The organism is Kitasatospora kazusensis (genome assembly GCF_039529945.1).
In the GTDB taxonomy this organism is placed as follows: domain Bacteria; phylum Actinomycetota; class Actinomycetes; order Streptomycetales; family Streptomycetaceae; genus Kitasatospora; species Kitasatospora kazusensis.
Genome location: NZ_BAAANT010000002.1, coordinates 1 through 56,702, shown reverse-complemented (window position 1 = coordinate 56,702; position 56,702 = coordinate 1). Strand labels below are relative to the sequence as shown.

The window sequence follows — 56,702 nt, the reverse complement described above, 5'->3', positions numbered from 1 at the left end:
TCGCGGGCGGTCAGCGGGTTGGCGCCCTCCGCCAGTGCGGCGGCGGCCAGCGTCGGGTCGATCACCCGCTCACCGGCCAGCACCCGCCGGATGGCCTGGGCCAGTTCGGCCGCCGGGGCGTCCTTGACCAGGAAGGCGTCCGCGCCCGCCTCCATCGCCCGGCGCAGATAGCCGGGCCGGCCGAAGGTGGTGGCGATCACGACCTTCGTCCCGGGCCGGCGGGCCCGCAGTTCGGCGGCGGCCTCGATCCCGGTCATCCCCGGCATCTCGATGTCCAGCACGGCGACCTCGGCCTCGTGCGCGATCGCGGCGGCCACCACCTCGTCGCCGCGCGAGACCTGCGCGACCACCTCGATGTCGCCTTCGAGCCCGAGCAGCGCGGCCAGCGCCTCCCGTACCATCCCCTGGTCCTCGGCGAGCAGCACTCTGATCATTCCGGCACACTATCGGCCGCCGGGACGGAGACGGTGCGCAAGGGGACGAACGCCCGCAGCCGGAAGCCCTTCCCCCGTGCCCCGGGGCCGGTCTCCAGGCGCCCGCCGACCAGGGCGAGCCGCTCCTCCAGGCCCGAAAGGCCGTTGCCCGGGCCGGACTTGCCCGGGCCGTGGCCGTTGTCGGCGATCTCCAGGACGGCATAGCGCTCGCCCTCGCCCTCCCAGGTCTCGTCCAGGGCGACCGTGCAGACGGAGGCGCCCTCGCCGTGCCGGACGACGTTGGTGACGGCCTCGCGCAGCGCCCAGGCGAGCGCGCCGGTCTCCTCGCCGCCCAGGCCCGGGAGGCCGTCGGCGACCGCGGGGTCGGCGTGCAGGTCGATCTGGGCCGCCGTCAGGGCGGTCCGGGCTGCCGCGAGTTCGACCGGCAGGGTCGGCCTGCGGTAGCCGCCGACCGCCTCCCGGACGTCGACCAGGGACTGCCGGGCGACGTTCTCGATGTCGGCGACCTGGGCACGGGCCGCCTCCTGCCGGTCCTGGTCCATCAGCCGTCCGGCCAGCTCGCTCTTGATGGTGATCAGCGAGAGCGAGTGCCCGAGCAGGTCGTGCAGGTCCCGGGCCAGGCGCAGCCGCTCCTCGGCGGCGGCGAGGTGGGCGACGGCGGCCCGGGCCTCGCGCAGTTCCTTCATGGTGCCGATCAGCCGCTGCAGGCCGGTCATCGCGAACCCGCCGAGGAAGCACGGCAGGATGATCGACACCAGCGTGGTCGCGTCGGCGTGCACCAGCAGCGAGACGGCCAGCGCCAGCGCGGTGACCAGCGCGATCCCCGGGAGTCCGCGCTTGGGCGGCAGCACCGCGCCGACGCAGACCGAGGCGTAGGTGAAGAGCGTCAGCCAGGCCTCGCCGAGCCCGAAGGAGGTGGCGGTGGCCAACGCCAGCATCAGGCCGACCATCACGTGGTTGCCGCGCCAGTTGCCGTCCGACCGGGTCGACCGGAACGCCACCAGGCTCAAGTAGCAGGCCAGGAAGAGCACCAGCGCGACCCCGCCCGCCACCTTGGCGGCCGTCCCGTGCCGGCTCCCCGCCAGGTCGCCGATCGGGTAGAGCAGGTAGATCATCCACAGCGACATCCAGGAGAGCTTCACCAGCAGCTGGCGTCGGTTCTCGACCGGCGCCCCGGGCGTCACGCCGAACGAACGCGCGAACGAGGGACGCCTCCGGACCGCCTCCCCCGCGTCGTCGGGGCGGTGGTCCGGAGGCGTCTTGGGCATGGCGGCCATCATGCCTGCTTGGTGTCCTTGCGGTACAGGAAGGCCGCCCCCGCGACGAACAGCGCGAGGAAGCCCGCCAGGCCCGCGACCGCGGAGGTGTCCAGCGAGTGGCCGGGCTGGGTGAAGGAGGCCAGCTGGTTGTACTGGTACACCGGGTTGAAGCGGGCGAACTTCTTGAGCGACTCGCCGACCGGGAACCAGGTGCCGCCGAACAGGGCCATCAGCATGTAGACGATCATCACGACCGGCTGCACCGAGTCCGGCTGCGCGGCGTACCCGAGGGCGACGCCCAGCGCCGCGAAGACGAAGCTGCCGAGCCAGAGCGCGGCCCCGAGGCCGAGCCACTGCACCGCGCCGAGCCGGACCCCCTCGACCGCACCGATCGCGAACACCACCAGGATCGCGGGCAGCGTGGTGACCGCGCAGGCGGCGATCTTGCCCAGGGTGTACGCCCGGCCGGGCAGGGCGGTCAGCCTCAGCTGCCGCACCCAGCCGGTCTTGCGCTCCACCGAGATCCGCTGCGCGCTGCCGGTGAGGACGGCGCCGACCGCGCCGAAGGTGGCCATCGAGACCATGAAGTACGACTTCGCCGGGACGCCGCCGGCCACCGAGCCGCCGCTGTAGGCGCTGATGAAGAAGACGTAGAGCAGGGCCGGGTAGAGCACCGTGAACAGCACGTACCGCTTGTTGCGCAGGGTGCGCAGGATCTCCAACTGGATCAGGGTGGTCATCGCGCACTCTCCACAGCGGAGTCGTCGGAGCCGGAGCCGGAGTCGGGACCGAGGTCGGAGTCGGAGTCGGCTTCGCCGGTGATGGTCAGGAAGGCCTGCTCCAGCCCCAGGCTGGTGACCTCCAGGCCGTGCGGGTAGAAGCCGGCCTTGTACAGCGCCGCGACCCCCGCATCGGCGTCGGTGCTGCGGATCCGGACCGTCCGGACGCCCTCGGCGTGGCCGGTGACGTCCAGGCTGACGGTGCCCGGCAGCGTCCGCAGGGCGGCCTCGTCGAGCGCGCCGTCCGAGTTGTGCAGCTCGAAGGTGATCCGGCGGGCGCCCGCCTTGGCCTTGATCTCGGCGGAGGTGCCGTCGGCGATCAGGCGGCCCTTGTGCAGGACCAGCACCCGGTCGGCGATCGAGTCCGCCTCCTCCAGGTAGTGGGTGGCGAAGAGCACCGTCCGCCCGGCGTCGGCCTGGGCCCGCATGGTGGCCCAGAACTGGCGGCGGACACTGACGTCCATGCCGGTGGTCGGCTCGTCCAGCACGATCAGGTCGTTGGCCCCGGCGACGGCGAGCGCGAAGCGGACCCGCTGCTCCTGGCCGCCGGAGAGCTTGTCGACCTTGCGGTCGGCGATCTCGGTGATGCCGGCGCTGCGCAGCACCTCCTCGGGCCGGTGGCCGCGCGGGTGGACGGCGCAGGCGAACTTCACCAGCTCGCGGACCTTGACGTCGCCCATCAGACCGCCGCTCTGCAGCATCGCGCCGACCCGGCCGGTCTCGATCGCCTCCCGTGGCGTCCCGCCGAACAGCGAGACGCTGCCCTGGTCCGGGTCGCGCAGGCCGAGCAGCAGATCGAGGCTGCTGGACTTCCCGGCGCCGTTGGGGCCGAGCAGCGCCACCGTCTCGCCGGGGCGCAGCACCAGGTCGAGGCCGTTCACCGCCTTCACCCGGCCGTAGCTCTTGCTGACGTTCCTGAAGGCGGCGACCTCACCGCCTTCGTTGACCCGTGTACTCATCCGTCCGCGTCCTCTCCTGAAAGGCTGACCTCCCAAGATTCCCGCGAGCACCGGGGCCGTCGGCAGTGTGCGGTGTCGCCTCCTGCGCATGACGGATGTCATGTGCGGCTGCCCCGGGGGCACGGGGAACTGCGCGAATCGGAAGGCAGCGGCCCGCGGCCTCCGCCCTCCGCTCAGCTCCCCGCGCCCCTCACGGCTAGAGCGCGTTCTTCAGGAACTCCACCTGCAGCAGCAGGAGGTTCTCCGCGACCTCCTCCTGCGGGGTCATGTGGGTGACCCCGGAGAGCGGCAGCACGGTGTGCGCGCGGCCGGCCGCCAGCAGGGCGGAGGAGAGCCGCAGGGTGTGCGCGGCGACCACGTTGTCGTCGGCCAGGCCGTGCACGAGCATCAGCGGGCGCTCCAGCTTGGGCGCGTCCGGGATCAGCGAGTTGGCCTGGTAGACCTCCGGGCGCTCGGCGGGGTGGCCGAGGTAGCGCTCGGTGTAGTGGGTGTCGTAGAGCCCGAAGTCCGTCACGGGGGCGCCGGAAACGGCCGCGTGGAAGACGTCGGGGCGGCGCAGCACGGCGAGGGCGGACAGGTAGCCGCCGTACGACCAGCCGCGGATGCCGACCCGGCCGAGGTCGAGCGGGAACTCCTCGGCGAGGCCGTGCAGCGCGTCGACCTGGTCCTGCAGGGTGACGCCGGCGAAGTCGAAGGCGATCGCCTTCTCCCACTCGGGGCTGCGCCCGGGGGTGCCGCGCCCGTCGGCGACGACCACCGCGAAGCCCTGGTCGGCGAACCACTGCGAGGTCAGGTGCGGGTTGTGCGCCTGGACCACGCGCTGGCCGTGCGGGCCGCCGTACGGGTCCATCAGGACGGGCAGCAGGCCGTCGCGCTCGCGGTCGTACCCGGTGGGCAGGAACACGGCGGACGGGATGCACCGCTCGCCCGCGAACCGGAACTGCGGGCGGGCGGTGAGCAGCGGCGTCTCGGCGTGCGAGGCGATGGTGGCGATCACCTCGTCGCCCCGGAGCACCCGGACGGTGCTGCCGGGCTGGGTGGCGGAGGTGGTGGAGAGCACGGTGAGGCCGCCGCCGTGGACGGCCGAGGCGGCGCCGTCGCCGTTGTCGGCGAACCGGGTGACGCCGTCCGGGCCGGCCCGGAACAGGCCCGTCCAGCCCGGCGGCAGATCGATGTCGGAGGGCCCGGCGGAGGCGCTGAACAGGACCGAGTCGTCGGTGATCGCGAAGACCGAGCGGACGTGCAGGGTGTCACCGGTGAGCTGCCGGTCGCCGACGACCAGCGCGCGGACCTGGCTCTCGTCGTCGATCCGGACCAGCTCGCCGCCCGGGGTCCAGGCGGGGACGCCGGGGAAGAGGTCCAGCCAGACCGGGTCCTGCTCGGCGCGCAGCAGCTCGGTGGCGCCGGTGGCGGTGTCGACGGTGCGGATCTGCTGGCTGCGCTGGTCGCGGGCCTGGACCAGCAGCAGCGGGGCGCCGTTCGCCGACCAGTGCACCCGGGCCAGGTAGGGGAAGGCTTCGCGGTCCCAGACCACCTCGGTGCGGGCGCCGTCCAGGCCGAGCAGCCAGAGGGTCACCTCGGCGTTGGGCGTGCCGGCCGCGGGGTAGGCGACCTCGGCGGGCGCGGTGCCGGGGTTGGCCGGGTCGGCGATCCACCAGCGCTGCACGGGGGCGTCGTCGGCCCGGGCGACGAGCAGCCGGTCGCTGTCGGGGGACCACCAGTAGCCGCGGTCGCGGTCCATCTCCTCCTGGGCGATGAACTCGGCCTGTCCCCAGGTCACCCCGGCGCGCTCCGGCGCGACGAGCACGCGGTCCGCGGTGCCGTCGGCGCGGCTGAGCCGCAGCTCGCCGGCGGTGTTGGCGTACGCCACGTGGACGCCGTCGGGCGCCGGGCGCGGGTCGACCAGCGGGCCGGTGGCGGGCAGCTCGCGGGCGGTGCCGGTGCGCAGGTCCGCGGTGAAGAGCCGGCCGGAGAGGGCGAAGGCGGCCAGCGTGCCGGAGCCGTCCAGTGCGTAGCCGACGATGCCGGCCGAGCCCTCGCGGCTGCGTTCGCGGCGGGCCTTCTCGGCGGGCGAGAGGTCCTCCTCGCCGCCGCCGAGCAGCGCGGCCGGGTCGGCGGCGATCCGCTCCTCGCCGGTTGCGGCGTCGAGGGTCCAGAGCAGGTTGGCCCGGTCCGTCCCGGAGCGGGAGCGCAGGAAGGCGACCCGGGCGCCGTCGGGTGCGACGGCGAACGACCGGGGCGCGCCGACGGTGTAGCGCAGGGTGCGCGCGTACTGCCGGGGGAAGGTGGCGGCGGAGCTATCGGTGGTCATGACTCCAGACCCTATTGGCTGCGCTCCTCACCCGTTCGGAGCAGCTACCGGAAGTCACCCCGTCGGGCCACCGCACCCCGTCCCACCGGGGCATGCGCCCCCGGACGCTCCCGTGCCCCGGCCCGTGCGGCCTCACGGTAAGTAATGCAATCCTCACTGATCGGGTATTCCTTGACTCAGTGATGCGGAGCCGGAACGTCCCGTTCTTCCCGGCGCCGGGTCGAGAGCTTGTCCCGACCGCCGCCCTCCCCCGGGGCGGCGCACCCGAGAAGGGGTGTGAGCCGTCATGCCTTTGTCCATCTCCGCCGCCGTGCTGATGCTGGTCATCGTGATCGTCCTGATCCGCCGGTCCGGCCTGAAGTTGGCGCACGCGATCATCTGTTCGCTGCTCGGCTTCTACCTCGCGTCCAGCTCGATCGCGCCGTCGATCCAACAGGTGACCAGCAACGTCGCGGGGATGATCAATGGCCTGAAGCTCTAGGGCGTGGGCCCGTGCCCGGCAGGGGGCGCGTGGAGGCCGGTGCGGGCGGGGCGGTCGATAGGCTGCTGCCCATGACCGCTGCCACCGACCGGCCGACCCGCCGCCTGCTGCTGGTGCACGCCCACCCCGACGACGAGTCGATCAACAACGGCGCCACCATGGCCCGCTACGCCGCCGAGGGCGCCTCGGTCACCCTGGTGACCTGCACCCTCGGCGAGGGCGGCGAGGTGATCCCGCCCGGGCTGGCCTCCCTGACGGCCGATCGGGAGGACACCCTCGGCACGTACCGGATCGGCGAGCTGACCGCCGCGATGCGGGAGCTGGGCGTCGACGACGTCCGCTTCCTGGGCGGCGCGGGCCGCTACCGGGACTCGGGGATGATGGGCGTGCCGGAGAACGACGCCCCGGGCTGCTTCTGGCGGGCCGAGCCGGACGAGGCCGCCGGGCATCTGGTCGCGGTGGTCCGTGAGGTGCGGCCGCAGGTACTGGTGACGTACGACGAGCAGGGCGGCTACGGCCACCCCGACCACATCCAGGCGCACCGGGTCGCGATGCGGGCGTACCGGCTGGCGGCCGACCCCGGCTACCGGCCCGAACTGGGCCCGGCCTGGCGGATCGCCAAGGTGTACTACAACCGGATGCCGCGTTCGGTGATCGAGCAGGGGCTGCGCGACACGGCCGCGAAGGCGCTCTTCCCCGGGGTGGCCGCGACCGGCGACATCCCCGGCGTGGTGGACGACGAGGTGGTCACCACCGCGCTGGACGGCACGGCGTACGCCGGGGCGAAGGCCGCCGCGATGCGGGCGCACGCCACCCAGATCACGGTGGACGGGGAGTTCTTCGCCCTCAGCAACAACCTCGGGCAGCCGCTGCTGGCGACCGAGTACTACCAGCTCGTCCACGGCGAACCGGGGCCCGGCGCACCGGAACCCGACCTGTTCGCCGGCCTGGACGCGGAGGCGGCCCGATGAGCAGCGACCCGATGACCCGCAACCGGGCGGCCCGGACCCCGGCGGCCGACGCCCCGGCCACCCGCGGCCCGGCCGCCCGCAGCCCGATCGCCCGGGTGCTCGGCACCCGCGCGGAGCGGCTGGCCGAGCCCGGGCCGCCGCTCGGCGGGCGGATCGTCGCCTACGTGCTGCTGGCTCTGCTCGGCGCGCTGGTCTCGCTCTGCGGCTGCTTCGTCCAGTCGCTCTGGCAGCCGGGCGGGCTGCTGCTCGCGCTGGCCGCGACGGTGGCGGTCTTCTACGGCGGGCTGCGGGTCACCGGGACCAAGCTCGGGGCCGGCGCGGCGATGTTCGGCTGGTTCCTGATGCTGCTCGTGCTGATGACCCCGCGTCCGGAGGGCGACTTCATCCTGGCGGCCGACGCGACCTCGTACGTCTACCTGTTCGTCGGCTCGATCAGCGGCGTGATCTGCGCCACTCTGCCGACCAGGTCGGGCTTCGGATTCGGCGCCCCCGGCCCCAGGGGGTGAGCGGGCGGCGACGGGCAGTCAGGGAGCGGCACCCGTAAGCCCATACCGGACAGAAACCGGACGTATCAGGTTCTATCCGATGCCGTTCGCCGTGCTGGTCTTCCCAGTAAGGTGGTGCCGCGACAGGTCGGCCCCGGCGGGCGCGGAGGATGGAACAGCAGGTACCTTCCTCCCAATCGCGAGGCGGGCGGCCTGCCGCAAGCCCACGTTAAAGAGACTGGTGTCGGAGGGTTCGTCAGGTTCATCGCGCGGCGGCAGTCGCCGCCGATGAGGTCTGGCGGCCCACAACCCGCGGTCGCCGTCCCACGGCGCGGTCGCGAACCCGGAGCAGAGCAGCATTGAGCAGCCGCGAATCTGACAGCGCGTACCCGCCGCCCCGCCAGGGCGGCAACTCCGGCCGACGGCCGGGAGAGGGTGCGGACGCCTACCCGTCGGGCACCCCGCCGTACGGCACCGGGCTTCCGAACGGCTTCGGCCCCGGCTCCGGCCCCGGCCCGGTGGAGTCCACCGGGGCGCCCGAGGGCGACGACGTGCCGAAGACCGAGACCACGCTGACCACGCGGGTGCGGATCAACATCCCCGGCTCCCGGCCGATCCCGCCGGTGGTGGTGCGCTCCACGGTGAAGAACGAAGAGGCGCCCGCCGAGCCGGCCGGCCCCCGGCACCGCTCGGGCCCGCCCTCCTCCCCCGTGCTCGGCATGGTCGACGCCGGCGAGCGGACGGCGACGCCGCCGAACCTGCCGCCGGAGTGGCAGCAGCCGGAGCCCGAGGCGGCTTCGTCCTCCGAGTCCACCGGCGAGTGGTTCCGGCCGCGCCAGAAGGGCCGCCAGGACTCCGGTCCCGCCCCGGCACCGGCCGGTGCAGCCCCCCGGGCAGCGGCTCCCGCAGCCGCTCCCGCTCCCGCCCGGCAGTCCGCGCAGCCTTCCGTGCCCTCGCAGCCCACGGCCCCCGGGGTCCGGAACGGCGAGACCTGGCAGGGCGACGGGCCGGTGCCGAGCGGGGCTCCGGCCTCGCCGTTCGCCGGCAACGACGCCGGCCGCCGGGCGACCGAGGGCCCGGGCCGGGCCCAGGGCGGCCCGCAGGGCGGCACCGACGGGCGCGGCCAGGTGTTCGGGGGCGCGGCGCCCGTGAACGGCTCCGGAGACCCGTACACAGGCGACCCCTACCGCCAGGGCCCGCCGGACCCGTTCGCCACCGGGCCCGCCGACCCGTTCGCGCCCGCACCCGCACCCGCACCCGACAACGACCCGTTCGCGACCCGGCGGGGTCCGCAGGGCGGCCCCCGGCAGAACCAGCAGCAGCCGCAGCAGCCGGCGGCCCGGCGGCCCGAGCCGCCGCGGGCGACCGACGGCTCCGAGGACACCCGGATCGGCGGCTTCCCCCCGGTCCTGGACGACTTCCCGCCGACGGCGGCCATACCCGGCCTGCCCACGACCGACCGCTTCGGTTCGACGGCCCGGGCCCCTCAGGGTCCGCAGGGCCCGCAGAACCCGCAGGGTCCTCGGGCGCCGCAGGCCGCCGACCCGTTCGCCGCCCAGGGCGCCGACCCGTTCGCGACGAACCGTCAGCCCGCTCAGCCGTCCCAGCCCGCCCAACCGGATCCGTTCGGGACGGCCCAGCCGAACCGCGGCGGCCGCTTCGCCGACGTGTCGTACGAGCCCGCGCCGCCCTTCCCCGGCAGCCTCGGCAGCGCCGCACCGGGCGCACCGACGCCCCCGGGCGGCTTCACCGAGCAGCCCGGCCCTGGCCGGCCCCAGCCGGCCGGCCAAGCCAAGCCGGCGGAGCCGGAGGCGGCCGAGCCCGACGGCGCCGAGCCCAAGGCGGCCAAGCCCAAGGCGGCCGGAGCCGGGCCTGCCGACGAGCCCGCCGCGGCGCCCCGCCGCAAGAGCAAGGCACCCAAGCTGGCGGCCTACGCGGTCGGCGGTCTGCTCTTCGCCGGCGCGGCCGCGTACGGCACCGGCCTGATGCTCAACCAGGCCGACATCCCCTCGGGCACCACCGTGCTCGGGACGGAGATCGGCGGCGACGCCCGCGACCAGGCGCTCAGCGTGCTGGACGGCACGGTCGGCAAGGCCGGGCAGCGACCGGTCAAGCTCAAGATCGGCGACCAGACCGTCGACCTCGACCCGACCGCCGCCGGGCTGAGCTTCGACACCACCGCGACGGTGGACGCCCTCACCAAGCACAGCTACAACCCGGTCGAGGTGATCGGCTCGCTCGCCGGCGGCAGCAAGGCCGTCGTACCCGAGGTGAAGATCGACCAGGCCAAGCTGAAGGCGGCGCTGGACTCGCTGGGCGGCAACTCCGGCCAGGGCCTCCAGGAGGGCTTCGTCCGCTTCACCCCGGACGGGCAGACCCAGGTGGTACCGGGCAAGGCGGGCCAGGCCGTGGACGCCGCCTCGGCGCTCGCCCAGGTCGAGCAGGCCTACCGCGACCGCGCGGCCGGGCTGCCCGACGCCGTGCTGACCGTCCCGGTGACGGCGGCTCAGCCGAAGGTGTCCGCGGACGCCCTGCAGGCCGCCGCCGACAGCCTCGGCAAGTCGGTGCTGAACGGCAACGTCACGGTCTACGTCGGCGCCGTGAAGAAGTTCGAGTTCGGCAGGAGCACCGCCGCCAAGGCACTCACCCTGGTGCCGGACGCGTCCGGCGCGGTCGCCCTCAAGTGGGACTACGACAAGCTGAACGACGCGCTGGGCGGTGCCTTCGACAAGTCGAAGCAGAAGAAGAACGGCGCCCTCGCGCCGATCACGCCGCAGGACGTCGCGGACGGCATCGCCTCGGTCTTCAGCAAGACGGGGCCGAAGGAGCGGGTCTTCCACTTCCCCGTGAGCTGATCCGCCGAGCACGGGCGGGCCCGTCCCCCACGGTCCCGGCAGTCCCCCGCGCACCACCGAGCGCCCAGCAGCGGCGGCCCCACGGCCGCCTGCCGCTGGGCGCTCCGTCGTGTCGGCGGCCGGCCCACGACGGGGCCCCGAAGGGCCTCCGAAGAGCCTCCGACCGGCCCGCGGCCCGGCCCCGCAGCCCGGCGCACGGCCCGGCGCACAGCCCCGCCAGCGCTGGCCAATCCTCGCCAATGGCGGGCCATAACCGGACATTCCAGCGCAGCCAACGGCGCGCTCCGGCGCGTTACCAAGACTTGATACCCGACCCGTCGACAAGCCGTTCGCCCGTCAGCAGGATGTGCCACCAGCGAGTCCGATCCGCTTGGGGGCACTGCCCAGGGGCGGCCGCCGACGCCGAATCCTGATACGGGATCATCTGCTCCCAGGGGCAGAGGTCGATGTGACGGCCGGCGCCGGAGGGGGCTCCAAGGGATCGCAATAAGCGGCGGAAACTCGCCAGTGGCGTGAAATTGCCAGCAACGGTGAGTGACATTCAGCCAGTGGATTATGGACTCTGCCGTCAGTGGGGGCCGGGAATTCGTCAGGTGCACCCAAAAACAGGACTGTCCGATAATCGGACACTCAATTGTGCCAATCAAACCCCTGCATAACACCCAAATCGGACATCGTATCTACGCGCGTTGCGCACCCCCCGGCCCGAACCCGGCGTCCTGATAACGGAGTTCCCTGGACGCGTTACGGACGCGTGAACGCAACTTATACCGGTATGTCCGATATGACCGTCTCGCTCAGCGCTTGTCAAGATGTCTGGAACTACAAAGTGGTTGACATTCCAACACAATGCAAGAAATGCGCGGCCAGCAACTGAGGAACTCTTGACGTTCGATAAACGACTTGCAAGAGTCCGTGCGATCACTCTTTTTGCAGCCGCTACACCCCGGGCGGGAGCTCCAGCACCATGACTAACCCCACTCAGGCCCCGACCGAGGCCGACACTCTCGGGACGGCCGACACGCTCAGCCAGACCGAAGCCGCGTCTGCCCCGGTCTTCCGCGGGCTCTCCCCCGGCCAGCTCATGTGGCGCCGCTTCATGCGCGACCGCACGGGCGTCATCAGCGCCGTGATCGTGGTGCTGTTCATCCTGGTCGCCATCGCCGCGCCGCTGATCTCGATGATCTACGGCAAGGACGCCACCACGACGTACGGCCAGAACGACCCGAGCCTGCTCACCGACTCCGGCCTTCCGACCGGGGCCAACGGCGGGATGAGCGGCGACTTCTGGTTCGGCCTGGAGCCCGGCCTCGGCCGCGACATCTTCATGCAGCTGGTCTACGGCATCCGCACCTCGCTGATCATCGCCCTCGCGACCTCGGTGATCACCACCGCGCTCGGCGTGGCCTTCGGCATCGCGTCCGGCTACATCGGCGGCAAGACCGACTACTTCATCGGCCGGTTCATCGACATCCTGATGTCGTTCCCGTCGCAGATCTTCCTGGTCGCCACGGTGCCGATCGTCAACAGCCTGCTGGTCCCCAGCGACCAGGACCCGCCGGCCTGGCTGCCGTTCGTGACCGTCACCACCGTGCTCTCGGTGCTCGGCTGGATGTCGCTCTCCCGCATCCTGCGCGCGACCACCCTGTCGCTGCGCGAGCGGGAGTTCGTCGAGGCCGCGAAGGTGACCGGTGCCTCGCCGGCCCGGATCATCTTCAAGGAGCTGCTGCCGAACCTGTGGACCCCGATCCTGGTGCAGTCCACCCTCGCGCTCCCGGCCTTCGTGACCGCCGAAGCCGGTCTGTCCTACCTCGGCGTCGGTGTCACCGAGCCGACCCCCGACTGGGGCCGCATGATCGCGAACTCCGCGAACTACCTGCGGACCGACATCACCTTCCTGCTCTTCCCCGGTCTGGCGATGGTGATCTTCGTCCTCGCCTTCAACCTGCTCGGGGACTCCGTCCGGGACGCCTTCGACCCGAAGACCAAGCGCTGACCGAGCGCTGGCCGACCGGGTTTCAGCATCCGAGCGGCACCCACAGACTCCGGGGGGATCGGCACGCCCGCCCCGGGCAACCCACCGAATAATCAGCATCTTCCACATAGGCAGGATGAACATGAACGCTCGTAAGTCGCGGAGGCTCGCAGCCGCCGTCATGGTTGTCGGGGCTCTCACTGTCACGACCGCCTGCTCCAGTGCGCACACCGGCAGCAGCGCCGCCCCCAGCGAGTCCAAGGTCGCCGCCACCACGGTCGCCGTGGGCACCGCCGCGGACTCCACCGGCCCCGCCATCGCGGAGCCGAACGCGAAGAAGGGCGGCACGGTCACGATGATCGACCGCGACGACTTCTCGCACCTGGACCCGGGCAACGTCTACCTGAACTACAACTCCGAGATCTCGCTGCTCTTCACGCGTGGCCTGACCGGTTACAAGATGATGCCGGACGGCTCCTCGAAGCTGGTCGGTGACCTCGCCACCGACACCGGCACCACCACCGACGGCGGCAAGACCTGGAAGTTCACGCTGAAGGACGGCGTGAAGTGGCAGGACGGCACCGCGATCACCTCGGGCGACGTCAAGTACTCGATCGAGCGTCAGTTCGCGCCGTTCATCAAGTCCGGCCCGACCTACATCCAGAGCTGGCTGACCGGTTCGGTCGACAAGTACCGCGACATCTACCCGGGCCCGTTCAGCGGCCAGGACCTGCCGTCGGTGCAGACCCCGGACGCCAAGACGATCGTCTACAAGTTCACGGACGTCCACCCGGACGCCAACTTCACCTTCGCGATGACCGCCTACGGCGTCGTCCCGAAGGCGCAGGACACGAAGGAGGCGTACGACAAGAAGCCGTTCTCCTCGGGTCCGTACCAGATCGTGTCGCACGTCACGGACAAGTCGATCGACCTGGAGCGCAACCCCAACTGGGACCCGGCCACGGACCCGATCCGTAACGCGTACCCGGACAAGTGGCACATGGAGTTCGGCGTCCAGGCCAAGGACTCGACCCAGCGCTTCATGGCCGACAACGGCACGGACAAGACCTCGTTCAGCTTCCACAACACGGTCGACCCGAGCTTCGTCGACCAGGTGAAGGCCGACCCGAAGCTGAAGGACCGTACCCTCAACGGCCTGACGCCGTTCGTGGACTACTACTACATCAACAACACCCGGATCACGAACCCCAAGATCCGTGAGGCGCTGATCCGCGCGTTCCCGCACCAGCAGACCCGCCAGCTCCAGGGCGGCACCAGCTACGGCGACTACGCGACCACGTACATGAGCCCGACCATCCTCGGGTACGAGCAGAACGACGCGTTCGACACGCTCAAGAAGCCCGCCGGTGACCCGGAGGCGGCCAAGAAGCTGCTGACGGACGCCAACGCGCTCGGCACCACGATCGTGTACGCGTACAACAACACCCCGCTGCAGCAGAGCGTCACCGAGGCGATCCGCATCGCCCTGGAGAAGGCCGGCTTCAAGTTCGTGGCCAAGCCGCTCGACGCGAAGACGTACTACGACTCCACCGCCCTGATCGCCAACCAGTACGACCTGTACTGGGGCGGCTGGAGCGCCGACTGGCCGACCGGCTACACCTCGCTGCAGCAGGTCTGGGACGGCCGCGTCATCGCTGACGGTGCCTCCAACTACGCGCACTTCAACGACCCGACCATCAGCAAGGAGATGGACGCGGCGGTGAAGATCGCCGACCCGGTCGCGCAGGGCAAGGCCTGGGCCGCGATCGACAAGGAGCTGCAGGAGAAGGCCGTCTCCATCCCGGACGTCTACCAGCGCTCGCTGAGCCTGTACGGCTCGGGCCTCGGCGGCGTCAAGTTCGACTCCCTGATGGGTCTGCAGTACCCGCTCAACATCTTCGTCAAGTAGTAGTCAGCTTGCAGCAGTAACAGCGGGGCACCGGCCTCTGCACCACAGAGCGCCGGTGCCCCGCTGACCCGGCCCCACCGCCCCGCCCTGCTCCCGCCCACCGCACTCGCAGCCGGCGCCCCGACCAGGAGAGCCCGACCCATGCTCCGTTTCCTCGTCCGCCGTTCACTCGGCGCACTCGTCATCCTGCTGATCATCAGCATGGTCACCTTCGCGCTGTTCTTCGCCGTACCGGCGGACCCGGCGCGCCTCTCCTGCGGCAAGGTCTGCACCCCCGAGAACCTGGCCCTGATCCGTCACAGCATGCAGCTCGACAAGCCGGTGCCGGTGCAGTTCTGGGACTGGTTCTCCGGCATCTTCACCGGCCGTGACTTCGGCGGCAACGGCCACTGCAACGCCCCCTGCTTCGGCTACTCGTACGTCAAGCAGGAGATGATCACCAACACCCTGCTCGACCGCTTCCCGACCACGGTCTCGCTGACCATCGGCTCGGCCGTCGTCTTCCTGCTCTTCGGCATCGGTACCGGCATGCTCGCCGCCCACAAGCAGGGCAAGCCCGCCGACAAGATCGCCAGCTCCGCCTCGCTGATCGCCTCCTCGATGCAGATCTACGTCGCGGGGCCGCTCGCCCTCTGGGCCCTCGTCTACTCCACGGACTGGCTCCAGCTGCCGCAGTACGTGCCGATCACCCAGGACCCGGTCGGCTGGTTCACCGGCCTGCTCGTCCCGTGGATCGTGCTCTCGCTCATCTGGACCGCCAACTACACCCGTATGACGCGCTCCTCGATGGTCGAGCAGCTCTCCGAGGACTACGTGCGGACGGCGCGGGCCAAGGGCATGTCCGGTCGCTCGGTCTTCCTGCGCTACGCCTGGCGCGGTGCGATGGGCACCATCGTCACGGTCTTCGGCATCGACCTCGGTGTCCTGCTCGGCGGCGCCATCATCACCGAGTACACCTTCGGCCTCCAGGGTCTCGGCCGACTGGCCATCGACTCGATCGTCCAGTCCGACCTGTCGATGATGGTCGGCGTCACCATGGTGGCGGCCACCTTCATCGTGTTCTCGAACATCATCGTGGACGCCGCGTACGCTCTGATCGACCCGCGCATCCGTCTGGCCTGATCATCTGTCCGGCCTGACCGTCCGGCCGGCCTGATCCGCCGTCGGCCGCACCCCGCCGGCGCTCAGGCCGACACCCCGGCCGCCCCGCCGTACCGCCCCTACGTACCACGACCTCACGTACCACACCGAGGAGCCCTGTCCATGACCACCCAGGCCAAGCCCGAGGAGACGGCCGCCCCCGGCGGCAGCTCGTCCTTCCTCTCCGTCCGCGACCTCTCGGTCCGTTTCAGCACCGAGGACGGCGTGGTCCGGGCCGTGGACAACCTCTCCTTCGAGGTCGAGCGGGGCACCACGCTCGGTATCGTCGGTGAGTCCGGCTCCGGCAAGTCCGTGACCAACCTGGCGATCCTCGGGCTGCACAACCCGGCCAACACCGAGATCACCGGCTCGATCAAGCTGGCGGGCCAGGAGCTGGTCGGCGCGCCCAACCGCGAGCTGGAGAAGCTCCGCGGCCACACCATGTCGATGATCTTCCAGGACCCGCTGACCGCGCTCTCGCCGTTCCACACCATCGGCGCGCAGATCGGCGAGACCTACCGCAAGCACACCGGTGCGAGCAAGAAGGAGGCCCGGGAGCGCTCGATCGAGATGCTGACCAAGGTCGGCATCCCGCAGCCGACCACCCGGGTCGACGACTTCCCGCACCAGTTCTCCGGCGGTATGCGCCAGCGCGCGATGATCGCCATGTCGCTGGTCTGCAACCCGGCCCTGGTGATCGCGGACGAGCCGACCACCGCGCTGGACGTCACCGTCCAGGCCCAGATCCTCGACCTGCTCCAGGAGCTCCAGCAGGAGATGGGCACGGCGATCATCCTGATCACCCACGACCTCGGCGTGGTCGCCAAGACCGCCAAGGACATCATGGTGATGTACGCGGGCCGGGCGGTCGAGCGCGGCACCGTGCGCGAGGTGCTGAAGACCCCGAAGCACCCGTACACCTGGGGCCTGCTCTCCTCGATGCCCAACCTGACCGGCCCGGTCGACGTACCGCTCCGCCCGGTGCGCGGCACCCCGCCGAGCCTGATCAACCCGCCGACGGGCTGCCCGTTCAACCCCCGCTGCGACCACATGGAGCAGGTCATCGGCGGCAAGTGCACCACCGAGCGCCCGCCGCTCGCCCCCGAGGCCGGGCACGCCACCGCCTGCCACCTGTCCGCCGGACAGAAGCAGGAAATCTTCATCGACCAGATCCAGCCGCGGCTCGGCTGAGAGGGACCGGTTACACACCATGAGCAACGAACTGACCCTCGACAAGGCCGATGGCCACACCCCGACCGTCGGCGAGCCGCTGCTCCAGCTCTCCGGGCTGCAGAAGCACTTCCCGGTGATGGACGGCTTCCTGTTCAAGCGCCAGGTGGGCGCGGTGCACGCGGTGGACGGCGTCGACCTCACCGTGCACGCCAACGAGTCGGTCGGCCTGGTGGGCGAGTCCGGCTGCGGCAAGTCGACCCTGGGCCGCCTGGTCACCCGGCTCTACGAGCCGACCGCCGGCACGATCACCTACGCCGGCCAGGACATCTCGCACGCCAACCGCAAGCAGCTGGCGCCGATCCGGTCCGAGATCCAGATGATCTTCCAGGACCCGTACTCCTCGCTGAACCCGCGGCAGACCGTCGGTGCCATCATCGGCGCGCCGATGGAGATCAACGGCATCAACCCGCCCGGCGGCGTGCAGAAGAAGGTGCAGGAGCTCCTGGAGACCGTCGGTCTCAACCCGGAGCACTACAACCGCTTCCCGCACGAGTTCTCCGGCGGCCAGCGCCAGCGCATCGGCGTCGCCCGCGCGCTGTCGCTCTCGCCGAAGCTGATCGTGGCCGACGAGCCGGTCTCCGCGCTGGACGTCTCGATCCAGGCCCAGGTCGTCAACCTGCTGCAGCAGCTGCAGAAGGACCTCGGCATCGCGTTCCTGTTCATCGCGCACGACCTCGCCATCGTCCGGCACTTCTCGCAGCGCGTCGCGGTGATGTACCTCGGCAAGATCGTCGAGATCGCCGACCGCAAGTCGCTGTACGAGAGCCCCCGGCACCCGTACACCCACGCGCTGCTCTCCGCCGTCCCCGAGGCCGACCCGGACGACAACCGCGAGCGCATCCGGCTGGTCGGCGACGTCCCCTCGCCGATCAACCCGCCGTCGGGCTGCCGCTTCCGCACCCGCTGCTGGAAGGCGCAGGACAAGTGCGCCACGGAGGAGCCGCCGCTCGTGCAGCTCTCCGGCAACGTGGACGGCCACCTGACCGCCTGCCACTTCCCGGAGGAGGGCGGCCTGGCCGCCGTTCCGGAGCAGCGCGACGCCGAGTAGTACCCGTTCCGCACAGCGGGCCCCCACCTCACGGTGGGGGCCCGCTGTCGTCGCGTTCGGCGCCGGGTCAGGTCTCCTCCGGGCCGCGCTGCCGCTCCTGCGCCGTGCCCTCCACCTCGCGTTCCTCGGCGAAGTGGCAGGCCGAGTCGTGCGCCGCCAGCAGCTTGAGCCCCGGCCGGACGGTCAGCTCGGGCACCTCCACCGAGCAGATCTCCTGGGCCTTCCAGCAGCGGGTGCGGAACCGGCAGCCGGACGGCGGATTGGCGGGTGACGGGACGTCGCCCTCCAGCACGACCCGGTCCCGGGTCTCACGCGCCGTCGGGTCCGGCACCGGCACCGCGGACAGCAGCGCCTGGGTGTACGGGTGGGTGGCGTGGTCGTAGATCTCCAGGTCGGTGCCGATCTCGACCATCTTGCCGAGGTACATCACGCCGACCCGGTCGGAGATGTGCCGGACGATCGAGAGGTCGTGCGCGATGAACATGTACGACAGGTTGAAGTCCTTCTGGAGCTGGTCGAGCAGGTTGATCACCTGGGCCTGCACCGAGACGTCCAGTGCGGACACCGGCTCGTCGCAGATGATGATCTCCGGCTTGAGGGCCAGCCCGCGCGCGATGCCGATCCGCTGGCGCTGGCCGCCGGAGAACTGGTGCGGGTACCGGTTGATGTACTCCGGGTTCAGCCCGACCACGTCCAGCAGGTCCTGCACCGCCCGCCGCCGCTCGCCCTTCGGCGCGACCTCGGGGTGGATCTCGTACGGCTCGCCGATGATGTCGCCCACCGTCATCCGGGGGTTCAGCGAGGTGTACGGGTCCTGGAAGACCATCTGGATGTTGCGGCGGACGGCCTTCAGCGCGGCGCCCGAGAGCTTGGAGATCTCCTCGCCCTTGTACCGTACCGAGCCGCTCGTCGCCGGCTCCAGGTTCATCAGCACCTTGGCCAGGGTCGACTTGCCGCAGCCCGACTCCCCCACGATGCCCAGCGTCTCGCCCTGGACCAGGTCGAAGGAGACGCCGTCCACGGCCTTGACCGCGCCGACCTGCTTGCGGAAGACGACACCCTTGGTCAGCGGGAAGTGCTTGACCAGGTCCCGGACTTGGAGGATCGGCTCGCCCTGCGGCACCGGCTGCGCGAAGGCGACCTCCTCCGGCACCGCCGCGCCCAGCGCGCTCGCCCCGTTACTCGCCATGGAGGGTCTCCTTCCAGAAGAAGCAGGCGCTGCCCCGGCCCGCCAGCTCGGTCCCGTCGTCCCCGGCGACCTGGAAGAGCCTCGGGATCTCCTGCCGGCAGATCTCCTGGGCCCGCGGGCAGCGCGGGTTGAAGGCGCAGCCGGCCGGGATGTGCAGCAGGTTGGGCGGCAGGCCCTTGATCGCGTACAGCTCCTGGCCCTTCTGGTCCAGGCGCGGGATGGAGTCCAGCAGACCCCGGGTGTACGGGTGCGCCGGGCGGGCGTACAGCTGGTGCACGGGGGCGGTCTCGACGATCCGTCCGGCGTACATCACGGCGATCTTGTCGGCGACGTCGGCGACCACGCCGAGGTCGTGGGTGATCAGGATCAGGCCCATGTGGTACTCGGCCTGGAGCTCCGCCAGCAGGTCCATCACCTGCGCCTGGACGGTGACGTCCAGCGCGGTGGTCGGCTCGTCCGCGATGATCAGGTCCGGCTCCAGGGCCAGCGCCATCGCGATCATGATGCGCTGGCGCATGCCGCCGGAGAACTGGTGCGGGTAGTCGTTCACCCGCTCCTTGGCGGCCGGGATGCGGACCCGGTCCATCAGCTCGACCGCCTTGGCCTTGGCCTCCTGGCGGGAGGAGCCCCGGTGCACCCGGTACATCTCGCCGAGCTGCGCGCCCACGGTGTGCACGGGGTTGAGCGAGGAGAGCGCGTCCTGGAAGATCATCGCCATCTGGGCACCGCGGACCTTGCGGCGCTCCTCCGCGCCCATCTTCAACAGGTCGCTTCCCTTGAAGAGGATCTCGCCGCCGGTGATGTGGCCGGGCGGGCTGTCCAGGATGCCCATGATGGCCTGCGCGGTCACGGACTTGCCGGAGCCGGACTCGCCGAGCACCGCGAGCGTCTCGCCCGCCGCGACGGAGTAGGTGACGCCGTTGACGGCCTTGGCGACGCCGTCCCTGGTCCGGAACTCCACCTGCAGGTCGTTGACCTGGAGCAGCGGCGCGTCGGACGAGTCGACGGTGGCCGCCCGGGAGCCGGCCGACGAGCTGCTCACACTGGTACTCATGGCACCTCTCTCATTGGGATCAGGGCTTTCGGCGCTCCACCGGCCGGGGCCCGCTCAGGTGCGCGGGGCACCGTGCGCGCCGGCGGTCCCGTGGCGCACCGGGCCCCGCGCACCGGGGCTCCCGGCCGGCGGCGGCCTCACCGCAGCTTGGGGTCGAGGGCGTCGCGCACCGCGTCGCCGAGCATGATGAACGCCAGCACGGTCAGGCTCAGCGCACCGGCCGGGTAGAGCAGCATGTGCGGCGCGTTGCGGAAGGTGTCGGCGGCCGAGGAGATGTCGATGCCCCAGGAGACCGTCGGGGGTTTGAGCCCGACGCCGAGGAAGCTCAGCGTCGCCTCCAGGGAGATGTAGGTACCGAGTGCGATGGTGGCGACCACGATGATCGGCGCGACCGCGTTGGGCAGGATGTGGCGCAGCATCAGCCGGGCGTTGCCCGCGCCGAGTGCCCGGGCCGCCGTGACGTAGTCCTGCTGTTTGGCCGTGATGACGGCGCCTCGGGCGATGCGGGCGAGCTGCGGCCAGCCGAGGACGACGATGAACGCCACCACGATCCAGATCGACTGGCTCGGGATGACGGACAGGAAGACCAGGCCGCCCAGCAGGATCGGGATGCCGAAGAAGATGTCGGCGATCCGCGAGACGACCGAGTCGAGCCAGCCGCCGTAGAAGCCGGCCAGGCCGCCCAGCACGGTACCGGTCAGCGCCGCTCCGGCCGTGGCGCAGACGCCGACCGTGATGGAGGCGCGGGCGCCGTGCACGGTCCGGGAGTACACGTCGCAGCCCTGGGTGTCGAAACCGAAGGGGTGCCCCGACTCCGCGCCCTGCTGGGACTTCGACAGGTCGCACTTGAGCGGGTCGGTCGAGGTGAACAGGCCGGGCCAGAGCGCCATCACGACCAGGAAGATGATCAGCAGCCCGGAGATGATGAAGATCGGGTTGCGCCGCAGGTCCCGCCAGGCGTCCTGCCAGAGGCTGCGGGCGACGACCCGGTCGTCGGCCGCCGGCGCCTCCGGGTGGTCTGCCAGCCGTTCCGCTTTGATCAGACTCTGACCTTCCATGGTGCCGAGGTCGAAGGTACGGCTCTCGACCGCGCTCGGCATCTCCTCTTCGCCCGTACCGGCTTCGGCGAGCGGATCGGACTTCTTGTACCTCTCCTGATCAGGCATACCGGATCCTCGGGTCCAGGACCGCGTAGAGCAGGTCGACGAGCAGGTTGGCCGCCAGGAAGACGATGACCAGGATGGTCACGAAGCCCACCACGGTGTTGCTGTTCTGACGGACGATCCCCTGGTACAGGTAGAAGCCCACACCGTGGATGTTGAAGATGCGTTCGGTGACCAGCGCGCCACCCATCAGCGCACCGAGGTCGGTGCCGAGGAAGGTGACCACCGGGATCAGCGAGTTGCGCAGCAGGTGGTTGATCACCACGCGGCGGCGCGGCAGGCCCTTGGCCGTCGCGGTCCGCACGTAGTCGGCCTTGGAGTTCTCGGCGACGGTGGTCCGGGTGAGCCGGGCGACGTAGGCGAGCGAGACCGAGGCGAGCACGATGCCGGGCAGCAGCAGCGACTGCAGGGTCAGGGGGTCGCCCGCGGTCGCGGGCACGATGCCCCATTTCACACCGATCAGGTACTGCAGCACGTAGCCGGTGACGAAGGTGGGGATCGAGATCACCACCAGGGTCAGGATCAGCACGCTGTTGTCGGCCACCCCGCCCCGGCGAAGGCCGCTGATCAGGCCGAAGCCGATGCCGAAGACCACCTCGATGGTGAAGGCGACGGCGGTGAGCTGGAGCGTGGCCGGGTAGGCGGTGGCGAGCAGCGAGGTGACGCTCTGGCCGCTGAAGGTGGTCCCGAAGTCCCAGCGGAACAGGTTGCCCATGTACTTGACGTACTGGAGCCAGAGCGGGTCGTTCAGGTTGTACTGGGCCCGGATCTGGGCCGCGACGGCCGGGTCCGGTGCCTTGTCGCCGAAGAGCGCGTTGACCGGGTCGCCCAGGGCGTGGACCATCACGAAGATCAGGAAGGTGGTCCCGATGAACACCGGGATCATTTGGAGCAGCCGTCTGAGGACGTAACGTCCCATACGAACCTCCGGTGAACCGTCGGTCGAGCCGGGGCCGGCCCCCGGGAGGGCCGGCCCGGGCCGCCGACTACTTGACGGTGATCTCGGAGTAGACCGGGACGCTGAAGGGGTCGAGCGCCACGTTGGTGATCCGGGAGGACCATCCCGCCGTGCCGTTCTGGTACCAGAGCGGGATGGCGGGCAGGTCGTTGATGAGCAACTTCTCGGCGGTCTGGAACTGTCCGACCGCCGCCGCCTGGTCCGGGTTCGCGTTGGCCTGGCTCACCAGGCTGTCGAACTGCGCACTGGTGTAGTGCGAGTCGTTCGAGGAGGCGCCGGTGGTGTACACCGGCTGGAGGAAGTCCTGGATCAGCGGGTAGTCCATCTGCCAGCCGGTCCGGAACGCGCCGGTCATCTGCTTGGTGGTGATCTGGTTGCGGAAGTCCGCGAAGGTGCCGACCGGGCGGCCGACGCAGGACTTGGTGTCGCCGGTCGCGTTGTTGATGCTGTTGCAGACCGCGTCGACCCACTCCTTGTGCGGCCCGTCGGCGTTGTAGCTGATGGTCAGCTGGCCGCCGGGGATGCCGCCGCCCTGCTGGATGAGCTGCTTGGCCTTGGCCGGGTCGTAGTTGCAGACCGAGCCGCAGAGCCCCGACTTGTAGCCGCCGCTCTCGCCGAGCACCGGCGAGGTCCAGTCCGTGGCGGGGGTGCGGGTGTTGGTGAAGACGACCTTGGTGATGGTGGCCCGGTCGATCGCCATCGAGATCCCCTGCCGGACCATGGCCGCGCCGGGGGTGCTCCACTGCGGCTGGTAGAGCGGGAAGGAGATGGTCTGGATGATGCCGGCGGGCTCGTTGATGTACCGGCCGTTCAGGTCGGTCTGGATCGTCTTCAACGCGCTGTTCGGGATGCCGTTGTCGAGGTCCAGGTTGCCCGACTGCAGGTCGGCGTAGGCCGCGTTGGTGTCGGTGTAGACCTTGAGGTCGATGCCACCGTTCTTCGGCTTGTTGGGGCCGCTGTAGCCCGTGAAGGGCCGCAGCTGCATCTTCTGGCTCTTGGTCCAGGTCTGGATCTCGTAGGGCCCGTTGCCGATCGGCTTGTTGAGGTACGCGGCGTGGTCGGTGAAGAAGCTCTTGGGCACCGGGTAGTACGCCGAGTAGCCGAGGGTCTGGGGCCAGGTCGAGAACTTCTGGCTCAGCGCGACGGTGAAGGTGTTGTCGTCGACGACCTTGAGGCCCGACATGGTCTGGGCGGTGGGGGCGCCGGTCGCGGGCGCCACGTCGTTGTAGCCCTGGACGTACTGGAAGAAGCTGGCGTTGACCTGCTTGTTGGTGACCAGCGCGCCGTAGTTCCAGGCGTCCACGTAGGAGCTGGCGGTCACCGTGGTGCCGTCGCTGAACTTCCAGCCGGGCTTCAGCTTGACGGTCCAGTTCTGCTGGTCCGTCGAGGTGATCGAGTCGGCCATCGCGTTGCTGGCCTTGCTGGTCTTGGGGTCGTAGGAGACCAGGCCGGTGAAGATCATGTTGAGGACGGCGCCGCCGTTGACCTCGTTGGTGTTCACCGGTTCGAGCGGGTTCTGCGGGTCACCCCACCATGCCAGCACCACACCGTTCGCATTCGACCCCGAACTACTACTACTGCTGCTACTGCAACCGGTGGCCACCAGGGCCACGGACGTCGCAGCGATCACGGCCCAGCGAACGCGGGTGGCTACAGGCATGGAGGTCCCTCCTCGGAGTGTGTGACGCATCACACCCCATGAGAAGCGCCCCGTCGCGGCGGCGCGACCGCTGTAGGGCCGGATGGGTGCCCCGGGAGACCCGTAGGGCCCACAGCTCGGCTGTGGGCCCTACGGGTGAAACCGGGTCAGACCGTGACGGTCCCGCGGACCTCGGCGAAGTGGCAGGCGGAGTCGTGCGCGGCCGGCCCGTCGAGCAACGACGGGACGGCGAGCAGCGGGAGCTCGGTGGAGCACCGCTCCTGGGCCTTCCAGCAGCGGGTGCGGAACCGGCAGCCGGACGGCGGGTTGGCCGGGGAAGGGATGTCGCCGGAGAGGACGATCCGGTCCCGGGTCTCACGCGCCGTCGGGTCCGGCACCGGCACCGCGGACAGCAGCGCCTGGGTGTACGGGTGCGTCGCGTGGTCGTAGATCTCCTCGTCGGTACCGATCTCGACCATCTTGCCGAGGTACATCACGCCGACCCGGTCGGAGATGTGCCGGACGATCGAGAGGTCGTGCGCGATGAACATGTACGACAGGTTGAAGTCCTTCTGGAGCTGGTCGAGCAGGTTGATCACCTGGGCCTGCACCGAGACGTCCAGTGCGGACACCGGCTCGTCGCAGATGATGACCTCGGGCTTGAGGGCCAGCCCGCGCGCGATGCCGATCCGCTGGCGCTGGCCGCCGGAGAACTGGTGCGGGTACCGGTTGATGTACTCCGGGTTCAGCCCGACCACGTCCAGCAGGTCCTGCACCGCCTTGCGGCGGTCGCCCTTCGGCGCGACCTCGGGGTGGATCTCGTACGGCTCGCCGATGATGTCGCCCACCGTCATCCGGGGGTTCAGCGAGGTGTACGGGTCCTGGAAGACCATCTGGATGTTGCGGCGGACGGCCTTCAGCGCAGCGCCCGAGAGCTTGGAGATGTCCTCGCCCTTGTAGAGCACCTGGCCGGAGGTGGCGCGCTCCAGGTTCATCAGGACCTTGGCCAGGGTCGACTTGCCGCAGCCGGACTCGCCGACGATGCCCAGCGTCTCGCCCTTGCCGAGGGTGAAGGAGACGCCGTCGACGGCCCTGACCGCGCCGACCTGCTTGCGGAAGAGGACGCCCTGGCTCAGCGGGTAGTGCTTGACCAGGTCCTTGACCTCAAGGATGGGCTGCTCAGCCATGGAGGGTCTCCTTCCAGAGGTGGCAGGCGCTGCGGCGGCCGGCGAGCTCGGCGCCGTCCCGGTCCGTGACCTGGTGCAGCGCCGGGATCTCGGTGCGGCAGAGGTCGGTGGCGGCGTCACAGCGCGGGTTGAAGGCGCAGCCGGCCGGGACCTTGAGCAGGTTCGGCGGCAGGCCCTTGATCGCGTACAGCTCCTCGCCCTTCTGGTCCAGGCGCGGGATCGAGCGGAGCAGGCCCTTGGTGTACGGGTGCGCCGGCTCGGCGTACAGCTGGTGCACGGGGGCGGTCTCGACGATCCGTCCGGCGTACATCACCGCGATCTTGTCCGCGACGTCGGCGACCACGCCCAGGTCGTGGGTGATCAGGATCAGGCCCATGTGGTACTCGGCCTGGAGCTCCGCCAGCAGGTCCATCACCTGCGCCTGGACAGTGACGTCCAGCGCGGTGGTCGGCTCGTCCGCGATGATCAGGTCCGGCTCCAGGGCCAGCGCCATCGCGATCATGATGCGCTGGCGCATACCGCCGGAGAACTGGTGCGGGTAGTCGCCGACGCGCTGGGCGGCGGCGGGGATCCGCACCCGGTCCATCAGCTCGATGGCCTTGGCCTTCGCCTCCTTGCGGGAGGCGCCCTGGTGCACCCGGAACATCTCGCCGAGCTGGTAGCCGACGCTGAGCACGGGGTTGAGCGAGGAGAGCGCGTCCTGGAAGATCATCGCGATCTTCCGGCCACGGATCCGCCGGCGCTCCTCGGCCGACATCTTCAGCATGTCCTGGCCCCGGAACAGGATCTCGCCCGAGGCGATCCGGCCCGGCGGCATGTCCAGGATGCCCATGATGGTCTGCGCGGTCACGGACTTGCCGGAGCCGGACTCGCCGAGCACCGCGAGCGTCTCGCCCGCCGCGACGGAGTAGTTGACGCCGTTGACGGCCTTGGCGATGCCGTCGCGGGTCTTGAACTCCACGTGCAGGTCGCGGACTTCGAGCAGCGGGGTGCCCGGGACGAGGGTGCTCGTCCCCGCGGGCTTCTCGATGACTGTGGTCATGGTGCGTTCCGCCTCTCTCAGCGCAGCTTCGGGTCGAGGGCGTCGCGCACCGCGTCGCCGAGCATGATGAACGCCAGCACGGTCAGGCTCAGCATGCCCGCCGGGAAGAAGAGCACGTGCGGGGCGGTGCGGATGACGTTCTGGGCCGAGTTGATGTCGATGCCCCAGGAGATCGTCGGGTCCTGGAGGCCGATGCCGAGGAAGCTCAGCGTCGCCTCGGTGGCGATGTAGCCGCCGAGCGCGATGGTGGCGACCACGATCACCGGGGCGATGGCGTTCGGCAGGATGTGCTTGAACAGGATGCGCGGCGTACCGGCGCCCAGCGCCTTGGCGGCGGTGACGTAGTCCGCCTGCTTGACGGTGATCACCGAACCGCGCATCACGCGGGCCATCTGCGTCCAGCCGAGCGCGACGAGCGCGAAGACCACGCTCCAGACGGTGCGCGAACTGAAGGCGTTGAGCACCACCAGGGCGCCGAGCAGCAGCGGGATGCCGAAGAAGATGTCGGTGATCCGCGAGAGCAGGGTGTCCAGCCAGCCGCCGAAGTAGCCGGCCAGCATGCCCAGCAGGCCGCCGAACACCGTCACCGCGGCGGTGACGCAGGTGCCGACGATGATCGAGGCGCGGGCGCCGTAGATCACCCGGGCGTAGATCGAGCGGCCCTGGCCGTCGTAGCCGAACCAGTCGGCCTGGAACAGGTGGCCGTAGCTCGGGTCGGACAGATAGTGGTGGCGCAGGTCGCCCGCCCGCGGGTCCACCGAGGTGAACAGGCCCGGCGCGATGGTGATGACGATCAGCAGCAGGATCAGCGAGGCCGACAGCAGGAAGATCGGCTTGCGCCGCAGCTCCTGCCAGGCGTCCGAGCCGAGGCTGCGGGCCTTCTCCGGCTTCTCCGGCTGCTGCGGCCGCTCGGCGGCGCTCACGGCCGCGGTCTTCTTCTCGATCAGGTCAGGCATACCGGATCCTCGGGTCCAGGACCGCGTAGAGCAGGTCGACGATCAGGCTGGCGGCCAGGAAGACGAGCACCAGGACCGCCACGAAGCCGGACACCGTGGCGCCGTCGCTCTGGTTGATCGCGTGGTACAGCGCGTTGCCGACGCCCTTGACGTTGAAGATGGACTCGGTGACGATCGCGCCGCCCATCAGGGCGCCCAGGTCGGTGCCGAGGAAGGTGACCACCGGGATCATCGAGTTGCGCAGCAGGTGCACACCGATCACCCGGCGCTTGGGCAGGCCCTTGGCGACGGCGGTGCGGATGTAGTCGGCGCGGACGTTCTCCACGATCGAGGTCCGGGTCAGCCGGGCGACGTACGCCAGCGAGAGCGAGCCCAGCACCACGGCCGGCAGCAGCAGTTGGCCGAAGTTCATCGAGTCCTGGACGGTCGGCGTGACCACCTTCAGCTGGTCGGCGAAGACCGTCTGGAACAGGAAGCCGAGCACCGGCACCGGTATCGAGATCAGCAGCAGCGTGACCACCAGGGTGCCCTTGTCGAAGGCCTTGCCCCGGCGCAGGCCGGCGAACAGGCCGATCAGTACACCGAAGACCAGCTCGACGCCGAAGGCCATCAGGGTCAGCCGCACGGTGACCGGCATCGCGTCGGAGATCACGTCGATCACCTTGCGGCGGCCCATCGTGGTGCCGAAGTCACCGGTCAGCAGGTGGCCCATGTAGGTGAAGTACTGCTGCAGCAGCGGCTGGTCCAGCCCCAGCTGGTGGCGCTTGGCGGCGAGCTGGGCGGGGTCGGCCGCCTTGTCCCCCCACATCGCGGCGACCGGGTCACCCGGTAGCACGTGCACCATAAAGAAGATGAGCGCGGTCGTCCCCAGGAAGACCGGGATCATCTGGAGCAGTCGCCTGGCGACGTAGCGCCCCATCGTGCCCTCCATGTCGTGAAGTTGCCGGGCAGAAGAAGTCGGTGCCGGGTCCGTGCGACAACGGCCGGTGCCTGCCCCGCCCTTGACGGGCGGACGGGCACCGGCCGGATGTGCCGCTCGGAACGGTCCGGCGGTTACTTCTGCTTGACCTGGACCTGAGTGAAGATCGGGTCACCGAAGGTGTCGTACTTCACGTTGGTCACGTTGTTGGACCAGCCCGCGTTGGTCTTGTAGTACCAGAGCGGGATGGCCGGCATGTCCTTGACCAGCTGGGTCTCGGCCTGCTGGTACAGCGCGGCGGTCTGGTCCACCGTGGTCGCCGCGTCGGCGGCCTTGGCGAGCTTGTCGAACTCCGGGCTGGAGTACAGCGCGTCGTTGGAGTCGGCGCCGGTCTCGTACAGGTCGCGCAGGAAGCTGACGTTCAGCGGGTAGTCCTGCGACCAGCCGGTGCGCATCATGCTCGGGACCTGGTGCGCGGTGATCTCCTTGCGGGCGGTCTTCATGTCCGCCTTCGGGTCGCCCACGCACTCGACACCGGTGGACTGGCGGATCGAGTTGCAGACCGCGTCCACCCACTCCTTGTGGCCGCCGTCGGCGTTGTAGACGATGGTGACCTTGTTGTTCGGGACGCCACCGCCGGCCGCGATCATCGACTTGGCCTTGGTCGGGTCGAAGACGCAGGCCTCGCCGCAGATGCCGGCCTTGTAGCCGACCGCGCCCGGCGCGACGAAGCTGTCGGCGGGCTGGCGGGAGCCGTTCAGCACGGTCTTGGTGATGGTGTCGCGGTCGATCGCCATCGAGAGGCCCTGACGGACCTTCGCCTTGTCGACGGACTGCCACTCCGGCTGGTACATCGCGAAGCTGATGGAGACGATGCCGCCGAGCGGCTGGTCGACGGCGCGGTCGCCCAGGTCCGACTTGTACTTGGGCAGGTCGGTCGGGTCGACCTGGTCGAGCACGTCCAGGTTGTCCGAGGTCAGGTCCTTGTAGGCGGCCTCGGCGGCGCTGTAGTTCTTGAAGACGATGCCGCCGTTCTGCGCCTTGTCGGCACCGGCGTAGTTGTCGTAGGCGGCCAGCGTGATGGCCTTGTTGTGCTCCCACGAGACGAACTTGTACGGGCCGTCGCCGACCGGGTTCTCGCCGGCCTTGGCCGGGTCCGCGAAGAAGGACTTCGGCAGCGGGGAGAAGGCGGTGTAGGCCAGCTTGTACTGGTAGTACGAGACCGGGCCGGTCAGGTCGATGGTGAAGTGCGTGTCGTCCACGACCTTCAGACCGGACATGGTGGTGGCGGTCGGGTCGCCCTTGGCCGGGTGGACGGCGTCGTAGCCGACGATGTCCGAGAACCAGTTGCTGTTGATCTGGTTGTTCTTGGTGTTGGCCGACCAGTTCCAGGCGTCCACGAAGGAGTGCGCGGTGACGGGCGTGCCGTCGTGGAAGGTCCAGCCCGCCTTCAGCGTCACCGCGAAGTGCTTGGCGTCGGTGGACTCGATCTTGTCGGCCACCTGGTTGCGCGGCTTGTTGGTGCCCGGGTCGATGTCGACCAGGCCGCGGAACAGGTTCTTGATGACGCGTCCGCCGAGCACCTCGTTGGCGTTCGCCGGCTGCAGCGGGTTCTGCGGCTCACCGCTCTGGTAGCTGAAGACGCCCTTGGCGTCGACCGGGCCGCCCGAACCGGACGAACCGGACGTGCTGCTGCCGCAAGCGGTAGCGGCGAGGGCGACTGCGACGGCCGTGACGATCCACTTGGCCTGGCTAGCACCGCGCATGGGGGATGCCTCCTGATATCAGCGTGACGCGCCCGTGGTTCGGCGCGCACCCCTGCGCGTACCCCTTGACCCGAGCTTGACTTCAACCACTATCGGTCACGCTGAGGTATGAACTTGACGTTTAGTGATCTCATTTTGATCACATGAACGGACGATGGACTCCGAATATCGGACATTGGAGACATAGTCAGACACGGATGAAACGGACAGCCCTCGCGGATAACGTGCTGTCAGGTCCGATTAACGGACACCCCGCTTCGGACGGCGACAGCGGTGAGTAACCGGAAACGCCGTCGGCCGGCCCCCCTCGCGGGGAGCCGGCCGACGGCGCTGTGAGCGGTGGAGCGTCAGTTCTTCTTGGCGCGCGAGGCCGTACGGCCGCGCTCCTTCTGGTCCAGGACGACCTTGCGGATGCGCACGGTCTCCGGGGTCACCTCGATGCACTCGTCCTCGCGGCAGAACTCGAGGCTCTGCTCCAGCGAGAGCTTGCGCGGCGGCACCAGGTTCTCGGTGGTGTCGGAGGAAGCGGCACGCATGTTGGTGAGCTTCTTCTCCTTGGTGATGTTGATGTCCATGTCGTCCTGGCGCGAGTTCTCGCCGACGATCATGCCCTCGTACACCTCGGTGGTGGGCTCGACGAAGAGCGTGCCGCGCTCCTGGATGCCCATCATCGCGAACGGCGTCACGACGCCCGCGCGGTCGGCCACCAGCGAACCGTTGTTGCGCATCCGGAGCTCGCCGAACCACGGCTCGTGGCCCTCGAAGATGGAGTGCGCGATACCCGTGCCACGGGTGTCGGTCAGGAACTGGGTGCGGAAGCCGATCAGGCCGCGCGACGGGACGATGAACTCCATGCGGACCCAGCCGGAGCCGTGGTTCGTCATGGTCTCCATGCGGCCCTTGCGGACGGCCATCAGCTGGGTGATCGCGCCGAGGTACTCCTCGGGGCTGTCGATCGTCATCCGCTCGACCGGCTCGTGGGTCTTGCCGTTGACGACCTTGGTGACGACCTGCGGCTTGCCGACGGTCAGCTCGAAGAGCTCGCGACGCATGGTCTCGACCAGGATGGCGAGCGCGAGCTCACCACGGCCCTGGACCTCCCAGGCGTCCGGGCGCTCGGTCGGCAGGACGCGGAGCGAGACGTTACCGACCAGCTCCTTGTCCAGGCGGTCCTTCACCATGCGGGCGGTGACCTTGTGGCCCTTGCCGCCCTTGCCGACCAGCGGCGAGGTGTTGGTGCCGATGGTCATCGAGATGGCCGGCTCGTCCACCGTGATCAGCGGCAGCGCGATCGGGTTCTCCAGGTCCGCCAGGGTCTCACCGATCATGATGTCGGGGATACCGGCGATGGCACAGATGTCACCGGGGCCCGCGACCTCGGCCGGCTTGCGGGTGAGCGCCTCGGTCATCAGCAGCTCGGTGATCTTGACCTGGGCGATCGTGCCGTCACGCTTGATCCACGCGACCTGCTGGCCCTTGCGCAGCTCGCCCTGCTCGACGCGGCAGAGCGCGATACGGCCGAGGAAGTTGTCGGCGTCCAGGTTGGTGACGTGCGCCTGGAGCGGAGCGTCCTCGTCGAAGGTCGGGGCCGGGACGTGCTGGAGGATGGTGGAGAAGAACGGCTCCAGCGAGTCGCTGTCGGCCGGGACCGTACCGTTCTCCGGCTTGGTCATCGAGGCGACGCCGTCACGCGCACAGGCGTAGACGATCGGGAACTCGATCTGCTCCTCGGTGGCGTCCAGGTCCAGGAAGAGGTCGTAGGTCTCGTTGATGACCTCGTCGATCCGGGAGTCCGGACGGTCGGTCTTGTTGATGCAGAGGATGACCGGCAGCTTGGCCGTCAGGGCCTTGCGGAGCACGAAGCGGGTCTGCGGCAGCGGACCCTCGGAGGCGTCGACCAGGAGGACGACCGCGTCCACCATCGACAGACCGCGCTCGACCTCGCCACCGAAGTCGGCGTGGCCCGGGGTGTCGATGATGTTGATCGTGATCGGCGCGCCACCCTCCTTCGGGTGGTACTTCACGGCCGTGTTCTTCGCGAGAATGGTGATGCCCTTCTCGCGCTCCAGGTCATTCGAGTCCATCATCCGGTCGTCGAGGTGCTGGTGGGCAGCGAAAGCGCCGGCCTGCTTCAGCATGGCGTCGACCAGGGTGGTCTTGCCGTGGTCGACGTGGGCGACGATGGCAACGTTGCGGATGTCATTGCGCGTGGGCATGCTGAGCGGATTCTCCCGAAATCGTGGGTTACGGCGCCCGGCTGCGTGACGCCGACCGGCGATCGCTGTTGATCGCCGCCGCCCGTTCCGCCTGCTACTACCGGTCCACCCGCCGGGCACGACATGCCACGGCTTACTCCTATGGTACGTGGAACATCCCAAGGGAGCAGAAACGGGCCGGTCGGGACGGCGGACAGCGTCCAAGATCACATCGCTCGCGGGGTCCCTGGGCAAGCCCTCCGGGACCTGCGGGGTCCCTGGGCGGGGCCTCTGCGGCACTCGTGCTTCCAGGGGCGCGTGGGGGTACCTCCCGGCCGAAGGCTGGGGGAGAACTGCGCGAGGCGGTAGGTGCGGCGCCGTCACTCCCGATCCGCGCAGGCCCCCGCGCCCCTGGGTGGGCCGTTCATGAGCGGGCACGCGGCCCCCGCCGCTAGGCGGGTTTGCGGAAGCCCAGGTCCTGGAAGCGGGGCGCGCTGAAGCCGAACGCCCCGGCGCCGGCCACGGTGGTGCGGACGGCGACCAGGTCGGGGCGCTGGAAGAGCGGGACGGAGTGGGCGAGCTGCCAGATCCGGGTGTCCGCCTGCTGGAGCAGCGCGCGCTGGGCGGCGGGGTCGAGTTCGGCGGTGGCCTGGTCGAAGAGGCGGTCGATCTCCTCGGTGCCGGTACGGGCGTAGTTGCGGCCGATGACGGGGATGCCGTCCGGGCCCGGCTGGGGCTTGGCGTAGTAGGCGCGCTCGTCGCCGGCCGGGCTGCCGGTCGCGGGCCAGGAGAACAGGGCCAGGTCGTAGTCCCCGGTGGCCAGGTGGTCCTTGACGAAGGCGGCGGCCGGGACGGGCTGCTGGTGGACGGTGACACCCGCCTCGGCCAGCTCGGCGGTCAGCGCGTCGGCGGTGCGGCGGGCGGTGGCGGAGCCGTCCGGGATCAGCAGGCCGAGGGTGAGCTCCTTGCCGTCCTTGGTCCGGGCGCCGGTGCCGGACTTCCAGCCGGCCTGGTCCAGCAGCTGGGCGGCGGTGGCGCTGCCGGCCGAGCCGCTGTTGTCCTGGTAGCCCTCCTGGTCGGCCATCAGCAGGTGGTTGCCGAGCGGCACGGCCGCCAGCCCGAGCGGGCCGAGGGCGGCGGTGGCGGTCTTCTGGCGGTCGACGGCCCGGGCGACGGCGCGGCGGACGTTCAGGTCGGTGAGCGGGCCCCGGGTCGCGTTCAGGGTGAGCTGGGTGAAGGCGGGGGCCGGGGCGCGGTGCAGGGCGAGGCCCGGTAGTGACTCGGCCCGCCTGAGCGCCTGCACCGAGGCCTGGACCATGGCGGCGGCGTCCGGCGGAGCGGCGGCGGCCACCCCGCCGGGGGCCGCGTGGTCGACGGTGTCCGTGAGGGCGGCGACGTCCAGCTTGCCCTGGTCCAGCGCGTCCAGGCGGGCGGCGGCGGGGGTGGCCAGGAAGTCGATCTCCGTGGCCTTCGGGGCGTCGCCCCACCAGGCGGGGTTGCGGACCAGGGAGACCGTGCCGCCCTGGGCGTCGTACCCGTGGACGGCGAACGGGCCGCCCGAGGTCTTGAAGCCGGCGGCCAGCGGCCGGCCGAACGCGGCCGCGGTGCCGGTCACCGTGGCGGGGTAGAGCGGGCTGAACAGCGTCCGCCAGGGTGCGTACGGCTGCTTGAAGGTGACCTTGACCTCGTGGCCGTCGGCGCCCTGGGCGACGGCGGCGATCGCGGCGTACCCGGCGGGGTGCTCGCCCTGGTAGGCCGGGTCCGTGCCGGAGAGGGCGTGCCACTGGGCGGTGAAGTCGGCCGCCGAGATCGGGGTGCCGTCGCTCCAGACCGCCTTGGGGTTGAGCCGGTAGGTGACGGTCTGCGGGGACTGGCCGGCCGGGGCCACGTCGGCGGCGGCCAGGTAGTCCGGGTCGGCGACGGGGTGGGCGTGCTGGTCGAGCCGGAACAAGCTGGGCAGCAGGGCGTGCGCGAGCAGCGCGGAGTCCGCGGTGGCGGCCGGCTGGAAGACGTTGAGCGTGGCGGGTACGGCGTCCACCGCCCAGCGCAGGGTGCCGCCCTCGCCGACCCGGGCCCGGTCGGCGGCGCTGATGTCGGCCCCGGCGAGGGGGGCCGCCCGGTGCTCCGAGCAGCCGGCCAGCGCGCCGGCCAGCAGCAGGGCAACGGCTGCGGCGGTGAGCCGATTGGCGCGCATGCGCTCCTCCGTCAGTTCGTCAGCTGACCCGAAGATCGGGCTAGTTGACCACTGAAGAGCATCGGCGGGCCCCGGTGCCGTGACGCGGCCGGGCCCGGGCGCAGAAGCACCCGGGCGGCGTACTCAGAGCGTCAGTTCGAACCAGACGATCTTGCCGTTGGGTGTCCGCCGGCTGCCCCAGCGCTCGGCCAGCAGGCTGACCAGCTGGAGCCCGCGGCCGCCCTCGTCGGTCTCCTGCGCGCGGCGCTGGCGGGGCTGCGCGTAGCCGTCGTCCCAGACCTCGCACATCACCGTCCGGTCGCGCAGCAGCCGCAGCCGGATCTCGCCCCGGCCGTGCCGCAGCGCGTTCGTGACCAGCTCGCTGACCAGCAGCTCGGTGGTGTCCACCAGCTCGTCCATGCCCCGGACCAGCAGCCAGCCGCAGGCCAGTTCGCGGGCCTTGGAGACGGAGGTGGGCTCGGACGGGAGCTTCCAGTCCCCCACCGCGTCCTCGGGGAGGGTCTGCACCTTGGCCATCAGCAGGGCGATGTCGTCCTCGCCGTGGTGCGGGATGAGCTCGTCGAGGACCTCGTCGCAGAGCTGCTCCAGCTGCTTCGAGCCGTTCGACAGGGCCGTCCGGAAGGCCCGCAGGCCCTCGTCCAGCTGGTGCTTGCGGGACTCCACCAGGCCGTCGGTGTAGAGCCCGAGCACCGCGTCGTCCGGGAGGGTGACCTCCACCTCCTCGAACGGCTCGCCGCCCACGCCGAGCGGCAGGCCGGGCGGGACGTCCAGCATCCTGGCGGGCTCGCCCGGGCTGAGCAGGACGGGCGGCAGGTGGCCCGCGTTGGCGAAGACGCAGCGCTGGGTGACGGCGTCGTAGACGGCGTACACGCAGGTCGCGAGGTACAGCTCGGTGGAGTCCGCGCCGGGTGCGCCGCTGTCGCCGCCGAGGCCGCGGGCGATCTCGTCCAGCTGGGTCAGCACCTCGGCCGGGTCCAGGTCGAGCATGGCGAGGGTGCGCACCGCCGTCCGGAGCTGGCCCATCGCGACGGCCGCGCGCAGGCCGCGGCCCATTACGTCGCCGATCACCAGCGCGGTGCGGCTGCCGGGCAGCGGGATGACGTCGAACCAGTCGCCGCCGACCTCGGTGTTGTTGTTGCTGGGCAGGTAGCGGCGGGCGATCTCCAGGCCGGTGGCGGCCGGGTTGCCCGGGGGCAGCAGGCTGCGCTGGAGGATCAGGGCGCGCTCGTGTTCGCGGCGGTAGAGCCGGGCGTTGTCGACGCAGACGGCCGCGCGGGCCACCAGCTCCTCGGCGATCGCCACGTCCCGGGCGTCGAAGGGCTCGCTGCCGATCGCCCGGGCGAGCTGCACCAGGCCGAGCACCTGCTCGCGGGCGACCAGCGGGACGACCAGGGTGGAGCGCAGCAGCGGGTCGGGCCCGGGCTGCGGGACGACGCTGCGGCCGGTGCGCAGCGCGCGGGCGTGCGGGGAGCGGCGGGGGTAGCAGAGGGTGCCGCCGGCCTCGGCGACCGGGACGGAGCCCTCGGCGCCGAGCACGCTGGAGGCCCCGCCGACCACGCTGGAGACGGCCACCCGGCGCAGCTCGCCGCAGCCGTCGGAGAGCCCCGGGCGGACGGCGATCGGGCCGGAGTCGCCGCTGAGCAGGGCGGTGTACAGGTCGACGCTGGCGAGGTCGCAGAACTGCGGGACGATGACGTCCAGCAGTTCCTTGGCGGTGGTCTCCAGGTCGAGGGTCGAACCGATGTGCGTACTGGCCTCGTTGAGCAGCGCCAGGCTGCGCCGCACCCCGGCCGCCTCGCGCTCGGCGACATGGCGGCTGGTGACGTCCAGGACCTGGCCGGCGATGCCCATCGGGAGGCCGGCCGAGCTGTTCAGGCGGTAGAGCGAGATGGCCCAGCTGCGGACGGCGTCCCGGGCCGGGGCGGCGACGCCGCGCGGCACCGCGCCGGTGAAGCGCAGGTCGAGCATCGGCTCGCCGCCGGCCAGCACCTTGCGCAGCGCGATCACCAGGCGCTCGGCCTCGCCCGGCAGGAAGAGGTCGTGCGGGGTCAGGCCCTCCAGTTCCGCGTGCGGGAGCCCGAGGCCGGCCGCGAAGGCGTCGTTGACGCGTTGCAGCCGCAGATCGAGGCCGAACAGGAAGAAGCCGGTCGGGGTCTGGCCGAAGACCGCCTCCGAGGCCGCGAGGTCGGTCTCGATCCGGCGCAGCCGGCCCAGGTCGACGGCGAGGCAGGTGGCGCCCGGGTTGCCGCTGTCGGGCATCAGGTAGACCTCGGCGAGGCCCTCGCCGCCGTCTGCGTCGCGGTACGGCGCGGTGCCGACCCACTCCTCGCCGGACAGGATGCGGTCCAGCCGGGCCCGGCCGCGCTGCCAGAGCTCGCGCGGTACGAAGGCGGTGACCGGGTCCGCGCCGACGGCCTCGTGGGCCGGGACCCCGAAGAACTCGGCGGCCCGGCTGCTCCACTGGCTGATCAGCCCGTCCGGGCCGATCGCGAAGGTGGCGACCCGGATGTAGTCGTAGATCGACCCGGTGGGGCCGTGCCCCCAGCCGATGGGACCGTCACGATCCGCTGCATGGCCTGTCACCGGGCCCGGCTGTCCGGGCACGGCGGCATGGCCGCTGCCACTCGGCACACTCCGCGCCGGGATGCTGTTCAACGGACCGACCCCTCCAACCCGCGCCCATCCGGATGTCGAGATACCCGAGTATTCATCATCGGAGCGCAGGCGCACACGTCCCTGACATCACAACATCGAATCGGCTGCTCCCTTCCCCGGGTTTCCATACCCGGCCGGGCCTGTTCGAACCACGCAGGGCGCCGCCAAGATCACACTGTGCAGCAGCCGTCCCTGCACTGCAACAGCTCTGCTACAGGGGGCTATCCGTGCACACAGACGGGGTGATCACGTGATTATCTGATGGCACATCACCACGGCAGATCACCATCTCGGGGGAAGACCTTCCATGCGTACCGCACGTATCGCCGCAGCCGCCGCACTCGTCCTGTCCATCGCGGGCATCCTGCCGGCCGCCGGAATCGCGCAGGCCGACACCGGCCGGACGACGTCGCACTCGGTCACCGCCCAGGCTGCGAACGTCGCCGACAGCGGCCTGGTGTACCGCAGTGTCGCGCCGACCCGGATCGTGGACACCCGCAACGGCACCGGCGTCCGCTACGGCCACCTCCCCTCCGGCGAGACGCTGACGGTCCGCGCCCCCCAGGGTGCGTCTGCGGTCGTGCTCAACGTGGCCACCGTCAACATCGGCATGGACACCTTCCTGACGGTCTACCCCGGCGGCACCAAGCGGCCCACCGTGTCGAACCTCAACAACGCGTACTTCGGCGCGACGGTCTCCAACCAGGTCGTCGTCCCGGTCGGCCCCGACGGCACCGTCGCCTTCTACAGCCAGGGCGCGGGCAAGGTCGACCTGATCGTCGACCTGATCGGCAGCTACGCCAAGGGCCCGCAGGCCGGCGGCGAGCACCAGGGCGCCGCTCAGCAGACCCGGGTCCTGGACACCCGCAACGGCACCGGCGCACCCGTCGGGCAGGTCGGCCAGCGCGGCTCGGTGAAGTTCAAGGTCGCCGGCCTGGGCGGCGTCCCGGCGGACGCGAAGGACATCGTCCTGAACGTCACCGTGGCCGACAACTTCTACGCCACCTACGTGACGGCCGACCCCGACGGCAACCCGCCGAGCTTCGCCAGCCTCAACGCCCGCTTCAGCGCGGCCACCGCCCAGCAGGTCAACGCGAAGATCGACGACCAGGGCTACGTCACCCTCTACAACCACACCGGGTCCGTCGACCTGATCGCCGACGTCCAGGGCTACTACAGCAGCGGCGCGGGCAGCAGCTTCGTCCCGACCACTCCGACCCGGCTGCTGGACACCCGTGACAGCGGCGCGGGGATCGGCCCCGCCAAGAGCCTGCGCCTGAAGGTCACCGGCTCGGCCGGCGTGCCCGAGGGCACGCGCAGCGTTCTGGTGAACCTGACCGCGCTGCCCGGCGGCAACGGCTTCCTGACCGCCTACGCGGCGGGCAGCACGCGACCGAACACCTCGACGGTCAACTTCGACTGGTCCGGCACCACCGCCAACCTGGCCTGGGTGCCGGTCTCGGCCGACGGCTCCATCGAGATCTACAACCACAGCGGCAGCAGCACCGGCCTGCTCGTCGACGTCCAGGGCTACCTGGCCGGCTGATGCTCCTCCGGGCGGCGGTGCGGGGCTCTCCCCCGCGCCGCCGCCCGACTCGTCGTCGGACCGGGCGGCGGTGCGGGGTCACTCCCCCGGGCCGCCGCCCGCTTCGTCGTCGTACTCGCGTTCCAGCTCGTAGATCTGCTCGACCAGCGGCAGGTCGAACCAGACCACCTTGCCCATGCCCTCGGCCCGGGTGCCCCAGCGCAGGGCCAGCCGGCGGACCAGCTCCAGCCCACGGCCGCCCTCGTCCGCCTCGGCCGCGTGGCGCTCCCGGGGCGGGTCGGGCAGCGGGTCGGAGATCTCCACCAGCAGGGTGTCGCCGAGCGTGAGACGGACACCGATCGGGGCACTGGCGTACCGGACGGAGTTGGTGACCAGTTCGCTGACCAGCAGCTCGGCGGTGTCGGTGAGGTTCTCGGCGCCCCACTCGGCGAGGGTGCCGCGGACCAGGCGGCGGGCCCGCGAGACGGCGGTGGGCTCGGCCGGCAGCGTCCACCCGGCCGTCGGGATGCCCGACTGCCCGCGCCCGAGCCGGGCCAGCAGCAGGGCGACGTCGTCGGGCTCCCGCCCCTGCTCCATGGTGGCGAGCACCGCCTCGCAGGCCTGCTGGATCGACGCGTACGGCTGCTCCAGGACGCTCAGCAGCCTGCCGAGGCCGACGTCCAGGTCCTTGTCCCGGGACTCCACCAGGCCGTCCGTGCAGAGCGCCAGCAGACTGCCCTCGGGGATGTCCAGTTCGATCGACTCGAACGGGACGCCGCCGACCCCGAGCGGCGCGCCCGAGGGCAGGTCCAGGATCTGGCCGACCCCGCCCGGCAGCGCACTGCCGATCTTGGCGGACTCGTCGGCCGGCTCCTTGGGGACGATCAGGACCGGCGGGATGTGGCCCGCCTTGGTCGCCGTCAGCCGGCCGGTCGCGGGGTCGAAGACCACGTAGACACAGGTGGCGAGCAGCGCCTCGTCCGGGCCCTGGGCCAGGTCGTCGGCCAGGTCGTGGACGTGCCGCAGCAGGACGTCCGGCGGCAGGTCGAGCCCGGCCAGGGTGCGGACGGCGGTGCGCAGCCGGCCCATCGTCGCGGCGGCCCGCAGCCCGTGGCCCATCACGTCGCCCACCACCAGAGCCGTCCGCTCGCCCGGCAGCGGGATCACGTCGAACCAGTCGCCGCCGACCTCGGTGCCGCTGCTGCCGGGTACGTACCGGTAGGCGACCTCGACGCCGGGGGGCTGCGGCACCTGCTGGGGCAGCAGGGTGCGCTGGAGGGTCAGCGCGGCGGTGCGCTCGCGGGCGTACAGGCGCGCGTTGTCGAGCGAGCTGCCCGCCCGGTCGGCGAGCTCGACGGTGAAGGCCAGGTCGTCCCGGTCGAAGCCCTCGCGGTAGCCGGACCGGCTGAGCGCCAGCAGGCCGATCACCAGGCCCCGGGCGCGCAGCGGGACAACCAGCCGGGAGTGCACGCCCAGGTCGTGCGCCGCCTGCACCTTCGGGTCGCCGGGGTAGGTGAGGTCGCTCAGCTCGGCCGGCCCGGAGAGCAGCTCGGGCACGCCGGTGCGCAGCACCCGGCCGAAGGAGGAGTCCTCGGCGAAGGTGATCCGGGCACCGCGCCGGAGCATCACCTCCACCTCGGCCCCGTCCTGGACGGCGGCCACGCCGAGCTGGAGCAGCGAGGTACGGCGGTCGTGCCCGTGCCGGGGCAGGTCGTCGCCGTGGGCGACCGCCTGGAGCAGGATCACCGCCGCGTAGTCCGCCAGCCGGGGCACCACCGAGCCCGCCAGCTCCTGGGCGATCCGGGTGGCGTCGAGCAGGTCACCGACCCGGGAGCCGAACTCGTTGAGCAGCGACAGCCGGCGGCGGGCGTTCTCGACCTTGGCGACGGCCCGGTAGCGGTCGGTCACGTCCATCACGGTGCCGGAGATGCCGAGCACCTTGCCCGAACGGTCGGTCATCCGGCTGTACGAGATCGAGCGGAACCCCGACCGGGCGGTGCTCGGCGAGGCGAGCGTGACGTCGATGACCGGCTCGCCGGTCGCCAGCACCTGCCGCTGGATGGCGGTGATCTCGTCGGCGGCCCGCTCCGGGAGGGTCTCGCCGGTGGTGCGGCCGACGTGGTCCTCGGCGGGGAAGCCGTTCATCTCGGCCAGCGTCCGGTTGACGGCGGTGTAGCGCAGCTCGGTGTCGAGGATCGCGATGCCGAGCGGCGACTGCTCGAACAGTGCGTCCCGGACGGCGAGGTCGCGCTCGACCGCCTGGAGCGTCCGGGCCTCGGCGAGGGCGACCTGGAGGAACGGGGTGCCGTCGCCGTCCACCAGCAGCGAGATCCGGGCCTCGACCGGGACCTTCGGGCCGTCGCGGTGCCGGAGCACCGTCAGACCGCGCCAGTCCCCGTTGCGCAGCGTGTCCTGGATCGCCGCCCGGGCCTGGGCGGCCCGCTCCTCCTGGATGATCAGCTCCTCGATACCGCGTCCCACCAGCAACTCGCTCGGCCAGCCGAGCAGCTGCTCGGCGGCCGGACTCCACAGCACCACCCGGCCGGCGGTGTCGAGGATCGCGATCGCGACCTTGACGATGTCGAACAGGCTGCCCTGGGCATGCTTGCCGATGAGCGGGGCGGGCGCGGCGGCCGTACCGGGGAAGGGCGCGGCGGGCAGGCCGCGCACGGCGGGCGCGGCGAAGGCGTCCGGGACACCGGGCGCGGCCGGGGCGCTGCCCGGCCGGCGGCGGCTCTGCTGCTCCCGGGCGGCCTGAGCGGCCTGCTCGCGCGGACCGGCGGCGAGCGGGGGCGTGCGGGCAGACGTGTGCGAGGGCGCGCCGCGCCGCAGGCGCGCGCGGGCGGCGGCGCCGCCCCGGACGCCCCCGATGGCATGGGGACTCGCGCGAGGCGGGTCGCCGCCCACACCGGGGCCGGTCGCACGCTGCGACCCCCGCCGGGGCAGGCCCCGGGACGGTCGCTCTCCCCCGCCGTTACCCGTACTCGACACCGACAGGGCCTCCGGCTCTCGGGCTGCTCGGGCTGCGCACCTCGGGTCGGGGTGCCGGTGGTGGGGTGTCGGCGACCGCCCGACGCTGCCTCACCGTGTGTCCGGCCCCGCCTCACCGATGGTGACGAATGCTGTCGAACAGTGACATACCCAGCAAATTGCCCGGCTATCCCGGCATTCGGGGTCGTCTTTTCCGATTGACCTACCTGGCCTAAGCCAGGCATAGGCCAGGCCTGAGCACGGTCTCGGCGCAGCCTGACCGGATCCGTGGGACTGCGGAACCGTGGAACCGCAGAACCGTGGAACCGCTGCCGGTCCGCCGGGCTCGGATCCCGTGGCGCGGGGAGCCGGGCGCGGCGGCGGGCACGGCGGCGGGCACGGCAGGCGGGGCGCCCCGGGTGCTACGAGCCGCCGGGCTGGTCGGTGAGCAGCCGGGCGACGTGCGGCAGGACCTCGCGGTCGTGGTCGAGCCAGTCGACCTCGGCCAGCTGCTCCGGCCCGAGCCAGCGCAGCTCGGAGTGGTCCTCCAGCGGCTGCGGGTCGCCGGAGAGCAGTTCGGCCGTCCAGATCCGCAGTTCCAGCCCCGGCCGCACCGGCCACCGGCCGGGCAGCTGCGCCACCGCGCGGGCCCGTACGCCGAGTTCCTCGTACAGCTCGCGCTCCAACGCCTGCTCGGGCGTCTCGCCGGGTTCGGCCTTGCCGCCCGGGAACTCCCAGTACCCCGCCACCTCGGGCGGCGCGCTGCGGCGGGCGGCCAGCACCCGGCCCTGGTGGATGAGGGCACCGCCGACGACAATCCGGGTCTCCATGACCGAGACCCTATGCGCCCGCGGCGACGGCTCCGTCCCGTTCGACCCAGTACAGCTGCTTGTGGCCGCGTGCCTCGAACTCGGCTGCGAGCTCCTCCGCCGCCGGCCGCGTCAGCCCCTTGGCGACCAGGAACCGGTTGCCGTTGTCGTCCTGCCGCATCACGCGGTACGCCGTCTCCATGCGGCCGACGGTAGCGGACACGGCCGGCGGCGGGCTCGCGAATTGACGGCAGACCCTAGCGGTCGGCCTCCCCGGGGACCCGGCACAGCACCTCGCCGTGCAGGACGGCGAACCAGCCGTCCGGGTCGGCCGCCCAGTGCCGCCAGCCCGCCGAGATCCGCTCCAGGTCTGCCGGGGTCGCGTGCCCGTCGGCGACGGCGGTCTTCGCGAAGTCGGAGCCGACGACCCGGTCGGCCCACAGGCCGCCCCACCAGTCACGCTGCTCCGGGGTGGCGTACGTCCAGGTGCCGGAGGTGCTCGTGATCTCGGTGAACCCGGCGGCGCGGGCCCAGGACAGCAGGCGGCGGCCCGCGTTCGGCTCGCCGCCGTTGCCCCGGGAGACCCGCTGGGTCAGGGCCATCCACTCGTCCAGTTCGGGCAGTTCGGGGTACCAGGTCATCGCCGCGAAGTCGGCGTCGCGCGCCGCGACCACCCCGCCGGGCGCCGTCACCCGGCGCATCTCGCGCAGCGCCGACACCGGGTCGGCGACGTGCTGCAGTACCTGGTGGGCGTGCACCACGTCGAACTCGCCGTCCCGGTAGGGCAGTCGGAACACATCGGCGGCCTCGAAGACCACCTGGGACAGCCCCCGCCCGGCGACGTACCCGGCGGCCTGCGCCAGCACCTCGGCGGAGGTGTCCACGGCGACCACCCGGCCGGCCGGGCCGACCAGCTCCGCCAGGTCGGCGGTGATCGTGCCGGGCCCGCAGCCCACGTCCAACAGGGCCTGGCCGGGCCGCAGTTCGGCCAGCAGATAGGCCGCCGAGTTGGCGGCGGTGCGGGAGCGGTGCGAGCGCAGCACCGCCTCCTGGTGGCCATGGGTGTAGACAGCCCGCCGGTCCGTCATGACGGTTCCCCTCACGTCGTCCTGAGTCTCCGGCGGCCTTCCGCCGGCATCTCCGAGCCTACGCATCGTCTCGCTGGTCGAGAAGATACGTCTCAGATGGCGATACCCATTCTCATCGGCTCCCCATTCCCCACCGGATTGGCCACACTTGGGGTCATGGGAAAAACATATGAGCGAATCGACGGCCGCCTGCGGAAGTTCATCGAGGACCAGCCGGTCTTCTTCACCGCCACCGCCCCGCTCGCCGACGACGGACACGTCAACGTCTCCCCCAAGGGGCGCTCCGGAACGCTGCCGGTGCTGGACGAACTGACCCTCGCCTACCTGGACTTCGGCGGCAGCACCGCCGAGACCATCGCCCACCTGCGGGAGAACGGGCGGATCACGCTGATGTGGTGCGCCTTCACCGGCCCGCCCACCGTGGTGCGGGTGCACGGGCGCGGCGAGCCGGTCTTCCGCGACGACCCGCGGTTCGACGGCCTGATGGCCCGCTTCGACCCGGCCGTGGACGGCGCCGGGCTGCGCGCGGTCGTCGTGGTGCACGCCGAACGGGTCAGCGACTCCTGCGGCTACGCCGTCCCGTTCATGGACTTCCGCGAGGACCGCGGCCTGCACGCCGAGTACTTCGACCGCAAGGGCGAGGACAAGTTCTCGGCCTACTGCGAGAGCAAGGAGTACATCGGCAGCAGCCTCGACGGCCTGCCCGCGCTCCCGCTGCCGGTGCCGCCCCGCAGCGGCTGACCGGGCCGCGGCACGGGCCGGCCGGCCCGCCCGGCGTCGTACTGTGGCAGCTCCCGAGAGAACGGACCCTCCCGTGGCAGCTCGCCGCCCGTACGTCCTGCTCAGCGCCGCGATGTCGATCGACGGGTACCTGGACGACGCCTCCCCGGAGCGGCTGCTGCTCTCGGGCCCCGAGGACTTCAACCGGGTGGACGAGGTGCGCGCCTCCTGCGACGCGCTGCTGGTCGGCGGCAACACCCTGCGCCTGGACAACCCCCGGCTGCTGGTCAACTCGCCCGACCGGCGGGCCGCGCGGGTCGCCGCCGGGAAGCCCGCGTACCCGCTCAAGGTCACCCTGACCGGGAGCGGCTCGCTCGGCGCCGGGCTGAACTTCTGGCACACCGGGGGCGAGAAGCTCGCGTACACCACGCTCGCCTCGGCTCCCGGGCTGCGCGCCGAACTGTCCGGCCTGGCCGAGGTGGTGGGGGTCGGCGAAACGGTGGACCTGGGCGCGGTGCTGGACGACCTGGGCCGGCGCGGCGTCGGGCGGCTGATGGTCGAGGGCGGCAGCGGCGTGCACACCCAGTTCCTCGCCCAGGGACTCGCCGACGAGTTGCAGCTCGCCGTCGCCCCCCTGCTGGTCGGCCAGGCCGCCGCCCCGCGTTTCGTCGGCCGGGCCGCGTTCCCGGGCGGGCCGGGCCGGCGGATGCGGCTGCTGGGGGCACGTACTGTGGGTGATGTCGTCCTGCTCAGGTACGCCCCCAAGGAGTACTCCCCGTGACCGCCTCCGATCTGTTCTGGCTGGCCCGCGCGGTCGAGCTGTCCAAGCTCTGCCCGCCGTCCGCGACCGCGTTCTCGGTCGGCGCGGTGATCGTCGGCGCCGACGGTTCGGTGCTCAGCGAGGGCTACAGCCGCGAACTCGACGCGCACAACCACGCCGAGGAGGCGGCCCTCGGCAAGCTGCCCGCCGGGGATCCCCGGCTGCGCGGTGCGACCGTCTACAGCTCGCTGGAGCCCTGCGGACAGCGCGCCTCCCGGCCGCGCACCTGCGCCCAGCTGATCATCGCCGCCGGCATCCCCCGGGTGGTCGTCACCTGGCGCGAACCGGACCTCTTCGTCACCGGCTGCCAGGGCACGGCGCTGCTCACCGCCGCCGGGGTGACGGTCGTGGAGCTGCCCGAACTGGCCGAGGCCGCACGGGCGGTCAACGCGCACCTGCTCGGGTGAGCGTCCCCCGGCCCTGAGCGTTCCGGGCCCCCTGCGAAGAACCGGCGCCGGACCGGCCCGCAGTGCGCGCGGCTCAGCGGGCCGCGCTCAAGGGGCGGCTCTCCTGGCGCGGTTGCGGCACCACCGGCCGGCCCGCACCGCGACTCCGGCCGCGACGGCTGCCGCCACCGCCGCTCCGACGGCTGCGGGGGCCACCGCCCTCGTGCCGTCTGCGCGGCTGCTTGGTGGGCCAGAGCAGGACGTACGCCGTCGACACCACCACGAACGCCAGCCGCAGCAGTCCGCGCGCGGAGTCGGAGGGGATCAGCAGCGTCCCGCCGTACAGCGAGGCCAGCGCGATCCAGCTCCACCAGGGCACCAGCCGCCGCTGGCCGACGGAATCCCAGAGCAGGGTGCCGAGCAGGATCGAGGCCGTGTAGTAGGTGTAGACGCTGGGGTCGAGCAGGATGCGGGCGTTGGCGCCCAGCAGCACCACGGCCGGCCAGCGCCCGCGCCGGACCGCGATCGCGCCCAGACCGAGACCGATCGCGAACTGCGCCGGACGGTCCCACCAGGGCGTGGCCGGGTCCGAGACACCCAGCCAGCGCAGCGAGGAGGCGGGCTGGTTGGGGATGGTGAACTTGGCCGCCGCGAGCGAACCCAGGTTGCCCAGGTAGAACGGCAGCCAGGCGACCGCGACCAGACCGCAGCACCAGGCGAAGGCCCGCAGCCAGACCGGCCGCGGCAGCGCCAGGATCAGCGGCAGGAAGGAGACCGCCCAGGGCTTGGAGTCCACCGCCAGGGCGAGGTAGATGCCCACCGCGGCGGGCTGGTGCCTGACCAGCGCGTGGACGGCGAGCGTGGTGAAGAAGAGCGCCAGGACGTCGTCCAGGTGCCCGAACCGGACCGAGACCTCGACCCACATCGGGATGAAGGCCAGCCCCGCGACCAGGATGCGCTGCTGCAGCCGACGGTGGTTGGTGCCGGTACCGCGCTGGTACCAGGCCGCCGTCCGCCCGATCAGGACGAGCATCACCAGCCCGAGGGCGGACATCGTCGCCGCCGCCAGCACCTGCCCGACGTGGTCGGAGAAAGGCGCGAAGAGCCGGGCCGCCGCCAGGCTGACCGGGCCGATCTGCAGCTCCGGGTGGTGCGCGTAGAGCGAGAGGCCGCCGCCGGGCTCACTGCCGAAGAGCAGCTGCTCGCCCTGCCGCAGGTAGTGCCAGGACACACCGCCACTCGGTTCGACGATCAGGAACCAGAGCACCGTCCACGGGACCAACAGCACATGGTGTCTGCGGACGGGGAGACTCGCTATCCGACCGGTGTCCGCGCCGTAGTCCGTACCGCCCGCCGTCGCGCTCGCTCCGCGCACCTGCTCCTCTTCCCCACACCGGCCCCCTGTTCGCTGCGACAACCCCCAGGTCGCGCATCTTATGTGATGAGAACGAACAACTCCCCGCGCCCGGGTCCAGGAGGCGGCAACCCCGCACCGCCGCCCTGACCCACCGTGAGCCCGGAGCCGACGTACCCCCGGGTGGCGGTCGGTGCCCGGGGGCACCCGGCAGCGCCGATACGGCATGTGACGGCAACGGCAACAGAGGACAGTCAGTAGTGATAGCGGGCGGCGAGGATGATGATCCCCTCATTCGTGATCAGCACGGGAACAAGTCAGGGGCCCACCCCCGAGAGGGTGGACCCCATCCGACCTGCAGAGTCGACAGATCATCCAACACAAAGTACGCGAGCCATCACACGTTGAAGCGGAACATCCAAGCCAGGGCCGCGACCTGCAAGAACGGGGGATCGGCGGCTCGCATCCAGCACCGATCCAGCACGGTAGGGCCTCATCCAGCACATCCAGCATGCGCAGCTGCAACGAAGGAGGCCTACCCTCCCCTCCCATAGCCGTTGTGTACACATGGGACACTCGGTACGCTTGAGCACATGACACAGCCGCTGCCCATAGAGTCCATCCGCGACGTGCGTGCACACCTCGCCGAGGTCGTGGAGCGTGCCGACCGGGACGACGTGCCCACGGTGATCACACGCCGCGGCAAGGAGATCGCCGCCGTCGTCTCCATCGAAGTGCTGCGCAAGTACCAGGAGTGGGAGGAGCGCGAGATCAACCGGATCATCGACGAGCGCATGGCCAACCCCGCACCCGGCATCCCGATCGAGGACATCATGAGGGAGACGCTGGCGCGCAGTGAGTGAGTACCGAACCGTCTTCCGCCCCGAGGCGCAGGCCGAGCTTCGGAAGATCCCCCGCGACATGGCACTGCGCATCCTGGCCAAGCTGACCGAGCTGGAAGGCGATCCGCTCGGCTTCAACACCACCGCACTCGTGTCCCAGCCGGACCGCCGCCGACTGCGGGTCGGCGATTACCGCGTCGTCTACACGATCGACAACGGGGAGCTGGTGGTCTGGGTCGTTCACGTGGGACACCGGTCCACCGTTTACGACAACTGATCGCGACTGACCACACGTCAGAATATCCAGCACCCATCCAGCACGGTGACGACGAAAGGGTCGGACTCGACAGAGTCCGACCCTTTCCGACCTGCGCGTTTGACTCAATGCCTAACATGCAGTAAGCGAATGACTACACATTGAAGCGGAACTCCACCACGTCGCCGTCCTGCATGACGTACTCCTTGCCCTCGATGCGGGCCTTGCCCTTGGCGCGGGCCTCGGGGATGGAGCCGCACTCGACCAGGTCGTCGAAGGAGACGATCTCGGCCTTGATGAAGCCCTTCTGGAAGTCGGTGTGGATCACACCGGCGGCCTCCGGGGCGGTGGCGCCCTTCTTGATGGTCCAGGCGCGGACCTCCTTGGGGCCGGCCGTGAGGTAGGACTGCAGGCCGAGGGTCTCGAAGCCGACGCGGCCGAGGGTGGCCATGCCGGTCTCCTGCTGGCCCATGGACTGGAGGAGTTCGAGCGCCTCGTCCTCCTCCATGCCGATCAGCTCGGACTCGATCTTCGCGTTGAGGAAGATCGCCTCGGCCGGGGCGACCAGGGCGCGCTGGGCGTCCTTGAACTCCTCGTCCATCAGCTCCTCCTCGTCCACGTTGAAGACGTAGAGGAAGGGCTTGGTGGTGAGCAGGTGCAGCTCACGGACGGAGGAGGTGTCGAAGCCGACCTCGAAGAGGGTCTTGCCGCTCTCCAGGATCTTCTGGGCGGCCTCGGCCGCCGCCAGGGTGGCCGCCGACTCCTTCTTCAGGCGGGCCTCCTTCTGGAGGCGGGGGATCACCTTCTCGATGGACTGGAGGTCCGCGAGGATCAGCTCGGTGTTGATGGTCTCGATGTCGTCCTTCGGCGAGACCTTGCCGTCCACGTGCACGACGTCGGGGTCGACGAAGGCGCGGATGACCTGGCAGATCGCGTCCGACTCGCGGATGTTGGCGAGGAACTTGTTGCCCAGGCCCTCGCCGACGCTCGCGCCGCGCACGATGCCGGCGATGTCCACGAAGTCCACCGTCGCCGGGAGCAGGCGCTGCGAGCCGAACATCTCGGCGAGCACCTTGAGCCGCGGGTCCGGAACGCCCACGACGCCGACGTTGGGCTCGATGGTGGCGAACGGGTAGTTGGCCGCCAGCACGTCGTTCTTGGTCAGGGCGTTGAAAAGGGTCGACTTGCCGACGTTCGGCAGGCCGACGATTCCGATCGTGAGCGACATGAAGCGCAGTCCCGTGGGCTTGGAGGAGTCGAGCGGCACCGTACGGGCCGACGGCCCAGTCTACGGGTCCGGGTCAGGGGGCGGCCGTGGGCTCCGGGATCGGCCCGGCCCGGCCGCGGAACCGCGCCGTCGTTGCTCCGTCCGGGGACACGGCGCAGGGCCGAACGCGGCCATTACACCGTGTGGCGATGATCGGACCGTACGTTGGTCGGGTGGAGCAGAGCATCCGTACCCAGCCGCCCGGGCCCCGACGCCGACCGCCAGCCGGCGCCGCCGAGGCCGCCGTACCGGGGCCCGCCACGCCCCCCGACGCACCACCCCGCCCAGCCGCCGGGAGCCGGGCGGCGTCCGGCCGGGCGACGCCCCGGCCGCGGCTGCGGCTGCCCCTGCCGCTCCGCACCGGCGACCGGGGGCGCGACCGGCCGGGCGGCGGGCGGCCGGCCCGGCTGACCGCCGTCGGCACCGGTGTGCTGGCCGTGGCCGGCACGCTGGCCGTGGCGGGGCTCGACCGGCTGCTGTTCGACGGGCTCGGCACCCTGTTCGGGCTCGGCTACCTGGTGGTCTGCTTCCAGCTGGCCGTCCGGGTCCGGCTCGCGGACCTGCCGGCCGCGCCGATCAGCGGACCGATCGCCTTCGCCACCGCGCTGCTGCTGCTCGGCCCGGTCTCCTCCCCCGGCGTGACCGGGCAGGTGCTGGCGCTGGCGACCGGGCTGGCGCTGCGGGCCGGGTGGCTGTTCAGCGGCACCAGCCTGGCGGTGGTGATCGTGGCGGCGCGGTTCCTGGCGCAGCGCCGGATCCGGCGGGGCCGGGCGAACGGCTGAGGGCGCGGGGCGCCTGAAGCCGCGCGGCGACTGCGGGCGCGGGGCGGCCGTGCCTCACCCCGTCCGGGTGCGACGGGCCGTCCGGGTCAGTCGCCGCGGGCCGCCGCCGCCATCGCCGCGCCGACGATGCCCGCGTCGTTGCGCAGCAGCGCCGGTACGACACCGGCCTCGCGCTCCTTGAGCAGCGGCAGGAACTTGTCGTGCTTGCGGCTGACACCGCCGCCGATGATGATCAGCTGTGGGGAGAAGAGCCGCTCGACCAGGTCGAGGTACTCGTCCACCCGGACGGACCAGTCGGCCCAGGAGAGCTCGTGCCGCTCCTTGGCGGCGGAGGAGGCCCGGCGTTCGGCGTCCTTGCCGCGCATCTCCAGGTGGCCCAGCTCGGTGTTGGGGACGAGGGCGCCGTCCACGAAGAGCGCGCTGCCGATGCCGGTGCCGAAGGTCAGCACCAGCACCACCCCGTCCTGTCCCCGGCCGGCGCCGTGCCGCAGTTCGGCGAGGCCGGCCGCGTCGGCGTCGTTGAGCACGGTGGCGGGCAGGTCCAGCGCCTCGCGGAACAGCCCCTGGGCGTCGAGTCCGACCCAGCCCTTGTCCACGTTGGCGGCCGTCCGGGTGTGCCCGCCGACCACCACCCCGGGGAAGGTGAGACCGACCGGCCCCTGGTGGCCGAAGTGCCGGACCACCTCGCGGACCGCCGCGACCACCGCCTCCGGCGAGGCCGGGCGAGGCGTCAGGACCTTGTGCCGCTCCTCGGCGAGCACGCCCTTGCCGAGGTCCACGGGCGCGCCCTTGATGCCCGAGCCGCCGATGTCCACGCCGAATACCGTTGCCACAGCCACGCCGCCCTCCGTCGTCCACAGCCTGTGCACAAACGTACGGGCGCCGGGCCGGGTACGCCTGCCGATCGGCCGAGCCGGGCGGGTGCCGGTGCGGATGCGGGTGCGGGCCGGTGCCGGGCCCCGGACAGCACGGTGCCCGGGGCTCCGTGGAACCCCGGGCACCGGCGCAGACCCTAGAGCTTGCCGGCGGCCTCCGCGCGCAGGTCGCGGCGGAGCTCCTTGGGCAGCGAGAAGATCAGGTGCTCCTCGGCGGTCTTGACGGTCTGCACGTCGGTGTAGCCGCGCTCGGCGAAGTGGGCGAGCACGCCCTCGACCAGGATCTCCGGAACCGAGGCGCCGCTGGTCAGGCCGACCGTGGTGACGCCCTCGAACCAGGAGTCGTCGATCTCGTCCGCGTAGTCCACCAGGTGGGCGGCCTTGGCGCCGTACTCCAGGCCGACCTCGACCAGGCGGACGGAGTTGGAGGAGTTCCGGGAGCCGACCACGATCAGCAGGTCCGTCTCGGGGGCCATCTGCTTGACGGCGACCTGGCGGTTCTGGGTGGCGTAGCAGATGTCGTCGCTGGGCGGGCTGACCAGCAGCGGGAAGCGCTTCTTGAGCTCGCCGACGGTGGCCATCGTCTCGTCCACCGAGAGGGTGGTCTGGGAGAGCCAGACCACCTTGGACTCGTCGCGGACCTGGACGTTCGCGACGTCCTCGGGGCCGTCCACCAGGTGGATCCGGTCCGGGGCCTCGCCCATGGTGCCGACCACCTCCTCGTGGCCCTCGTGGCCGACCAGCAGGATGTCGAAGTCCTCGTCCGCGAACCGGACGGCCTCCTTGTGGACCTTGGTCACCAGGGGGCAGGTCGCGTCGATGGTCGCGAGCTTGCCGGCCTTGGCCTCGTCGTGCACCGAGGGCGCCACACCGTGCGCCGAGAAGACCACGATCGAGCCCTCCGGCACCTCCTCCGTCTCGTCGACGAAGATCGCGCCCTGCTTCTCCAGGGTCTTCACGACGTACTTGTTGTGGACGATCTCCTTGCGGACGTAGATCGGTGCCCCGTACTGCTCAAGGGCCTTCTCCACGGCGATGACGGCACGGTCGACGCCCGCGCAGTAGCCCCGGGGGGCGGCGAGCAGGACACGGCGCTGAGCGGTGTTGGACATGGCATCCATGGTACGGGCGGCGCCGACCCGAACCGACGGGACGGGCCGGTCGGACAGCTCCGGTCGCAGGCGGTCGGACTCGGACGGCAACGGACGGCAGCGGTCGGCAGCGGTCGGCAGCGGTCGGACGCCGTCAGGCGGCTCCTTGCAGCCTGTCGTGCGCCGGCTCGCTGTCCGTCGGCGGCGATAGCCTCGTACGCATGGCCAACAGCAGCTCTCCCGAAGCCCCGATCCCGGTCGGCAAGGTCTCCGCACTGATCGGCGGCTGGATCGACCGGTTGGGCGAGGTGTGGGTCGAGGGGCAGATCACCCAGCTCAGCCGGCGGCCGGGGGCGGGCGTGGTGTTCCTGACGCTGCGCGACCCGGAGCGGGACGTCTCGCTGACGGTCACCTGCTTCCGGGCCGTCTTCGAGCAGGTCGCGGACGCGGTGCAGGAGGGTTCGCGGATCATCGTCCGGGCGAAGCCCGAGTGGTACGCCGCTCGCGGCACGCTCTCGCTGCGGGCCTCCGAGATCCGGCTGGTCGGGCTCGGCGAGCTGCTGGCGAAGCTGGAGCACCTGAAGCGGCGGCTCGCCGGCGAGGGGCTGTTCGCGGCGGACCGCAAGCGGCCGCTGCCCTTCCTGCCGCACTGCATCGGCCTGGTGACCGGCCGGGGCTCGGCCGCCGAGCGGGACGTGCTGGAGAACGCCCGGCGGCGCTGGCCCGCCGTCCGCTTCGAGGTGCGGAACGTACCCGTCCAGGGCGTCGGCGCGGTGAGCCGGGTCTCGGCCGCCGTCCGGGAGCTGGACGAGCACCCCGAGGTGGACGTGATCATCGTGGCGCGCGGCGGCGGCAGCGTCGAGGACCTGCTGCCGTTCTCGGACGAGGGGCTGATCCGGACGGTGTCCGGCTGCCGGACGCCGGTGGTGAGCGCGATCGGGCACGAGCCGGACCAGCCGCTGCTGGACTTCGTCGCGGACCTGCGGGCCTCCACCCCGACCGATGCCGCCAAACGAGTGGTCCCGGACGTCGGGGAGGAGCTGGCCAAGGTGCACCAGCTGCGCGACCGGGCCCGGCGGCAGGTGGTCGGCCGGGTCGAACGGGAGCTGGCCGGGCTGGCGAGCGTCCGCAGCCGGCCGGTGCTGGCCGCACCCCGGCAACTGGTGGACGGGCGGGCCGCCGAGGTGGCCGCGCTGCTGGAACGCTCCCGGCGCTGCCTCGGGCACCGGCTGGACGCCGCCGAGTCGGACCTCGGGCACACGCTGGCCCGGGTGGTCGCGCTCTCGCCGCTGGCCACCCTGGAGCGCGGGTACGCGGTGCTCCAGCAGGCCGACGGGCACGTCGTGACGGACCCGGCCCAGGTCACGTCGGGTGAGGAGCTGCACGCGCGGGTGGCGGGCGGCGGCTTCGGGGTGACGGCCGGCCCCTGAGGGCCCGGCCCGTCACCGGGACGCGCCACCCGTCTGCCCGCCACCCGGGTGCGAGCCGACCCGGGGCGAGCCGGTCTGTCACGGCCAGCACCTACGCTGGCGCCATGGCAGACGATCAGAGCGGCGCGGGGCAGAACAGCGCGGGACAGAGCGGCGCGGGGCAGAGCGGCGCAGGCCAGAGCGGCGCGGGCCAGGACGACAGCCTGGGCTACGAGCAGGCCAGGGACGCCCTGCTGGAGGTGGTCCGGCAGCTGGAGGCCGGCGGGGTGTCGCTGGAGGAGTCGCTGGCGCTCTGGGAGCGTGGCGAGCAGCTGGCGAAGGTCTGCCAGCGCTGGCTGGACGGCGCGCGGGCCAGGCTGGACGCGGCGCTGGCCGCCGAGGAGGCCGGCGGATCCGGGGTGGAGTGACCCGGATCACATCCCCGGATGGAATAGTTTAAGTTTCATCTACTGTTGGACGACGTGTGGACGGCGCACCAGCCGTCCCGCCAGCCGCCCCGGACATTAAGTAGAGAACCTCATGACGACTGCCATCAGTGACGCCCTGGCCCTCGACAGCGCCGCCCAGGATCTGCTGTTCCGCGAGGCCCGCACCGCCAACGCCTTCACCGACGAGCCCGTCGGCGACGAGCAGATCCAGGCGATATACGACCTGGTCAAGCACGCTCCCACCGCGATGAACCAGCAGCCGCTGCGCGTCGTCCTGGTCCGCAGCCCCGAGGGCCGTGAGCGCCTGCTGCAGCACATGAACGAGGGCAACCGGGCCAAGACCGCCGCCGCCCCGCTGGTCGCCATCCTGGCCGCCGACAACGAGTTCCACGAGGAGCTGCCGACCCAGTTCCCCGCCGTGCCGCAGGCCAAGGACTTCTTCGCCGAGCGCCCGCGTCGCGAGGCGTCCGCGCGCTTCAACGGCGCCCTGCAGGCCGCCTACTTCATCCTGGGCATCCGGGCCGCCGGCCTGGCCGCCGGTCCGATGGGCGGCTACGACGCCGCGGGTGTCGACAAGGAGTTCTTCGGCGACGGCGAGCACTCGGTGCTGATGGTGGTCAACATCGGCAAGCCGGGCGAGAACGCCTCGTACCCGCGCGGCCCGCGCCTGTCGTACGACGAGGTCGTCACCACCGTCTGAGCCGTACCCCGCACAAGCAGCAGGGCCCCCACCGCGCGGTGGGGGCCCTGTCCGCGTACGGGCCGGGCTTACTTGAGCGCCTGCGCGAGCTGGGCGAGCTCCTCGTACGAGGCGGTGCCGGTGACGACCGTGGTCGCGCTGCCGGTCTGCACGGTCAGGGCCCGGTAGTGGGTGCCCTGGTAGCGGTGCCAGTCCTGGCCGGCCACCGTGGTGTCGCCGTCGGGCTTGCCGCCGGGCACCGTGGTGGCGAGGACGTCGTCCCGGGCCGCGTTGCTCTGCTCGATCGCCGCGTACTGGCCGGAGGGCGTGACGAAGCCCAGGTGCCAGACCGCGTAGCCCTTCTGGTCCTTCGGGCTGTACTCCACCGAGGTGGCCTTCCAGTCCGCGGCGAGCCCGGTCGGGCCCAGCAGCGGGTACGGCGCACCGCGCTTGGCCGAGGCGACGGCCGAGCGGTAGTCGACCGCGCCGACGGTGTCCCCCGACGCGTGCGGGATGAGCAAGTACACCCCGGCCGCCACGACTCCGATCGCCAGCATCGACAGGATCATGTCCCGTACGGTCTGCCGGCCTCTCATACTGCTCTTTCCTGCCACCCGTCCATGGTGGACCATCGCCGTCCCGGCACCGACACCCGGGTCCCCGCGCGCGGGTGAATCACCCCAAAACGGCACGGTGTCGCAGGTGGGCGGGAGATGCGCCACAGACAGTCATCTCATGGGCAGATACGATCGCAGGACCCTCAGCACGGCGTTCGACCAGGCAGTAGTCGGGCGCTAACTGGCCGTCGCGTACAGAGAGGTATCGACGATGACCACACACGCGTTTGATAACCGCTACTCCCACAACCTCCCCAGCTCCCTCGAGGTGGCCCCCGAGGCCCCCGACCGGAACCTGGCCCTGGAGCTCGTCCGCGTCACGGAGGCCGCCGCGATGGCGGCCGGCCGCTGGGTCGGCCGGGGTGACAAGAACGGCGCCGACGGCGCGGCCGTGAAGGCCATGCGCACCCTCGTCTCGACCGTCTCGATGAACGGCGTCGTCGTCATCGGCGAGGGCGAGAAGGACGAAGCCCCGATGCTCTACAACGGCGAGCGGGTCGGCGACGGCACCGGCGCCGAGTGCGACGTCGCGGTGGACCCGGTGGACGGCACCACGCTGACCGCCAAGGGCATGGCCAACGCCGTGGCCGTCCTGGCCGTCGCGGACCGCGGCACCATGTTCGACCCCAGCGCGGTCTTCTACATGGACAAGCTCATCACCGGCCCCGAGGCCGCCGAGTTCGTCGACATCACCGCCCCGCCGGCCGTGAACATCCGCCGCGTGGCCAAGGCCAAGGGCAGCGCCGTCGAGGACGTCACGGTGATGATCCTGGACCGCCCCCGCCACGCCGACCTGGTCCGCCAGGTCCGTGAGGCCGGCGCCCGGATCAAGTTCATCACCGACGGCGACGTGGCCGGCGCCATCATGACCGCCCGCGAGGGCACCGGCGTCGACCTGCTGCTCGGCGTCGGCGGCACCCCCGAGGGGATCATCGCGGCCTGCGCCATGAAGTGCATGGGCGGCGTGATCCAGGGCCGCCTGTGGCCCAAGGACGAGGCCGAGAAGCAGAAGGCGCTGGACGCCGGCCACGACCTGGACCGGGTGCTCACCACCAACGACCTGGTCAGCGGCGAGAACGTGTTCTTCGTCGCCACCGGCATCACCGACGGCGAGCTGCTGCGCGGCGTCCACTACCGCCAGGAGACCGCCTCCACCAGCTCGCTGGTGATGCGCTCCAAGAGCGGCACCATCCGCGAGATCCACTCCACCCACAAGCTGTCCAAGCTGCGGGCCTACAGCGCGATCGACTTCGACCGCGCGAACTGACGCCCACGCCAGGGGGTGGGCCCGTGCGCAGCGGGCCCACCCCGGGGTGCGGTCAGCCGGCTATCAGCCGGCCGGCGCCGACCCGGCGGGCCTCCCGCAGTTCGCTCTCCCGGCGGCGGCGCCGGGCCAGTACCACCCGCCGCTCGGCGGCGGTCAACCCGCCCCACACGCCGTACGGCTCCGGCTGGGCCAGTGCGTGCTCCCGGCACTCCAGGAGCACCGGGCAGCGCGCACAGACCTGCTTGGCCTGCTCCTCGCGGGCCAGCCGGGCGGCGGTCGGCTCCTTGGACGGTGCGAAGAACAGCCCCGCCTCGTCGCGGCGGCAGGCCGCGCCGGTGTGCCAGGGGTTGTCGTCCAGGTGGTCGAGCTGCTGCGTCCCGGTGCCCGCCTGGCCGGCGGTACTGCGCCGGACCGCCACGTTGGCACTGCGGGCGCTGGACTCGATCGGATGCAGCACGGCTTACTCCTGACGAGGCTCGTGACTCGGGGGAAGACTCGCATCACTGCCCGGCTGCCCCGCGTGTACCCCGCCGCGACACCGGCGCACGGCGACGGCCGGCTCGGCATCGGCTGTCTCCGGGGTCACAGCCGTACAAGAAACGATGTGCGACAGGAACTACCCCGCCCCATCCCGATTCATGCACACCGCACGCAATCGACTACGCACCGCACTCACGTCAAGATCCGCCTTCTGTCCGGAAGTTGACGATATGTCGGAACGCCTCCCGGCCCGGTCGGTC

General features: G+C 71.3%; 48 protein-coding genes (1 of these 48 running past the window's edge). 20 read left to right on the top strand and 28 right to left on the bottom strand.

Features of this window, described 5'->3' with window-relative positions:
• The 5 genes from ABD330_RS02375 to ABD330_RS02355 all read right to left on the bottom strand — a co-directional run.
• Positions 1-434: the 5' portion of a response regulator gene (locus ABD330_RS02375; RefSeq protein ID WP_344460120.1), read on the bottom strand. It extends 172 nt beyond the left edge of the window; the window shows 434 of its 606 coding nt (coding positions 1-434); its start codon is at positions 432-434; the stop codon falls past the left edge of the window.
• Complete coding sequence (locus ABD330_RS02370) at positions 431-1,702, bottom strand: sensor histidine kinase (protein ID WP_344460118.1); 1,272 nt, start codon at positions 1,700-1,702, stop codon at positions 431-433. The genes ABD330_RS02375 and ABD330_RS02370 overlap by 4 nt, the downstream gene beginning before the upstream one ends.
• 8 nt (positions 1,703-1,710) lie before the next feature.
• Positions 1,711-2,433 carry an ABC transporter permease gene (locus ABD330_RS02365; RefSeq protein WP_344460117.1) on the bottom strand — a complete coding sequence of 241 codons (723 nt, stop codon included), beginning with the start codon at positions 2,431-2,433 and terminating at the stop codon, positions 1,711-1,713.
• Positions 2,430-3,431: an ABC transporter ATP-binding protein gene (locus ABD330_RS02360; protein ID WP_344460115.1), complete on the bottom strand. Its 1,002-nt coding sequence runs from the start codon at positions 3,429-3,431 to the stop codon at positions 2,430-2,432. The genes ABD330_RS02365 and ABD330_RS02360 overlap by 4 nt, the downstream gene beginning before the upstream one ends.
• A gap of 196 nt (positions 3,432-3,627) precedes the next feature.
• Positions 3,628-5,742, bottom strand: a complete 2,115-nt coding sequence (locus tag ABD330_RS02355) for a prolyl oligopeptidase family serine peptidase (RefSeq protein ID WP_344460114.1) — start codon at positions 5,740-5,742, stop codon at positions 3,628-3,630.
• Between the two features lie 286 nt (positions 5,743-6,028).
• On the opposite strand from ABD330_RS02355, the gene ABD330_RS02350 reads away from it, so the two are divergent.
• From ABD330_RS02350 to ABD330_RS02310, 9 genes are all read left to right on the top strand, one after another.
• A complete protein-coding gene (locus ABD330_RS02350) occupies positions 6,029-6,223 on the top strand; it encodes a DUF2304 family protein (protein ID WP_280715139.1) in 195 nt (64 codons plus the stop codon).
• Between the two features lie 71 nt (positions 6,224-6,294).
• On the top strand, positions 6,295-7,194 hold the full coding sequence (mshB, locus tag ABD330_RS02345) for an N-acetyl-1-D-myo-inositol-2-amino-2-deoxy-alpha-D-glucopyranoside deacetylase (protein WP_344460111.1): 900 nt from the start codon (positions 6,295-6,297) through the stop codon (positions 7,192-7,194).
• Positions 7,191-7,700, top strand: a complete 510-nt coding sequence (locus ABD330_RS02340; RefSeq protein WP_344460109.1) for a DUF6113 family protein — start codon at positions 7,191-7,193, stop codon at positions 7,698-7,700. The genes mshB and ABD330_RS02340 overlap by 4 nt, the downstream gene beginning before the upstream one ends.
• 338 nt (positions 7,701-8,038) lie before the next feature.
• Positions 8,039-10,534 (top strand): peptidoglycan binding domain-containing protein, encoded by a 2,496-nt coding sequence (locus ABD330_RS02335; RefSeq protein ID WP_344460108.1) that lies wholly within the window; start codon positions 8,039-8,041, stop codon positions 10,532-10,534.
• A gap of 967 nt (positions 10,535-11,501) precedes the next feature.
• Positions 11,502-12,530 (top strand): ABC transporter permease, encoded by a 1,029-nt coding sequence (locus ABD330_RS02330; protein WP_344460106.1) that lies wholly within the window; start codon positions 11,502-11,504, stop codon positions 12,528-12,530.
• A 121-nt stretch (positions 12,531-12,651) separates the two neighbouring features.
• Positions 12,652-14,418: an ABC transporter substrate-binding protein gene (locus ABD330_RS02325; protein WP_344460105.1), complete on the top strand. Its 1,767-nt coding sequence runs from the start codon at positions 12,652-12,654 to the stop codon at positions 14,416-14,418.
• 141 nt (positions 14,419-14,559) lie between these two features.
• Positions 14,560-15,540, top strand: coding sequence for an ABC transporter permease (locus ABD330_RS02320; RefSeq protein ID WP_344460103.1), 981 nt, complete (start codon positions 14,560-14,562; stop codon positions 15,538-15,540).
• A 141-nt stretch (positions 15,541-15,681) separates the two neighbouring features.
• A complete protein-coding gene (locus tag ABD330_RS02315) occupies positions 15,682-16,749 on the top strand; it encodes an ABC transporter ATP-binding protein (RefSeq protein WP_344460101.1) in 1,068 nt (355 codons plus the stop codon).
• A gap of 19 nt (positions 16,750-16,768) precedes the next feature.
• Positions 16,769-17,839 (top strand): ABC transporter ATP-binding protein, encoded by a 1,071-nt coding sequence (locus ABD330_RS02310; protein WP_344460100.1) that lies wholly within the window; start codon positions 16,769-16,771, stop codon positions 17,837-17,839.
• A 67-nt stretch (positions 17,840-17,906) separates the two neighbouring features.
• On the opposite strand, the gene ABD330_RS02305 is transcribed toward ABD330_RS02310, so the two are convergent.
• From ABD330_RS02305 to ABD330_RS02245, 13 genes are all read right to left on the bottom strand, one after another.
• Positions 17,907-19,028 carry an ABC transporter ATP-binding protein gene (locus ABD330_RS02305; RefSeq protein ID WP_344460098.1) on the bottom strand — a complete coding sequence of 374 codons (1,122 nt, stop codon included), beginning with the start codon at positions 19,026-19,028 and terminating at the stop codon, positions 17,907-17,909.
• Positions 19,018-20,082, bottom strand: coding sequence for an ABC transporter ATP-binding protein (locus tag ABD330_RS02300; RefSeq protein ID WP_344460096.1), 1,065 nt, complete (start codon positions 20,080-20,082; stop codon positions 19,018-19,020). Before ABD330_RS02300 ends, ABD330_RS02305 begins: the two co-directional genes overlap by 11 nt.
• Positions 20,083-20,219: 137 nt before the next feature.
• Entirely contained in the window at positions 20,220-21,248 is a 1,029-nt protein-coding gene (locus ABD330_RS02295; RefSeq protein WP_344460095.1) for an ABC transporter permease, read from the bottom strand.
• Positions 21,241-22,164: an ABC transporter permease gene (locus ABD330_RS02290; RefSeq protein ID WP_344460093.1), complete on the bottom strand. Its 924-nt coding sequence runs from the start codon at positions 22,162-22,164 to the stop codon at positions 21,241-21,243. Before ABD330_RS02290 ends, ABD330_RS02295 begins: the two co-directional genes overlap by 8 nt.
• A gap of 67 nt (positions 22,165-22,231) precedes the next feature.
• Positions 22,232-23,863 (bottom strand): peptide ABC transporter substrate-binding protein, encoded by a 1,632-nt coding sequence (locus ABD330_RS02285; RefSeq protein WP_344460092.1) that lies wholly within the window; start codon positions 23,861-23,863, stop codon positions 22,232-22,234.
• A gap of 146 nt (positions 23,864-24,009) precedes the next feature.
• On the bottom strand, positions 24,010-25,029 hold the full coding sequence (locus ABD330_RS02280) for an ABC transporter ATP-binding protein (RefSeq protein WP_344460090.1): 1,020 nt from the start codon (positions 25,027-25,029) through the stop codon (positions 24,010-24,012).
• Positions 25,022-26,071 (bottom strand): ABC transporter ATP-binding protein, encoded by a 1,050-nt coding sequence (locus ABD330_RS02275; RefSeq protein ID WP_344460089.1) that lies wholly within the window; start codon positions 26,069-26,071, stop codon positions 25,022-25,024. The genes ABD330_RS02280 and ABD330_RS02275 overlap by 8 nt, the downstream gene beginning before the upstream one ends.
• A gap of 17 nt (positions 26,072-26,088) precedes the next feature.
• Entirely contained in the window at positions 26,089-27,027 is a 939-nt protein-coding gene (locus ABD330_RS02270) for an ABC transporter permease (protein ID WP_344460087.1), read from the bottom strand.
• Positions 27,020-27,946 carry an ABC transporter permease gene (locus ABD330_RS02265; protein WP_344460085.1) on the bottom strand — a complete coding sequence of 309 codons (927 nt, stop codon included), beginning with the start codon at positions 27,944-27,946 and terminating at the stop codon, positions 27,020-27,022. Before ABD330_RS02265 ends, ABD330_RS02270 begins: the two co-directional genes overlap by 8 nt.
• A gap of 134 nt (positions 27,947-28,080) precedes the next feature.
• Entirely contained in the window at positions 28,081-29,712 is a 1,632-nt protein-coding gene (locus tag ABD330_RS02260; RefSeq protein WP_344460083.1) for a peptide ABC transporter substrate-binding protein, read from the bottom strand.
• Between the two features lie 347 nt (positions 29,713-30,059).
• Positions 30,060-31,928, bottom strand: coding sequence for a translational GTPase TypA (gene typA, locus ABD330_RS02255; RefSeq protein WP_344460081.1), 1,869 nt, complete (start codon positions 31,926-31,928; stop codon positions 30,060-30,062).
• Positions 31,929-32,358: 430 nt separating this feature from the next.
• A complete protein-coding gene (locus ABD330_RS02250) occupies positions 32,359-34,101 on the bottom strand; it encodes an ABC transporter family substrate-binding protein (RefSeq protein WP_344460079.1) in 1,743 nt (580 codons plus the stop codon).
• A 123-nt stretch (positions 34,102-34,224) separates the two neighbouring features.
• Positions 34,225-36,705, bottom strand: a complete 2,481-nt coding sequence (locus tag ABD330_RS02245; RefSeq protein ID WP_425555407.1) for a SpoIIE family protein phosphatase — start codon at positions 36,703-36,705, stop codon at positions 34,225-34,227.
• 358 nt (positions 36,706-37,063) lie between these two features.
• Between ABD330_RS02245 and ABD330_RS02240 the strand changes: the two genes are divergently transcribed.
• A complete protein-coding gene (locus ABD330_RS02240; RefSeq protein WP_344460075.1) occupies positions 37,064-38,302 on the top strand; it encodes a hypothetical protein in 1,239 nt (412 codons plus the stop codon).
• Between the two features lie 78 nt (positions 38,303-38,380).
• Here ABD330_RS02240 and ABD330_RS02235 read toward each other — a convergent pair whose 3' ends face one another.
• The 4 genes from ABD330_RS02235 to ABD330_RS02220 all read right to left on the bottom strand — a co-directional run bounded on the left by ABD330_RS02235 (position 38,381) and on the right by ABD330_RS02220 (position 43,148).
• Positions 38,381-41,188: a SpoIIE family protein phosphatase gene (locus ABD330_RS02235; protein WP_344460074.1), complete on the bottom strand. Its 2,808-nt coding sequence runs from the start codon at positions 41,186-41,188 to the stop codon at positions 38,381-38,383.
• Between the two features lie 485 nt (positions 41,189-41,673).
• Positions 41,674-42,081 (bottom strand): (deoxy)nucleoside triphosphate pyrophosphohydrolase, encoded by a 408-nt coding sequence (locus ABD330_RS02230; protein WP_344460072.1) that lies wholly within the window; start codon positions 42,079-42,081, stop codon positions 41,674-41,676.
• Between the two features lie 10 nt (positions 42,082-42,091).
• On the bottom strand, positions 42,092-42,262 hold the full coding sequence (locus tag ABD330_RS02225; RefSeq protein WP_344460070.1) for an SPOR domain-containing protein: 171 nt from the start codon (positions 42,260-42,262) through the stop codon (positions 42,092-42,094).
• Positions 42,263-42,317: 55 nt separating this feature from the next.
• Positions 42,318-43,148 carry a methyltransferase domain-containing protein gene (locus ABD330_RS02220; protein WP_344460069.1) on the bottom strand — a complete coding sequence of 277 codons (831 nt, stop codon included), beginning with the start codon at positions 43,146-43,148 and terminating at the stop codon, positions 42,318-42,320.
• Positions 43,149-43,304: 156 nt separating this feature from the next.
• Between ABD330_RS02220 and ABD330_RS02215 the strand changes: the two genes are divergently transcribed.
• The 3 genes from ABD330_RS02215 to ABD330_RS02205 all read left to right on the top strand — a co-directional run bounded on the left by ABD330_RS02215 (position 43,305) and on the right by ABD330_RS02205 (position 45,095).
• The gene (locus ABD330_RS02215) at positions 43,305-43,889 is read left to right on the top strand and encodes a pyridoxamine 5'-phosphate oxidase family protein (protein WP_344460067.1); all 585 of its coding nucleotides are present in this window, start codon (positions 43,305-43,307) and stop codon (positions 43,887-43,889) included.
• A 73-nt stretch (positions 43,890-43,962) separates the two neighbouring features.
• Positions 43,963-44,649, top strand: coding sequence for a RibD family protein (locus ABD330_RS02210; RefSeq protein ID WP_344460066.1), 687 nt, complete (start codon positions 43,963-43,965; stop codon positions 44,647-44,649).
• Positions 44,646-45,095 (top strand): cytidine/deoxycytidylate deaminase family protein, encoded by a 450-nt coding sequence (locus ABD330_RS02205; RefSeq protein ID WP_344460064.1) that lies wholly within the window; start codon positions 44,646-44,648, stop codon positions 45,093-45,095. Before ABD330_RS02210 ends, ABD330_RS02205 begins: the two co-directional genes overlap by 4 nt.
• 73 nt (positions 45,096-45,168) lie before the next feature.
• Here the strand turns inward: ABD330_RS02205 and ABD330_RS02200 are convergent, their stop codons facing one another.
• A complete protein-coding gene (locus ABD330_RS02200; RefSeq protein WP_425555406.1) occupies positions 45,169-46,449 on the bottom strand; it encodes a hypothetical protein in 1,281 nt (426 codons plus the stop codon).
• Between the two features lie 572 nt (positions 46,450-47,021).
• Between ABD330_RS02200 and ABD330_RS02195 the strand changes: the two genes are divergently transcribed.
• Entirely contained in the window at positions 47,022-47,291 is a 270-nt protein-coding gene (locus tag ABD330_RS02195; RefSeq protein WP_344460062.1) for a type II toxin-antitoxin system Phd/YefM family antitoxin, read from the top strand.
• Positions 47,284-47,547 (top strand): type II toxin-antitoxin system RelE family toxin, encoded by a 264-nt coding sequence (locus ABD330_RS02190; protein WP_344460061.1) that lies wholly within the window; start codon positions 47,284-47,286, stop codon positions 47,545-47,547. The genes ABD330_RS02195 and ABD330_RS02190 overlap by 8 nt, the downstream gene beginning before the upstream one ends.
• Before the next feature lie 133 nt (positions 47,548-47,680).
• Here ABD330_RS02190 and ychF read toward each other — a convergent pair whose 3' ends face one another.
• A complete protein-coding gene (gene ychF, locus ABD330_RS02185) occupies positions 47,681-48,754 on the bottom strand; it encodes a redox-regulated ATPase YchF (protein ID WP_344460059.1) in 1,074 nt (357 codons plus the stop codon).
• Between the two features lie 212 nt (positions 48,755-48,966).
• Between ychF and ABD330_RS02180 the strand changes: the two genes are divergently transcribed.
• A complete protein-coding gene (locus tag ABD330_RS02180; RefSeq protein WP_344460058.1) occupies positions 48,967-49,575 on the top strand; it encodes a DUF6542 domain-containing protein in 609 nt (202 codons plus the stop codon).
• A gap of 86 nt (positions 49,576-49,661) precedes the next feature.
• On the opposite strand, the gene ppgK is transcribed toward ABD330_RS02180, so the two are convergent.
• Together ppgK and ABD330_RS02170 are read right to left on the bottom strand one after the other, a co-directional pair.
• Positions 49,662-50,408, bottom strand: a complete 747-nt coding sequence (ppgK, locus tag ABD330_RS02175; RefSeq protein ID WP_344460584.1) for a polyphosphate--glucose phosphotransferase — start codon at positions 50,406-50,408, stop codon at positions 49,662-49,664.
• Between the two features lie 179 nt (positions 50,409-50,587).
• Positions 50,588-51,562, bottom strand: coding sequence for a 4-hydroxy-3-methylbut-2-enyl diphosphate reductase (locus ABD330_RS02170; protein ID WP_344460056.1), 975 nt, complete (start codon positions 51,560-51,562; stop codon positions 50,588-50,590).
• A 200-nt stretch (positions 51,563-51,762) separates the two neighbouring features.
• Here ABD330_RS02170 and xseA point away from each other — a divergent pair, with 200 nt between their 5' ends.
• The 3 genes from xseA to ABD330_RS02155 all read left to right on the top strand — a co-directional run bounded on the left by xseA (position 51,763) and on the right by ABD330_RS02155 (position 54,099).
• Positions 51,763-52,971: an exodeoxyribonuclease VII large subunit gene (xseA, locus tag ABD330_RS02165; protein ID WP_344460054.1), complete on the top strand. Its 1,209-nt coding sequence runs from the start codon at positions 51,763-51,765 to the stop codon at positions 52,969-52,971.
• Between the two features lie 104 nt (positions 52,972-53,075).
• Positions 53,076-53,378: an exodeoxyribonuclease VII small subunit gene (locus ABD330_RS02160; RefSeq protein WP_344460052.1), complete on the top strand. Its 303-nt coding sequence runs from the start codon at positions 53,076-53,078 to the stop codon at positions 53,376-53,378.
• 112 nt (positions 53,379-53,490) lie between these two features.
• Entirely contained in the window at positions 53,491-54,099 is a 609-nt protein-coding gene (locus tag ABD330_RS02155; RefSeq protein ID WP_344460051.1) for a malonic semialdehyde reductase, read from the top strand.
• A 68-nt stretch (positions 54,100-54,167) separates the two neighbouring features.
• Here ABD330_RS02155 and ABD330_RS02150 read toward each other — a convergent pair whose 3' ends face one another.
• Complete coding sequence (locus tag ABD330_RS02150; protein ID WP_344460049.1) at positions 54,168-54,674, bottom strand: DUF4245 domain-containing protein; 507 nt, start codon at positions 54,672-54,674, stop codon at positions 54,168-54,170.
• 232 nt (positions 54,675-54,906) lie between these two features.
• Between ABD330_RS02150 and glpX the strand changes: the two genes are divergently transcribed.
• On the top strand, positions 54,907-55,962 hold the full coding sequence (gene glpX, locus ABD330_RS02145) for a class II fructose-bisphosphatase (protein ID WP_344460048.1): 1,056 nt from the start codon (positions 54,907-54,909) through the stop codon (positions 55,960-55,962).
• Between the two features lie 52 nt (positions 55,963-56,014).
• Here glpX and ABD330_RS02140 read toward each other — a convergent pair whose 3' ends face one another.
• Positions 56,015-56,419 (bottom strand): WhiB family transcriptional regulator, encoded by a 405-nt coding sequence (locus ABD330_RS02140; RefSeq protein ID WP_344460046.1) that lies wholly within the window; start codon positions 56,417-56,419, stop codon positions 56,015-56,017.
• Positions 56,420-56,702 lie beyond the last annotated feature (283 nt).

What these genes read in the sequence shown, in the direction of transcription:
- ABD330_RS02370 (WP_344460118.1), bottom strand. Translation starts at nt 1,702, where the DNA reads ATGCCCAAGACGCCTCCGGACCACCGCCCCGACGACGCGGGGGAGGCG.
- ABD330_RS02365 (WP_344460117.1), bottom strand. Translation starts at nt 2,433, where the DNA reads ATGACCACCCTGATCCAGTTGGAGATCCTGCGCACCCTGCGCAACAAG.
- ABD330_RS02360 (WP_344460115.1), bottom strand. Translation starts at nt 3,431, where the DNA reads ATGAGTACACGGGTCAACGAAGGCGGTGAGGTCGCCGCCTTCAGGAAC.
- ABD330_RS02355 (WP_344460114.1), bottom strand. Translation starts at nt 5,742, where the DNA reads ATGACCACCGATAGCTCCGCCGCCACCTTCCCCCGGCAGTACGCGCGC.
- ABD330_RS02350 (WP_280715139.1), top strand. Translation starts at nt 6,029, where the DNA reads ATGCCTTTGTCCATCTCCGCCGCCGTGCTGATGCTGGTCATCGTGATC.
- mshB (WP_344460111.1), top strand. Translation starts at nt 6,295, where the DNA reads ATGACCGCTGCCACCGACCGGCCGACCCGCCGCCTGCTGCTGGTGCAC.
- ABD330_RS02340 (WP_344460109.1), top strand. Translation starts at nt 7,191, where the DNA reads ATGAGCAGCGACCCGATGACCCGCAACCGGGCGGCCCGGACCCCGGCG.
- ABD330_RS02330 (WP_344460106.1), top strand. Translation starts at nt 11,502, where the DNA reads ATGACTAACCCCACTCAGGCCCCGACCGAGGCCGACACTCTCGGGACG.
- ABD330_RS02325 (WP_344460105.1), top strand. Translation starts at nt 12,652, where the DNA reads ATGAACGCTCGTAAGTCGCGGAGGCTCGCAGCCGCCGTCATGGTTGTC.
- ABD330_RS02320 (WP_344460103.1), top strand. Translation starts at nt 14,560, where the DNA reads ATGCTCCGTTTCCTCGTCCGCCGTTCACTCGGCGCACTCGTCATCCTG.
- ABD330_RS02315 (WP_344460101.1), top strand. Translation starts at nt 15,682, where the DNA reads ATGACCACCCAGGCCAAGCCCGAGGAGACGGCCGCCCCCGGCGGCAGC.
- ABD330_RS02310 (WP_344460100.1), top strand. Translation starts at nt 16,769, where the DNA reads ATGAGCAACGAACTGACCCTCGACAAGGCCGATGGCCACACCCCGACC.
- ABD330_RS02305 (WP_344460098.1), bottom strand. Translation starts at nt 19,028, where the DNA reads ATGGCGAGTAACGGGGCGAGCGCGCTGGGCGCGGCGGTGCCGGAGGAG.
- ABD330_RS02300 (WP_344460096.1), bottom strand. Translation starts at nt 20,082, where the DNA reads ATGAGTACCAGTGTGAGCAGCTCGTCGGCCGGCTCCCGGGCGGCCACC.
- ABD330_RS02295 (WP_344460095.1), bottom strand. Translation starts at nt 21,248, where the DNA reads ATGCCTGATCAGGAGAGGTACAAGAAGTCCGATCCGCTCGCCGAAGCC.
- ABD330_RS02290 (WP_344460093.1), bottom strand. Translation starts at nt 22,164, where the DNA reads ATGGGACGTTACGTCCTCAGACGGCTGCTCCAAATGATCCCGGTGTTC.
- ABD330_RS02285 (WP_344460092.1), bottom strand. Translation starts at nt 23,863, where the DNA reads ATGCCTGTAGCCACCCGCGTTCGCTGGGCCGTGATCGCTGCGACGTCC.
- ABD330_RS02280 (WP_344460090.1), bottom strand. Translation starts at nt 25,029, where the DNA reads ATGGCTGAGCAGCCCATCCTTGAGGTCAAGGACCTGGTCAAGCACTAC.
- ABD330_RS02275 (WP_344460089.1), bottom strand. Translation starts at nt 26,071, where the DNA reads ATGACCACAGTCATCGAGAAGCCCGCGGGGACGAGCACCCTCGTCCCG.
- ABD330_RS02270 (WP_344460087.1), bottom strand. Translation starts at nt 27,027, where the DNA reads ATGCCTGACCTGATCGAGAAGAAGACCGCGGCCGTGAGCGCCGCCGAG.
- ABD330_RS02265 (WP_344460085.1), bottom strand. Translation starts at nt 27,946, where the DNA reads ATGGGGCGCTACGTCGCCAGGCGACTGCTCCAGATGATCCCGGTCTTC.
- ABD330_RS02260 (WP_344460083.1), bottom strand. Translation starts at nt 29,712, where the DNA reads ATGCGCGGTGCTAGCCAGGCCAAGTGGATCGTCACGGCCGTCGCAGTC.
- typA (WP_344460081.1), bottom strand. Translation starts at nt 31,928, where the DNA reads ATGCCCACGCGCAATGACATCCGCAACGTTGCCATCGTCGCCCACGTC.
- ABD330_RS02250 (WP_344460079.1), bottom strand. Translation starts at nt 34,101, where the DNA reads ATGCGCGCCAATCGGCTCACCGCCGCAGCCGTTGCCCTGCTGCTGGCC.
- ABD330_RS02240 (WP_344460075.1), top strand. Translation starts at nt 37,064, where the DNA reads ATGCGTACCGCACGTATCGCCGCAGCCGCCGCACTCGTCCTGTCCATC.
- ABD330_RS02230 (WP_344460072.1), bottom strand. Translation starts at nt 42,081, where the DNA reads ATGGAGACCCGGATTGTCGTCGGCGGTGCCCTCATCCACCAGGGCCGG.
- ABD330_RS02225 (WP_344460070.1), bottom strand. Translation starts at nt 42,262, where the DNA reads ATGGAGACGGCGTACCGCGTGATGCGGCAGGACGACAACGGCAACCGG.
- ABD330_RS02220 (WP_344460069.1), bottom strand. Translation starts at nt 43,148, where the DNA reads ATGACGGACCGGCGGGCTGTCTACACCCATGGCCACCAGGAGGCGGTG.
- ABD330_RS02215 (WP_344460067.1), top strand. Translation starts at nt 43,305, where the DNA reads ATGGGAAAAACATATGAGCGAATCGACGGCCGCCTGCGGAAGTTCATC.
- ABD330_RS02195 (WP_344460062.1), top strand. Translation starts at nt 47,022, where the DNA reads ATGACACAGCCGCTGCCCATAGAGTCCATCCGCGACGTGCGTGCACAC.
- ychF (WP_344460059.1), bottom strand. Translation starts at nt 48,754, where the DNA reads ATGTCGCTCACGATCGGAATCGTCGGCCTGCCGAACGTCGGCAAGTCG.
- ABD330_RS02170 (WP_344460056.1), bottom strand. Translation starts at nt 51,562, where the DNA reads ATGTCCAACACCGCTCAGCGCCGTGTCCTGCTCGCCGCCCCCCGGGGC.
- xseA (WP_344460054.1), top strand. Translation starts at nt 51,763, where the DNA reads ATGGCCAACAGCAGCTCTCCCGAAGCCCCGATCCCGGTCGGCAAGGTC.
- ABD330_RS02160 (WP_344460052.1), top strand. Translation starts at nt 53,076, where the DNA reads ATGGCAGACGATCAGAGCGGCGCGGGGCAGAACAGCGCGGGACAGAGC.
- ABD330_RS02155 (WP_344460051.1), top strand. Translation starts at nt 53,491, where the DNA reads ATGACGACTGCCATCAGTGACGCCCTGGCCCTCGACAGCGCCGCCCAG.
- ABD330_RS02150 (WP_344460049.1), bottom strand. Translation starts at nt 54,674, where the DNA reads ATGAGAGGCCGGCAGACCGTACGGGACATGATCCTGTCGATGCTGGCG.
- glpX (WP_344460048.1), top strand. Translation starts at nt 54,907, where the DNA reads ATGACCACACACGCGTTTGATAACCGCTACTCCCACAACCTCCCCAGC.